Below are 57,671 nucleotides of genomic sequence, written 5' to 3'. Positions count from 1 at the left end.
GGAACGTACCGCTTCCGCAGAACGGATCGACAAGAATCCGGTCACCCTTCCACGGAGTCAGCATGATAAGTGCTGCGGCAAGGGTCTCGGTGATCGGCGCTTTCGCGGTCAGCTTGCGGTAGCCTCTCTTATGAAGGGAAACGCCGGAGGTATCGAGTCCGATCGTAACCTCGTCTTTTAAAATCGAAACACGGATTGGGTACTGTGCACCGTCCTCCGGGAACCACTCCATGTGGTAGACCTGTTTCAATCGCTCGACAATCGCTTTTTTCATGATCGACTGGATATCGGACGGGCTGAAGAGCTTACTCTTGATGGAGTTTGCCTTCGTTACCCAGAACTTTCCGTTTTTCGGGATAAATTTCTCCCACGGGAGCGCTTTTGTCGCTTCAAAGAGTTCATCGTACGTTTCGGCGTGGACCTGTCCTACTTTGAGCAGGATACGCTCGGTCGTGCGAAGGAACAGGTTTGCGTAGGCGATTCCCTCTGCATCTGCAAGAAACGTTACTTTTCCATCCTCCACGCGCTCGATTTCGTAGCCGAGGTCGAGGATTTCACGTTTCATCACCGCCTCCAGGCCGAAGTGGCACGGGGCGATCAGTTCATATAATTCCATACTCTCCCGTCCCCTCTTATAATGTGAGCTGTTTTACGACGGTGCCGTCAAAGCCTTTGATCGTAAATACGCCGTCCTCGAGGATTGCATAGGTCGGGATATTGCCCTCTTTCGGCAGAGATACAGAACCCGGGTTCAGGAAGGTGTGTGCGCCTTTTTTCTCGGCACGCAGGACGTGGGTATGGCCGTACAGGAAGATATCTCCATCCATCAGCGGCGGCAGATTCTGCTCATTGTAGATGTGGCCATGGCTCATATAGAAGGTATGGCCTCCCTCGATCAGGATGCCGTAATCTGCCAGCACCGGGAACTCCAGTACCATCTGATCTACTTCTGCGTCGCAGTTTCCGCGCACGTTGGTGAGGTACTGTTTTTTCTCATTCAGCATGGCGATGACCTGTTTCGGTGCGTATTCTTTTGGAAGATCGTTTCTCGGGCCGTGATAGAGAAGGTCGCCTAACAGAAACAGGCGGCTTGCGCCCTCTGCCTCGAAGGCTTCCAGCATTTTTCTGCAGTAATAGGCAGAACCGTGAATATCAGATGCAAACATGTATTTCATATCGTGATCTCTCTTTCGTTTTGTGGTTTGGTTTTGTATTGTTTTCTGTTTCATCTTACCGTATCTTTTCCCGCTTGACAAGAAGAAATGTTGGATTGCCGCCCCATTACAGCTCTTCTCCCGCCACCAGATATCGTCCGCGGTATGCATGCATTCCGCCGATGACCGTTTTGACCTCGTATCCGTTCTCCGCCAGCCGCTTTCCCTCCGCCATGCTCGCGGCACCCCGCTCACAGCAGATCACAAGAATTTTGTCCCGCGGCAGACAGACCCGTTCGAGCAGATGGTCATAGGGAAGATTCACCGCTCCTTTCACATGCCCTTTTTCGTATTCCCGCCGGCTCCGCACATCGATGATCATCGCCCACGGTTTTCCCACGTACCAGTCCAGCTGGTCTGCCGCCAGCAGTGTCATGCCTGCCATATCCTGGTCCCCCTCTCCGGATCTGACTTTCTCTCCTGTTTTATATGTATGCAGAAACCGGCGGCAGAGTCCGTATGGGACCCTCCGCCGGCTTTTTCTGCCGGAATCCCAAGGTTTACTTAGTATTTTTCATACTCATCCTTCTCGTCCTGCTCCCGGTTCTGCTGACCGTAGGATGACATCTCACGGTCTTTCACATGATTGCAGTCTCTGCTGTTCTTCTGGTTTTTGCTGTATTCGCTTTTCTCGTATCCGTTTTTGCTGTACTCGTTTTTGCTGTATTCATTTTTGCTGTATTCATTTTTGCTGTTTCTGGTCATAATCTTGTTTCCTCCTGAATGTTTTTTTGTCCTGCGACATCCTTTAGTATCGCTTTTTCCGCGCAGATTATGCATCCAGAACCCTGTTTTTCCACGGTATCTGTTCCAAAGTGGGGAATGCAAGCCCAAAAATACAGTGTTTTTCCTGCTTTCGGACCACTGCTTTCCAAATTGTGGTAATTTTTTCCAACTTTTGAATTTCGATGTTGCTTTTTCCCGTTATCTGTATTATAATCAATTTTGTAAAAGAATTTACCCTTCATAAATTTTTTTACAATTAATAACCCCTTATTAATTATTTATACTCCCCTTGAAAGACCGGTAGCTCCCCTGCCGGTCTTTCTTTTTGCAATTATTCAGAGCCATGCAAAATTTCAAGAAGAACTGTGAGTCATGCTCGCATGAACGAACAGTTCTTCTTGAAATTTTATGTGGCTCTGAATAATTGCAAAAAGGAGGAAAGTCTGCATCAGCAGACTTTCCTCCTTTTTCCCGTTCTGTATATATGATTAGAATTCTACTTTTTCACCTTTTGCCGCTTTTGCTACGGTTCCTGCGAGGACGATCAACGCCATGAGGTTTGGAATTACCATCAGGCCGTTAAAGAGGTCTGACAGGTTCCATACGAGATCCACTTTCAGCAGAGAGCCGAGGAAAACGAACACAACGACGATCAGCGAGAACGGAACGACTGCTTTCTTTCCGAACAGATACTGTACGTTCTGTCTTGCGAAAAAGTACCATCCGACGATGGTCGAGAATGCAAAGAACAGAAGACAGATCGCTACGAACGCCGGTCCGAAGCCTTTGAGGCCGGTTCGGAATGCCGCCTGTGCGACCGGGGTTCCTTTAACACCGGTACTCATCATCTCTTCCAGAACGCCGGAAGAAAGAATAACGAGAGCGGTCATGGTCAGGACAACGAAGGTATCAATAAAGACACCGATCATCGCTACTTCACCCTGATCCTCCGGGTTCTCGACATCGGCAATCGCATGGGCATGCGGGGTGGAACCCATACCGGCTTCATTAGAGAAGAGGCCTCGGGCAACACCGTAACGCATGGCTTTCCGCACGGTAATACCGGCTGCTGCACCAAATACGGCGTCCGGACGGAATGCATAGATAAAGATCGAAGCAATCGCTGACGGCACATGCTGGATGTTGATCAGAATAACAACAAGGGCTCCGACGAGATACAGTGCTGCCATCACCGGAACAACTTTTTCGGTGAAGGATGCGATACGGGAGATACCTCCGATGAAAATGAATGCGGCGAGAACGGCTACAATCACACCCATCACCCATTTCGGTACGGAAAATGCGGTGTAGAACGCATCACTGATGGAGTTCGACTGTACCATATTTCCCATAAAGCCAAGCGCCAGAATAACGGCTACGGCAAAGAAGCCTGCCAGTGCTTTTCCAAACGTTCCCTTGAATGCGTGGGTAATGTAGTAAACCGGTCCTCCGATGATTTCCCCGCTCTCATCGCGGCGTTTGGAGATCTGCGCGAGATACGCCTCGCCGTAGATCGTTGCCATGCCGAAGAACGCAGCAAGCCACATCCAGAAGATGGCTCCCGGGCCGCCGGATACGAGTGCGGTCGCACATCCTGCGATGTTTCCGGTTCCGACCTGTGCGGCGATCGCTGTTGCAAGCGCCTGGAAGGAAGTCATGCCGTCTTTTCCGGCCTTCTTACCCTTTAACGAGAAACCGCCGAAGACGCGGTTCCACGCGGTCTTAAACTTTCTTACCTGTACAAAGCGGGTCCGAACAGAGAAATAAACTCCCGTACCTACCAGCAGAAACAGCAGTACGCTGTTCCAGAGCACATCACTGATCTGCGCAATTGCCTGATTCAATGCATCCATTTTCTTTTCTCCCTTTCCATTCGACGTATGGTCTGAACGATGTGGATCACACATCCGCACCGTTTTGAGAAAAAAAATACCATCTCCTGCGGAATTTTTCCTGCAGAACATGGCTCTGATTGAAAAATACAGCAAAAAACCGCGCTTCCGGAATTTTTTCGTTTCTGCGCACCGCTTTTTTTGTTCCGCGGCTGTTTTTCTTCTGTATCTTTTTTGACTCTGTCCTTTTGCCTGAGAGATTCTGCATCGCTGCATTGCACCTTCGGCACTCTTTTCAAGAGCTTCTCCAGAGACCACTCCGTTTTTAGTCCTCGCCGTCTCCCGTCCGTTCTTGTTTTAAGAAGAGAACCAGCACCTGAAAGTTTTACTTCTTCGGTCGTGCACCTTTCGAAAATTAAATTTCCAAAAGCTCTCCGCACATTTTCTAAAAACTTCTACGTCTTTTTTTATTTTTGTAAAACTATAGCACCTGTGATAGGATTCGTCAATACCCCATGCCGTATTTTTTTCAGAATATTGCAAAAACATATAAAAAATCAGCAGATCTGAGCGCGCACGCCTCAAAATCGCATGCGCGGCACAGATCTGCTGTTCTCTTTTCCAAATATCTTTTATGACGCCTGGAACTGGCTGTTGTACAGATTGTAGTAGAAGCCTTTCTTCTCAAGAAGCTCCTCATGGCGTCCCTGCTCGATGATCTTTCCATCTTTCATGACGAGGATCAGCGAAGCGTTGCGGATCGTGGACAGACGGTGGGCAACGACGAAACTCGTTCTGCCCTGCATCAGCTTGTCAAACGCCTCCTGAACCTGCAGTTCGGTACGGGTATCGATGCTGGAGGTCGCCTCGTCGAGGATCAGCATCGGCGGCAGGCAGAGCATGACACGGGTGATACAGAGAAGCTGTTTCTGCCCCTGGCTGATGCTGTCTTCGCTGAGAACCGTGTCAAGTCCCTTCGGCAGACGCTTGATAAACTCCCAGCTGTGTGCCTCTTTGGCCGCATTGATGATCTCCTCTTCCGTCGCATCCGGCTTTCCGAAGCTGATGTTGTCGCGCACGGTTCCCTGTTTGATCCAGGTATCCTGCAGCACCATACCAAAGCAGCTGCGGAGCGCATGGCGGGACAGTTCGTCGATCGGCTTTCCGTCGATGCAGATCTTTCCGGCATCGACATCATAGAAGCGCATCAGCAGGTTGATAAACGTCGTCTTTCCGCATCCGGTCGGGCCGACAATGGCAACACGCATGCCCGGCTGTACGTCAAGATTAAAGTTCTCGATCAGTTTTTTCTCTTTGTCATAACTGAATGCTACATCATCGATCGTCACATTTCCCGTCACGGTATCGATCGTTCCGGCCGGGTCTGCACTTTCCTCTTTCTCTTCCAGAAGAGCAAAGATACGGCCTGCGCAGGCAAGCGCGTTCTGCATCTCGGTGATAACGGAACTGATATCATTGAACGGTTTCATATACTGATTTGCGTACGACAGCAGAACGGAAAGTCCGCCGACGGTCAGCGCGCCGCCCGGGATCATGAAAGCTCCCACAAGGGCAACACCGGCATAGATCACGTTGTTGACAAAACGGGTGGACGGGTTCGTTAAGGAACTGTAGAACACGGCCTGCTGGCTGTATTTCTGCAGATCTTTGTTGATCTCTGCAAAACGCTCGGAAGCTTTTTCCTCATAGCCGAACGCTTTGACTACTTTCTGGTTTCCGATCATCTCATCGATGAGTGCGGTCTGTTTTCCTCTCGTCTCACTCTGTTTCTGGAACATTTTGAACGAGCGGCCGGAAATAAATTTTGCCACGAAGAAGCTCAGAGGTGTCAGGCAGATCACAAGAAGGGTGATCCATACGTTCTTCGAGAACATGAAAAACAGTGTCACAATAATGGTTACGATGCCGGAGAACAGCTGCGTAAAGCCAAGCAGAAGACCGTCCGATAAGATATCGGTATCTGCGATAACACGGCTTACGATGTCTCCGGAGCTGTGCTGATCCAGATAGGACAGCGGCAGCACCTGGATATGACGGATCGCCTGGGAACGAAGGTCGCGCACGATGCGGTACGTCATACGGTTGTTGATCAGGTTCATGATCCATGCGGAAAGTGCGGAAACGAGGGTAAAGAATACGATTCGTTTCAGATAGAACCACATCTCCGGGAAATTGACCTGGTGGGCTGCAACAACCTCATCGATCGCATCGCCGAACAGGATCGGAATATAAAGCTGTAAAATAACGGTAACCGCAGCTAGGACAATACTAAGGCCTAAGAAAATTTTATAATTTCCGATAAACGCCATCAGCTTTTTCATGACCTGCATGCCGCTTTTTCCGGACTTGTTTTCTGTCTTTTTCATGCGATCACCCCGCTTTCGTTGTTATAAGCTGCACGCTCTTCCGGGAACTGGGAGAAGTAAATCTCGCGGTAAACCTCGCAGGTTTTCATCAGCTCGTCGTGTGTGCCGTTTCCTTCGAGCGTACCATTTCCAAGAACGAGGATCTGGTCTGCCTGACGGATGCCGGCGATTCGCTGGGATACGAGGAAGGTTGTCGTGTTTCCTTCGAGATTGTGGACGGCTTTGCGGAGTTTTGCATCCGTTGCAAAGTCAAGCGCACTCGAGCTGTCGTCCAGAATCAGGATTTCCGGTTTTTTTACCAGCGCACGCGCAATAGAAAGACGCTGTTTCTGTCCGCCGGAGAGGTTCTTTCCATTCTGCTCCAGCATAAAATCGAGCTGATCCTGTTTGCCTTCTACGACTTCTTTCGCCTGGGCTGTGGTGAGCGCCTCCCAGATTTCTGCATCGGTGGCGTCCTCTTTGCCCCACCTCATATTGTCGCGGATGCTGCCTTTAAAGAGCACTGCTCTCTGCTGAACAACACCGACTTTATTGCAGAGCTCTTCTTTCGTGTAATTCTTTACATTCTCGCCGTCTACCATGACGTCACCGCTGGTCGCATCGTAGAAACGGGAAATCAGGCTGACCAGCGTCGATTTTCCGCTTCCGGTACCGCCGATGATTCCGATGGTCTGTCCGCGTTTTGCGGTAAAGCTGATATCCGATAAGCTCTCTGCGCCGGCTCCTGCATAGGTGAAGCTGACATTTTTAAATGTAACAGCTGCATCGCCAGTTACTTTCTTTGCAGCGCCGCCTTTTGCCGGGTAGTTCATGGTTGTCGGAACCGCCAGTACGCCGGAGACACGCTCTGCACAGGCAACGGATTTGTTTAAGGTGATGATGAGCGATGCCAGTTTGATCAGTTCCACGATGATCTGCAGCATGTAGTTGTAAAGTGCGACAACCTGTCCCTGCTGCATACTGCCGATGTTAACCTGAAGGCCTGCCTGCCAGATCAGGACAACGGCTGCGATGTTGATGAGGACATAGGTCAGCGGATTTAACAGTGCGGAAATTTTTCCGACAAACTCGTTCAGACAAGTCAGCTCATCGTTGCTCTTTTCGAAATCGGCAACAGACTGCTCCTCACGGCAGAACGCACGGATGACACGGACACCGTTCAGATTTTCTCTTGTCATTCCGGTGACGCGGTCGAGTGCCGCCTGTACCTTTTTGAACAGCGGGATGCTGACCAGCATAATGCCGAATACAGCAACGAACAGGATCGGAATAGTAACCAGGAATACGATGGCACATTTTACGTTGACGGTAAATGCCATCACAACGGAACCGAATACGATAAACGGACTCCGCAGCAGCAGACGCAGACCCATGTTGATTCCGTTCTGCACCTGGTTGATATCGTTGATCAGACGGGTGATCAGCGTATCGGTTCCAATGGTATCCAGCTCCGTAAAGGACAGAGCCTGGATGTGGTCAAAGACCGCCTGGCGAAGCTCGGTTGCACAGCCGACGCTCGCTTTTGCCGCGAAATACTGCGCGGTGAAGCTGCAGCAAAGTCCGACTGCCGCCATCAGAACGAGGATTCCAAAACGGCTGACGATGTACGGACGGTTATTGCCTGCGATACCCACATCGATGATCTGGGCAACAACCATCGGCACCAGAAGGTCGAATACGACTTCCAGAAGCTTGAACAAAGGAGCGATGATGCTCTCTTTTTTGTAGTGCTTCAAGTAGACTCCAAGACTTTTCATCTTCTTTTTCACTCTCCATTTCTTTGTTTCTTGACATTGACAGTATAATCTCATATGATTAATACGAATAGTATTGTTTTTATAGCTTAGTGATACAATTTTAATATCATAGATAATTTCACGAAAGGAAGTCTCTTATGGAACTGCGCCAGCTTGAATATTTCCGCGTCATCGCCGAAACCGAAAGCATTCACGAGGCCGCCCGCCGCCTCAATATGTCCCAGCCGCCGCTCAGTTATCAGTTAAAGCAGCTGGAAGCCGAACTGAACGTCACTTTATTTGAACGTACCCGCCAGGGCGTCCGCCTGACCGAAGCCGGAAAACTGCTGTACGACCGCTCCGCCAACCTGCTCGAGTACGTGAAATCGACGGAGCTTGAGGTCGCAAAGGTCGGCAAAAAGCGGGTTCTGCGCCTCGGCATCACACCGACCACCGTTGCAACGATCATGCCGTGCGTCTCGCTTTTTTCCCGCCGCAATCCCGATGTCAACTTCGAGGTGCACGACGGCATCACCTACACGCTGTACCGCTATCTGATGGACGGCATCATCGACATTTCCATCGCCCGCACGCCGCTGCGGCTCGACGATGTCGACTATAAAATTTTAAGCTCTGAACCTATGATTGCCGTTTCTTCAAAAGATATGCTTCCCGAGAAGAACGGATCGCTAAAGCTCCCGGATCTTTTAAATATTCCACTTATCATCTACCGCCGGTACGAGGCACTCATCATGGATGCATTCCACTCGCGCGGCATGGAACCGGATCTCTTCTGTGTCTGCGACGATCCCCGCGGCGCGATGCTCTGGGCAAAGGAAGGCCTTGCCACTGCCATTTTCCCGCAGTCCATGAGCTCTCTCTGCCAGGGACTCCGCATCCAGCCGCTCGCAGAAAGCGACCTGGAAACGCAGATCGCCGTGATCTGGAAAAAGGGGCGGAAACTCTCTCCGCTTCTGCAGGACTTTGTCGATGCCTGCATGGAGAGCATATTATAATAGAAGAAGTCCGCTGCGCCGGTCTCTTTTTCAGGGATCAGCGCAGCGGACTTCCTTTTTTTTATTTCTCATTCTTTTTACTGCACAAACAGCAGCGCGATATTCAGCAGTGTCGCAATCACCGCAATCGCAAACAGGGCAATTTTCAGCTGCAGACTGTTCGCGTATTTTCCCATGACTTTTTTCGAGGACGTCAGATAAATCTGTGTAAATACCGTAATCGGGAGCTGCATTCCAAGGAACATCTGTGAATAGAGAAGGCCCTGGAACGGGGAATCAATCAGAAGAATGACCGCTGCGGCCGGGATCATGGTAAGAAGGATTCCCCAGCGTGTCTCCTTACTCTTGATCTCATACGGCTTGTTAAAAATCCCCGAAAAAATCGTTCCGCCCGCCATTCCCGCGGTGATGCTCGATGAAATTCCGGCGAGCAGAAGCGCTGCTGCAAAAATCACCGATGCGGCATTTCCAAGGAGCGGTATCAGCATCTTTCCCGCCGTTGCGAGATCATCCACCTGCTTTGCATTCTGCGGCTGGAAAAACGTTGCGGCCGCCATCAGGATCATTGCACTGTTGATGGCCCATCCGATGATCATGGAAAACAGGGTGTCTTTGAACTCATACTTTAACTGGCGCGCAATCACCTCATCATCCTCAAGATTCCACTGGCGGCTCTGAATAATTTCCGAGTGGAGAAACAGGTTGTGCGGCATGACGACCGCACCGAGGACGCTTAAGATGACCGGCATTGAGTGCTCTGGAAACGACGGTTTTACCCAGCCGACAGCCGCCTGCGCCCAGTCGATATCGGCGATCCAGACCTCGAAGAGGAACGAAAAGCCGATCAGCGAGACAAACACAATGATCAGTTTTTCAATCCGTTTGTAAGCACTTGTAAACTCACAGATCAGAACCAGCACGAGAATCATCATGCTGCCGAGCTTGATCGGAATGCCGAACAGCATCTGGAGCGCAATCGCACCGCCGAGGATCTCCGCCATTGCGGTCGCCACCGCTGCCATCATCGCCGTCGCAAGAATCGTGTTTTTCAGCCACGCAGGCAGATAGAGGCTCGCCGCCTCCGAGAGGCACTTTCCCGTGACAATGCCGAGATGCGCCGCATTGTGCTGCAGAAAAATCAGCATGATCGTGGACAGGGTGACCATCCACAGAAGCTCGTAGCCGTAACCCGATCCGGCGGCAATGTTGGATGCCCAGTTTCCCGGGTCGATAAAACCGACCGTGACAAGAAGTCCCGGGCCGAGATAGCGGAGAAAATTCATGCCCGCCGTCTCTTTTCGTTTTCGATTTTGTTTCATATTCTTTCCTTTCTGACAATTTGATGCGGAACCGGCCCATCCAGGACCGGCAGAAATCGTTTTGTTGTGGTTTTGGCTGCTTTAGTTAGTTACAACTAACCGCATTGTACATGGGATTTTTCAAAAAGTCAAATCCTGTTTTCTCTTTCTTGTGCTTCACCGTCCGCTGTGCTACAATAAAACTGCTTATTTTGAACTAAAAGGAGAATTTTTATCATGATACGACTTGCCGTCCCGGAGGATTTTACTTCGCTCATGTCAATCTATGCGTACGCCCGCTCTTTTATGCAGGAAACCGGAAATCCGAATCAGTGGGGAAACCATTTTCCGCCGGAGGAGCTGATTCACAACAGAATCCGTGACAAACAGCTTTTTGTCCTGGAAGAAAACGGCACGCTGCACGGCGCGTTTGCCTTCATCATCGGTGAGGATCCGACGTATCTGCAGATCGACGACGGCTCCTGGCTCTCCGATGCGCCGTATGGCACGATCCACCAGGTTGCCTCAGACGGAACAATCCACGGATTTTTCTCCCAGATCGTCGATTACTGCTGGACACAGATCCCGCACCTGCGCGTCGATACGCATACGGACAATCAAATCATGCAGCATCTGATCCAGAAAAACGGATTTGAACGGCGCGGCATTATCTACGTGCTGAACCACTCTCCGCGGATTGCGTTTGAGCGCGTAAAATAAAACACCAAACAAAAACACCGGATCGTCACCGCTTCGCAGACTTTTCAGCCGCGGAATCACCGTTGGATCCAGGTAATATAAGGATCCGACGACCTGTCACATCATCCCCTTTTTCGGTCTTTCGTGTGTCATTTTTTACCAACTTTACATCTTCTTACTCTCCAGTACACACTTGCCCGTACCGAAACGCAAAGAAAATCCGCTTTTTCCCCTCTGTTTCTGCACATTCCTTTGTGCAGAATACAGATGCAGAAAAAACGGATTTTCTTTTGCATGTTTCTTTATGCGTGGATTCCTCTGTTCTCGTCCCCGGACTCGTTTACGCCGAATTCGTAATCATTGCCCGGCAGAATCATGTTCAGCAGGATTCCTGCGATGGCTGCAATGGCAAGTGCAGTCAGGGTGACGGTCGTTCCGCCGATCGTAAAGGAGAGACCGTTGCTGAAGCCCAGTCCGCAGACAAAGATGACGCCCGCGATGATCAGGTTTCTCGATTTGGTCAGGTCTACTTTATTCTCTACCACGTTGCGCACACCGATGGCAGAAATCATACCGTACAGCATGAAGCTGACGCCTCCGATGATAGAGGACGGCATGGTGCTGATGAGTGCCGATACCTTCGGAATGAAGCTGACGATAATCGCAAAGACTGCGGCAATACGGATGACTCTCGGGTCATGTACGCGGCTCAATTCCAGAACGCCGGTGTTCTCGCCGTACGTCGTGTTGGCCGGTCCGCCGATGAAACCTGCCATTGCGGTTGCAAGACCATCACCGAGCAGGGTTCTATGCAGGCCCGGATCAGAAAGGAAGTTCTCTCCTACGGTTGCAGAGATCGCCGACATATCACCGACATGCTCCATCATGGTCGCGATCGCGATCGGTGCCATGATCATAATGCTGGTCAGATCGAATTTGCAGAGCTGCAGCGGCGGAAGTCCGACGATGCCTGCCTGTGCAACCGGCGCAAAGTTGATGATCACGGATCCGTCCGGATTTTTGATGCCGAGTGCATTCAGGACAACTGCCACAGCGTAGGCAATCACAACGCCCATCAGAATCGGAATGATTTTGAGCATTCCTTTTCCCCAGATGTTGAAAATGATGATGACTGCCAGCGCAACCAGTGCCAGGAACCAGTTCGTCGAAGCATTATTAATGGCGGAACCAGCAAGGCTGAGGCCAATGCAGATGATAACCGGACCTGTGACAACCGGCGGCAGGTAGCGCATCACGCGTTTGACACCGACCATGCGGATGATCAAGGCAAAAATCAGGTACAGAAGACCTGCTACCACAATACCTCCGCAGGCATAGGCTGCCTTGTCGTTGACACTCATGCTGGCATATTTTCCGGTATTCAGGTTTGCAACAGCGGCGAAACCGCTTAAGAATGCAAACGAAGAACCAAGAAATGCCGGTACTTTAAATTTCGCGCACAGATGAAACAGCAGGGTTCCAAAGCCGGCGCAGAACAGTGTGACGGATACGGTAAGACCGCGGGACGGCCCCTCGCCGCATGCGTCTACAAAGTAGCTGTTTACCAGAATCGGCACCAGAATGGTTGCACCGAACATGGCAAACATGTGCTGCAATCCGAGAATCAGCATTTTAGGAATACCGAGCTTTCTCGCATCGCGGATGACTCCATTAGACTCGTTCATACGTCTCTCCCTCTCTTTTGTTTTTCTTTCCCATTATAGGCGTTATGTCGTTCAAATACAAGCGAAAGATTGCGGGCCTCTCAATTTTCAAACGGGCGGACACGTAAAGTAACTCCTAAGGTATCGCAGATCTCCTGGCACTTCTGAATTTTCTCCTCTGGCATGACTTTCTCGACAACCGTCATCACAACATTCGGCACATACTGTTTGGAAAGAACCGCAAACTCCTTGATCGCCTCGTACGACTGGATGCCGAATTTCGACCGCGTGAGCTCCAGAAATTCCTTTTCATCCGGCGCGTTTAAGGAAATCGAGACGGTATCAAATCTTCCCTTTAATTCCGGGGTGACATCTCTTCCATAGATCAGGTTGGCAAGACCGATCGTATTCAGACGCACTTTCAGGTTCGGATACGTTTCTTTTAAGGAATCGATCACCCGACAGACATCCTCAAGCCGCTCAAGCGGTTCTCCGAAGCCGCAGAAGACCAGTTCATTGATCACGTTCAGATCGTACTGTGCGAACAGCTCCAGCATCGTCTCAACGGATGGCTCGCCCTCTTTTAACCACAGTGTATTTCCCTCCTGCTGCTGTTTCGTCTGGCGCAGACAGAACACACAGCTGCACGGGCATTTGTTTGTCATGTTGACATAGACATTTTTTCCGGTAAGATCGCCGCTCTTTGCAAGGTCGAGATACCCTTCCTCGCCGACGGCTCCGGTTACAGTATATAAATACATTACGCTTCCTCCGTTAAGTCCTTCATAAACATTTCAAAGCAGAGTCCCCAGTAGCTCGGCACTTCGTTTTCTTCGCAGTAGCGGATGCATTTCGATACGTAATCCGCCGCCTTTTTCACCGACTCGTACAGGCTGTGGCCGTTCAGATACATGCCTGCGATAATTGCCGCAATGACATCTCCCGTACCGCTCCGGTCGCCGCCGATGCGGTCTACCATGACAATCTGGAAGTCTTCGCCTTTGTTATAGATAAAGTTGGCAATCTGCGTCTGGTTAAAGTGGATGCCCGTCACCACGATGTGTTTCGGTCCCCGCTTTGCCAGTTTTCCGCACATCTCTTTCAGCTCCTCAATCGAAGCCCCGTTCTCCGGATACGGCGCATCGATCAGTGTGCAGAGCTCTGTCAGATTCGGCGTGATGATATCCGCGTAGTGAACCAGTTCTTTTATCTTTTCGCACATCTCTTTCGTGTACGTCCGATACAGCTTCCCATAGTCTCCCATGACCGGATCGACGATGACAAAGTTGCGGTCCGTCTTAAAATGGCGGATAAAATCAAGCACGATATCCACCTGCTGTTCCGATCCTAAGAAGCCGGTCGAGATCGCATCGAAATCGAGCTTCAGATCCTTATAGGTCTGAATGTAATCCTTCATCCGGTCAGTATAATCATCAAAGTAATACGTCGGAAACTGCGTGTGTGCTGAGAGAATTGCGGTCGGAACTGCCACCGCCTGAATCCTCAGCGCCGACACGATCGGCGCCATCACAGCCGTCGAGCACCGGCCAAAGCCTGTCAGATCATTAATCAGTGCTATCTTTTTCTGTTTTTCCATGTTGTTCTCCTCTTTTTTTCAGGATGCCTCCGCATCTGTTTTATGTCTATTTTTGCACACTCGCGTCTTATTTACAAGTTTTTTTCGGACACTTGTCAACACAGAATTCCGCTTTTTGCATCTTTTTTGTCAGCACGCAAAAGGCACGGCCCGCCCGAAGCTGTTTTTTGCTCCGGGCGGCCGCGCCTTTTCTCTCGTTTACTCTTTTATATTATGCTTCTAAAATCTTGCATGCAAACGGTGCCAGTGTCATATCCCCATACGTCACTTCCTTTGCATTGTGGTTGATGTACATCGTCACCTTCTGCTTCTCGTTTCCTCTCGTCACGATCTCAAGGCCCTCTTCGGACGGCACCATCTGGAAATGGCAGTCCCGCATCACCTGCTCCATCAGAAGCTTCGTGATCTTCTCTTCCAGGCCGCAGCCCACGTAATACAAAGTTCCCCTGCCGGTCTGTTTTCTCGTCACGGCTGCGAATTCCAGATAGAACGCATCCGCGTAATGGAACAGCACTTCCGCATCCTGCACCTGAATCATATCACGGAAAATTCCGCCTGTGCCTTCCACGCCCTCGAACACGCCGCTTCCCACAACCGGGAATGCATCATAGTCCTGCAGGCTCTCCGTCTCTTCTACGGTCAGACCCGCAAGCGCATTGTAGTGCACCGGCAGTGTCTCGCCGAACGGAACGTTGTTGTCCGCATCTTTCACGGCGTGTCGGTACGTCACGATTACGGTTCCGCCGTTTTTCACAAACGCTTCCACCTTTTCTTCCATCTCCGGCTTCGTAATGATCATCTGCGGCAGGAAAATATTTTCGGAATGATTGATCACAATACCCATTTTCGCTTTCCCCATTTCTCTATCTTGTATCTTTCCTTTTTTCAACAGTACAAATTTATCATATGTTAAAAGTCAAAATATTTTACTTTTTATTTTAGTAAAATTTACTACTTGCTTTTGTGAAAAATGCACAAAAAGAGGCATCTCCATCTATGCAGACTGGAAATGCCTCTTTTTTGTTCTCTTGTTTCCTTTTTTTCTTCAGCTCAGGAAGTTTTCAATAATGACGTTTTCCGCCTCCGCTTCCGTCATGCCGAGCGTTCTGAGTTTCAATAGCTGCTCATCATTGATCCGTCCGATCGCCGCCTCGTGGATGATTGCCGCATCCACATGTTTTGCCTGGATCTCCGGAATAGATCCGACCTGTGCGTGATCCATGATGATAGAATCGCACTGGATATGGGCGTGGCATTTGTTTTTGCCGACTGCCTTGGGATGGAAGACCTGGGAGGAATTGCCCTTTCCGACAGAACGTGAAATAATCTGTGCGGAAGAACCGCTTCCGTTCATACATACTTCAATATCCGACTCTGCCTTCTGGTCACCGTCTGTCATCAGACGTTCGAGCACGAACAGTTTGGAGTTTGCATCCATCACAACATTCGTTGTACGGATCGTTGAGTCAACGCCCCTAATCTGTACGGTATCCAGCGTAAAAACGGAATTTTCTCCGATTTCAATATTTGTCACCGGGTTCAGAATCCGCTGTCCCGTTCCGTTTCCCTCTCCGTAATGCTTTTCCTCGTAGCGCACGTTGGCATTTTTTCCTACATGGAACGTATGGATACCGTCGTGCCGGCTGTCGTTGCAGCCGCCGTTGTGGATACCGCAGCCCGCTACAATCGTAACATCGGCGCCGTCCGCAACGTAGAAATCATTGTAAACAAGATCCGTCATGCCAGAAACGCTGACGACAACCGGGATAAATACTTTTTCGCCCTTCGTCTCGCCGTCGATCAAAATATCAATGCCCGGCTTATCATCTTTTTTGCGGATTTTGATATGTTCACTGTCACCGTGGCAGAGCGGAATGCCGTTCTGGCGGAGATTGTATGCCCCTTTCTGCTCAAATCCCTCGCTGATCTGATTTAATACGCCCTGGGTTGTCTCATCTACCTGTACCATCAGCATGTGCCTCCTTCCTGGCCGCACATCCGGCCTGTTTTCTGCTGGAACAGGGTCGGCAGTACGTCTTCCTTTGTACCGTATTCTTTCACCTGGCCGTCCTCGATCACCATGATCTTGTCTGCCATCTGGATAATGCGTTCCTGATGGGAAATGAGAATCAGACATTCTTTTTTCTCTTTGTGGATTTCTTCAAACCGCCTGATCAGCATGGAAAAGCTCCACAGGTCAATGCCGGCCTCCGGCTCATCGAAAATGCTGACCTTATGCGGTTTTGCAAGCACCGTTGCGATCTCCAGACGCTTCATCTCTCCTCCCGAGAGCGTACCGTCCATCTGGCGGTTCAGGTAATCGGCAGAGCAGAGTCCGACGGCGGAGAGGAGTTTACAGCTCTCGGCTTCCGTCAGTTCTTTTCCGGCTGCCAGCGACAGCATTTTTTTCACCGTCATTCCTTTAAAACGCGGCGGCTGCTGGAATGCATAGCCGATGCCGGCGTTTGCACGGTGGTCAATATCATAACCGGTAATATTTTCCTCATCCAGGAAGATTTCTCCGCCATTGGCGTCCTCAATTCCTGCAAGCACTTTGGCCAGCGTTGATTTTCCGCCACCGTTTGGTCCGGTAATCACCAGCATTTCCCCGTCCTTTACCTCAAAACTGATGTGGTTGACGAGGCAGCGTTTTCTTCCCTCTTCGTTTACTTCAAAGGTAAGATTGTCTACTTTCAGCATATTTGCACCTCTTTTGTTTTCACTCTTTGCAGGGATAATCCCCCTTTCAAAAACTCTACTCCTTCTCCTAAAATCTGTCAATTATTTGTTGCAGTTTGGGAGACTCTTTTGTTTTATGCAGTGATTTTTCCCGTAACATTTTCTTTTCCTGCATTCTTTTTCGTTTCTTCTGGATCGCATGCTGTGTTTGCGGTATAATGAGGGTAATATTTCATCGGGAGGTTATCGTATGCGTGTACTTATTACAGGAACCAGCTCCGGAATCGGAAAGGCGATTGCGGAGAAATTTTTAAAAGAAGGCTTTGACGTTACCGGATTTGACCGAAAGGAAGCTTCGATCAGACAGGAGTCGTATACTCATTTCTGCCTTGATATCCGCGCCAAAGAACAGTATCCGGCACTTGCGCCTTTTGATATTGTCATCAACAACGCTGGTGTGCAGAACGAGGATGATATTGATATCAATTTAAAGGGAACCATCGCAATCACGGAGGCGTACGGAATTCATGACAACATCCGCGCCATCCTCATGATCGGCTCGGCCAGCGGCCATACCGGAGCTGAATTTCCGGAATACACCGCAAGCAAGGGCGGTGTGCTCGCCTACACGAAAAACGTGGCACTCCGCATTGCACCGTATGGCGGAACGTGCAACAGCCTTGATTTCGGCGGCGTACTGACCGAGTTGAATCTGCCTGTCACAGAAGACCAAAAGCTCTGGGATCAGATCATGGAGCTGACGCCGCTGAAACGGTGGATGACCGTCGAGGAAGCAGCGGACTGGGCGTATTTTATGACCGTGACGAACCGGTTCTGCACGGGACAGAATATTCTGATTGACGGCCTTGAAGCGGGGAATGCACATTTTGTGTGGCCGGATGAATGATTTGTTAATTTCCTGCACAAACAAAAAACAGGTTCCCTGCACGGAAGCTTTTTGAGCTTTTCCGCTGCCGGGCTGCCTGTTTCTTTTCATTTCTTTTCTTACGCTTTTTCAAACACCAGAATTTTCTCTGCGAATTTGTGGATGATCGGCATCCACATCACCAGCTTGTAGATGGGATTCAGCGTTTCCATACCGCGGGCGATGTTGTCGTCTTTTACTTTTCGGAAACCGGCGGCAATGTCGCCCAGGTCTGCAAAGCTGTTCGCACCCCAGGTAAACGTCGCGCCCGTCGCCTGAATAGATTTTTCGATGTTTTCTTTCTTTACAAAGTACGGGCACAGCGTTTCCATGCAGACGTAGGCATTGTCGAAATGATCGCGGATGATGGCGAGCATCATTCTGACCTCATCCGCTTTCATGTACATGGTCAGACCTTCGATAATGAAAAGCATTTTGCCCCGCACTTTTACCTGATCGGCCCATGCCGGATCGAGCACGGAACACGCAATCGTGGAAACGCGGCCGGATTCCTGATAGATCGAATCGCGTACCTCAATCGTCTCCGGCAGATCGAGATTGTACCAGGTAATTTTTCCATTATCCATGCGGTAAAAACGAGTGTCCAGACCACAGGCGATGTTGACGACGGTACAATCCGGGTTCTTTCGGATAAAGTCGCTGATCAGCTCATCAAACACAACACTCCGCGCTACGATTCCGCCGCTCATTGCTGTGTCCTTTTTCGCATTGCTGAAATCATAGTCGATGCGGTCAATCAGCTCTTCTGCTTTGGTGTCGCGGAACTTGTTTTTCGGATTTCTGCTGTGCATGGCGCGGGCGTAGAAGCACTGCAGCATCGTCTCGGCAGTTCCGTTCAGTTTTGGTTTTATTTTTTCATTGCTCATTCTGGGTGATCTCCCTTCTGTGTTTTATATTCTTCGATCCATTTCACCGTTTCCGTCCCGGTCTTATTTTATTTCGGATTTTCCACCTTGTCCCCCACGAACCAGTAATCACAGACCTCACCGCTGCCTGCCAGCGTATGGTCACGGTAGAGCTTCGCGTGCATCAGGGCTGCTGTCTTGTAATCAATGTCGCACATAATCGGCAGCACTTCCAGATAGCCCTCTTTTCGGGCGAAGGTATTCAGGGGACATTGGGTGAAGTGGTAATAAAAACCGTCCTGATGCTTCGTCTCATCAAAATGAAAATCCCACGAATACGCCTTATACTGCGGATGTGCTTCCAGCCAGGCGGCATCCTTATGCATCATCTTCGCAATCCGCGCCATGCCGCTCTTCTTATTCGCATTAATCATCAGGCCCATGGCTTTCAGAAGCGGGAAGGACATCATCTCCTCTGAGATTGTACGCAGTTCATCCACAGAAATCTGTCTGTCCGACGCATCCCAGAGCGCAAGAAAAATGAGGCCTTCATAGAGATTCGACGCCATCGGGTTGTCCTTTCCGATATCATCGGCGCGGCGAAGCATGTCGCGGTAGATCTGGTTGGTCTTGCGGAGAAGCTCTGCGGTCTCCTCTTTTCCGTAGCGTTTTAGCAGACTTTTCTTTATTAAAGGAGTCAGCATATTCCAGTATTTACTGGTGTATTCCATCATAGGCAGGTACCTCCATCTTACTTTTATTAGGATTCACTAACTTGTAGGTGTAAAATTGCCGCCTACAATGTTGAAAAATAGGCGGAATTTTACTTTTCATTATGAGGTTATTATATCACACTTTTTATTACTTTGTTTTAAAATCGCAAAAATTTCTTGACTATAATTCAGCCTTCCTTTATTATAGAAATTAAGAAATGGTCATCCTGCTCTCTGGTAAGCATGGATGGCCACTTCTTATAGCTATTTAATATTTTCGCCAGATCGGGTGATTGCGCTCACCTTCCGGCTGTCTTGTTAAGTATATTATATTGCAATCGTGTAATTTTGTCAAATCAAAATAGCGCCCCTGCTCTGGTAAAGTTAGACGCTATTTTTAATTAGAAGCTTTATCCGGCGGTCAGGTGTACACTGACCAACGGCTCTCTTGTCGAATATATTATATGACAGCATTTTCTTTTGGTCAACAGCCATTTTTCTTATATTTTCACCATTATTTCGACCCAAATCTCTCAAAAAGAAATTGAAATCCCCTCTCCTCCACCTTATAATATTTTCTATAAGACACACATATGGGGAGATTTTTATGACGATCAGTATTCTTCTTGCGCAGCAGATCGCGCAGCTTTTTCTTATGATTTTTATGGGCTTTTTAATCGTAAAAGCCGGACTTTTAAAGGATGAGGACAGCAAAGTTCTGTCGAAAATTGTGCTGTACCTGATCATTCCCTGCGTGATTCTGAATGCGTTTCAGGTCGATTACACGCCGGAAACGGTGCGGGGGCTGCTGGTTGCGTTTGCGGCTTCGCTTCTGATGCAGGTTGTGCTTCTTTTTGCGGTTTCAGCTCTTGGACGGGTGTTTCATTTGGATGCGGTTGAGATAACTTCTGTTTACTACTCCAATTCCGGCAATCTGATTGTGCCGCTTGTGACGGCTGTTTTAGGAGCGGAATGGGTGCTTTACAATGGCGCTTGTTCTTCTGAAAATCAGCCATCTTGCCGATCTTTCTGCAGACGGACCGACGCTGATTCTGATTGTTTTTCTCGCCGTCATCACGCCATCTGCCTCTACAGTTACACAGATGTGTCAGGTATACGGAAACGATTCACGCTATGCCAGTGCCATCAATGTTGTTACCACGCTGGCTTCTATTGTGACGATGCCGCTTTTGGCGATGCTGCTTCAAATGGTACTCTAATCACAATTAACAGAAAAACGCTGTCCCGCTTCCCCTTCCAGAGAAGCATTGACAGCGTTTTCTATTACCCAATTAGTACCTTTTTCCCTTCAAACGCAAATCCATAATGCCGGATTCTTTCTTTTGGGATTCCCCGTTCTTTCAGTTCCGCGTCGTATTTCTTTATTTCAATCTGCGCCAGTGCTTTTTGTACCGTTTCCTGCAGCGTTTTTTCTTCCGTTTCTTTTACTTTAAATTCCAGAATCATAGCATCTCGATCCAAATTTCTGGGAATTAGAATCACATCGTATCTTCCATACCCACTTTCCCGATTGGAACGCACCTCATAAAGATCTCGCACTTCCACCAGCAGCCCAAGTACAAATCCATGATAAAACCGCTCTAGCTGGCTCCGCTCGGACGCATGTTTTCCAGCATCAAAATTACTAAATGTAGCAAGTGCAATATCATTCATATAGAGGTTCATCGCTTTTACATCCCCATTCAGCAATGCTTTGATAAATTCATTATAATTGGCAGATGCCGCTGCAAACCAGCTTTTGAACATATTCGAAAACATGCTCACAGTCTCCAGATTTGTGATGGAAAGAGAATACCACGGCTCCAGCGTCAGTCCTCTGTATTCAATCTCCTCCACTTTCAGATAACCGCTTGCCACCAACAGACTCCATACCGCACTTTCATCCTGTTCTAATTGTCCAAATATAATCTGCTCATCAAAATTAACTACAATTTGTTGTCTGTTGATCAGTTTTTCCAGTTCTTCCTTCATATTTACCGATGCCGACTGCAGGAGTTTGCTGATCAATCCATTGGAACTTGTAGCTGCCCAGTAGGGCCGCAGTTTTTTCTCTTTCAGATAATTTGTAATAGACCACGGATTGTAAACATCACGATGCGTGCCAAAGCAAAATCCGTCATACCATTGCTTTACCAGATCTTTCTTTTCCGGCATTCCAAATTGATCTAATGATTGAAATACCTCTTCTTCTGTAAAACCAAAACAGTCTGCATAGGCATCCGATGTTGTTGTAATAACTGTCAGATTATTGAGGTCCGAAAAAACAGATTCTTTGGAAATACAGGTAATTCCAGTCATCACAGCGCGTTCCAGATATGGATTTGTTTTGAATGTCGCATTGAAAAGGCTTCTCATAAATCCGGCAAATTCATCCCAGTATCCATGAATATAGGCTTCCTGCATGGGCGTGTCATATTCATCCAGAAAGATCAAAACTTTTTTTCCATATAAAAGATTCAAATAACTGGAAAGATTTTTTAATGCATCCTGTGCTGTCACATCACTCATTTTTTCTGTAATTTCCAGCATCTGCTGTTTCTCATTTTGCGTAAAGCATTCTTCCTGCTCCAAATACCGATGTTGGCGATAAGCATCTACAATAATATTTTTTATCTTCTGCACTGCATCTTGATAGTTATTCTGTTTTACGTCCGCAAAGCTCAGAAAAATCACCGGATAAGTTCCCTGCAGTCTGCGGTATTTTTCCTGTTTCCAGATGGAAAGCCCTTCAAAGATGGTACCTTTTTCTGCATACTGTCTGGAAAAGAAACAATTCAGCATGCTCATATTCAATGTTTTGCCAAATCTTCTCGGACGTGTGATCAGCGTAATGTCATCTCCACTTTCCCACCATTGTCTGATAAAATCGGTTTTATCAACATAAAAATAATGATTTTCTCGAAGGGAAGCAAAATCCTGCTTTCCTATACTAATCGCTGAAGTCATATTTCATCTTTCCTTTCTGAGCGCAGACACACCAGCATTTTCTGTCTGATAATGAAATGTTCCACTGTTTTCTAATCGATAATCTTATCTTATAGTTTATCAAATTCCGAAAGAAATTAATAGACTTTTTCTTCTGCACAGCAAAAAAATGGCCGTCCCATTCCTCAGTGCAAGGATCAGACGGCCATTTTTCACTATCAGTTTCCAGTTTTATTTCTCATACAAAAACTCTTCCGGAAGTGTTACGCCGAAGTCTTTTGCCAGATGGCGGAATTCATCCGGTGTGATCGTCTGGCGTTTCGTTGGCTGCATAGAAAGTGTTTTTACCAGGATTTCTGCAGATTTTTCTGCGGTATGCATCAGACCGAAGGTCAGGTCAAAATCAAAGCCGGCGGCGAACATGCCGTGGTGTGCCCAGATAGCAAGATCATATTTCTTCATCAGCTCGCTCGTGGCAACGGCGATCTCTCTGCCTCCCGGAACCATCCACGGAACGACACCTATTCCGGACGGGAATACAACAGGACACTCGGTTGCCATCTCCCAGAGTTCGCGGGTAAATACTTTATCTTCCAGCGGCAGAACAAAGGTAAGCGCGATCACGTTGGTGGTATGTGCATGGTACACAACGCGGTATCTTTCGTCCTGAAGTTTTTTTACCTCCAGGTTCATCAGATGGCTCGGAAGCTCTGAGGTCGGACGTCCTCCGTTGACGAGACCCCAGACGATGCGGTAATTTTCACCTTTTTCATCCAGCTCAATCATACAGATGCTGTCTTCCGGTTTGATTGTGACATTTCGGAAATATTTTCCGCTTCCGGTTACCAGGAAATACTCTCCCTCAAGATTTGGAACGGCGGTTCCTATCGGATTCCACTCTCTGGCCTCAAAGTTTTCTTTTACCTCTTCAACCTCTTCTGGTTTCACACGGTAAGAAAGGTTTCCGCCGTTTCTCTCATGCCATCCCTGCTCCCAGCCATCATTTGCCATGCGGATAAAGCCCTTTACAAATTCTGCATCTAAGAATTTCATGTTATTTCCCTCTTCTTTCTCTCTTTTCTCTTCTTTTATCGATATTTACCGGCATACAATGTCTACCGGCACATCCAGGATTTTTGCCACTTTCAGAATCGTATCAATATGATGTCCGACAGCTGCTGCCATATGATGTGTTGGTCCCGCCTCACTCCATCTGTTGCAGAACTCTCTTGCCCCAATGGAGAAACGTGTTCTCATATTGGTATCGCCAAAGGTAAAGATCGGACCATCCTCATTGACACCCTCTGCAGCAACAAATTTAAAATGACCGTCTTTATCCTGCGTAATTCCAAGATATGTAACATCTCCGACTGGCGGATAAAACTGCGTCAGATATCCGCCGCCTGTCTTGCCATGAAAAACATCAACGATTTTCATGGACGGTTTTTTCGCCTGCGAAATATCAGCATCTCCCGATCCGGAGTGGCCGATAATACAGATATCCTCATTGAAATCGATCGAATACATCTCAGAAAGCTGACCGGTTCCGGCGATTGTTTTCAGAATGCTCATTGCCATTGCAACTTTCATATCACCCTCTACGGCACAGGCTGTACCCTGTTTGATCAGCATGGAAAATGCCGGAATCAGCATGCTGTCCAGTTTTCCGGCAACCCCTTTTGCAAAGCCGTCATAATGGGATGCCACCATACCAAGGTCTTCTTTTTTCACCCACTCTTCAAATGCAACGACATATTTTGCCATATCCCATACGGTCTCTACCGTTGCACCGCCCTCGATATCAAAAGTATCCAGAATCTCCTCTGCCTTGGCGCGGATTGCGTCCTCATCTGTGACAGGATCCGCGATTGCCCACATTTTCTCCCAGTCGAACTGTTTCGTGTAAAGTCCCATCCGGTTGTAAAGATTGGTTTCATCGATATACAGATCCATCATTCCCGGATATGGTCTTCCGATCTGGGCAATATTGGTGTAGCGGAATCTTCTGCGTACCTGGGCTGCCCGGCACCACTCGTCGATTTCCTTTGCCACGTAAGCATCTCCGCCTTCTACAACACCGGTGATGACGGCATGACGTTTGCCCGCACGCTCCAGATCGGCTACCATCTCACCGACTGCTCCACAGGCATACAGCTCACCGAGCCATTTTGGCGTATCGGTATTGGCATAATCCGGTGCTTTCCGTTTCTGCACATTCACAAGCACAACCGGCACATTCAGGTCACGGACTGCCGGGAGCATATTGTAGCTGGTCGCGTAGGTCAGAAGCTGTAAAATAACAAGATCTACATCCGCTGCACGGAACTTATCTCCTGCTTCCATGGATAATTCTTTCGTTGTAACGATTCCACCATCGATCATTTCAACGGTATCCGGAATCGTCTTTTTGAACGCATCATACTGTGCCTCAAATTCCGGAACCAGCGTCGGGAACTGCGGCAGATATGCACCCAGTGCGATTGCAAATACACCTACTTTTGCTTTTGTTTCAACTAACATGTTCTTTGCCCCTTTTAACCTTTCGTCTCATTTTTTATGGCTCATATTGTTTGATTTCGAAGGAATGGAAAATACAGTTTCTCGCATCTTTCAGATCATTGCATTCTTTTCCGGTGATCATCTGTACCGCCAGATTTCCGATGGCAGTTGCCTCGGTCGGTCCCGCCAGCACGGTTCTTCCGGTCTTTTCTGCTGTCAGCCGGTTCAGATAACCGGCATTGGCGCCGCCGCCTACGACATGAATCTTCCGGTACTGACAACCCGTTTGTTCTTCCAGTTCTTTTAACGTCTTTGCATAGCATACTGCCAGGCTGTTATAGATCACTGCTGCAACCTCTGCAATTCCCTGCGGTATCTGCTGGCCACTTTCTTCACATGCCTTCTGTACCTCGGCTGTCATATGTTCCGGTGCAAGGAAACGATCGTCGTTTGCATCCACGATAGATGGGATGGTGCATTTCGATGCCATTTCGCAGATCGTTCCAAAGCTTAAATCTTCTGCGATTTCTTTTTTCACAGACTGGACCATCCACAGACCCATGATGTTTTTCAGAAAACGGTATTTTCTGTTGTAGCCGCCCTCATTGGTAAAATTGTGCTGCATAGCTTCTGTTCCGCAATCGGCCTCTTTTAATTCTGTTCCCATCAGAGACCAGGTTCCGGAGCTGATATAGAGCACGTGCTCCTCATTGCTTGGCACAGCGACTACCGCAGAGCCAGTGTCGTGTGTTGCGGGAAGAACAATTTCACAGTCGAAACCGACCTGCTCACGGATTTCTTTTTTCAGATGGCCGATCACAGTCCCCGGCTCACGGATCGGCAGGAAAATTTTTTCCGGATATCCCAGTTTTTGAATCATCTCCCTGTTCCAGTCTCCGGTTTCCGGGTTGACAAGCTGGGTTGTTGTCGCATTGGTATATTCCTGCGCTTTCACGCCGGAAAGCAGGAAATTCAGGTAATCCGGAATCATCAGAAGAGTCTCTGCTTTTTCCAGCTGTTCCGGTTTTTTCTTCTTCCACGCCATGAGCTGATAAATACTGTTAAAAATTTGTTTCTGAATACCGGTCGATGCATAGAGTTCTTCCTCCGGCACTGTGCGATAAACCTCCTCATCCATTCCTTTCGTGCGGTCATCGCGATAAGCAACGGCATTTCCGATCCGCTGATCATCCTTGTCCAGAAGGACAAAATCAACTGCCCATGTATCAATTCCGACACTCACCGGGATTTTTCCAAGTTCTCTGCATTTTTTCATTCCGGCCAGCACAGCTTCGAAGAGTGCCTCGATATCCCATACCTTCTCACCGTCCCGTTTCTGCATTCCATTCGAGAAACGGTAAATTTCCTCAAGAACCATTTTCCCATCTTCCATATGGCCGAGAATATGTCTTCCGCTGGATGCTCCTATATCAATTGCTAAATAATATCTTTCCATACCCTTCCTCCATTTTCTGTCTCTAATTATAGATAACTTTATGTGGTAAAAAAAGAACACGCTTTGTCTAAAAAAGTGTCCTTATTTGCACTATAACGATGTCATTGATCGTATCCATTCGCATCCGTTCGCTCTTCTTCTCCTTCAGCCGCGCCGGAGTTTTTGCTCCATGGGGTAATTCAAGAAACGTTTTCACAGGAAATTATGGTAAAAAAATTCCGCAGCACTTCTGTGATTGAGGTGCTGCGGAACTTTTTTACATTTTAGGCTGATATCTCATGTTGGATACATTATAAACTGTGATAAACGCTTTCGGATCAAGTTTGTTGATAAAATTCATCAATTTCTGGTATTCTGTCTTGTCTACGATCGTGATGATTTCTTTGCGTTTCTGCATGTTATAGGCACCATAGGCTTCATAGATCGTAGCACCGCTGTGCAGCTCATGAAGAATAAATTCCCGAAGTTCTTCTTCCTTTGGAGTGATGATACATACCCGGCGTTTGATATTATGGTCAAAAATAAAATGATCCAGAACAATTCCGTTAAAATACGTTCCAAGAATACTCAAAACTACCGTTTTCTTGTCGTAAACGAGTGCTGCAGACAGAGCAACACACATACCAGACAGAGACATGGCTTTTCCAAGCTCCATATGAAGATATTTATTCATGATCTTTGCTACAATATCAAGTCCGCCGGAAGAAGCATTTCTGTTAAAAAGAATACTGAGTCCCACACTGACTACAAGTGTATAGCACAGAACATCCAGCTCCTGACTGTTTGTCATCGAACCAAAATCCGGGAAGATTTTTTCAAAAAGTCCAAGAAAAACAGGAAGCATGATACTGGTGTAGACGGTTTTTACACCAAATTCTCTTCCGCAGGTAAAAAAGCCGATGATCAGAAGTACTACGTTCAGAATCATGGTGATGGCGGAAAGGGGCAACGGTACAAAGTTGGAAAGTACGATACCAAGACCCGAAATACTGCTGACAGAAGTATGGCTTGGTACCAGAAAAAAATAGACTGCCGCTGCAATAATAGCAACAGCTGCTGTCAGGATCAGGATTTCCAACAGAATCTGAGTATCCTTCAGTTGTTTTTTCATGTTAATTCTCCGTATCTTATTTTTTATGGGTGGGAAGATCCCTTCCTTATATTAATGGCATTTTGAAGATATGTAAACCCTTTCCGGGAATCATTCCAACATATTTGTGTATCGTTGTTGCTTTTCCGTCAGCTTTCTGTAATACATATCCTTTTTATTGCTTTTTTTCGTTCTATGCTACAATAAACTTAACATTATCTTGCAACGTAATCAGGAGAACAACATGAGCGAAAAGGGATTGACCAACATTAGTCTCAAAAAAATAAATAAATCAAAGGTTTACCAATATATTTACAGAAAGAAAAAGACCTCCAAGCAGCAGATCGTTCAGGAACTGCAGATGGGTTTATCCACAGTCAGCCAGAACCTCAACCTTCTGGAGCAGGAAGGTCTGATAGAAAAAAAACGGCTTTTTGCATCCACCGGCGGAAGAAAAGCAAACGCCATTCAGATTGTATCCGATTTTAAAATTTCTATTGGTATCGGTATTTTAATTTCCTCCCATCCTGGCTGTGTCCTGCTTCCGTAAAATCAATCAGCAATTCTTCCAATGCCACGATGTTAACTTTTTCTTCCATTTTTCAGTTCCTCCACAATCTCGTTATAACGTTTTTTATTTAACCGGTAGAAAAATAATACAACCGCAGTCACAATCCAAAGTGCACCTGGAATCGTCGTAAATGCATGTTTCATAATTGAAAGTACAGTTGCATTTTGTGTCTGATTTGCAATGTAACCATATTTTCCAAGTAATCCTGCTAAAAGTGCTGTTCCAACTGCCATTCCGATTTTATTTCCAAGTGAAATAAATGCATACTGAAAACCATCATTTCTAAGTCCGGTTTTCCACTCACCATATTCCACACAGTCTGGAATAATTGCATAGATTGCGGTATTAAATCCAGAGAAAAAAAACTGTGTGAGACCAGATAATGCATAAAAAATAGCTGATGATTCTTTGGCATTGAAGAAAAACATAGACAACATGGAAATTCCTGTAAACAAAGCAAAGAGAGATGCTGTTCTTCCTTTATTATTCAGCTTGCGGAATAATGGTTGAAAACAGGCTGCCCCGATGATAGAAGGAATAATGATGCACATCGAATAAGTTGTGTAGTAGGAGGCATTTCCTTCCACATATGTAAAGTAGTACAGAATATCTGCGTTTCTACCATACAATGTAAATCCAAATAATATCTGTCCTGCCAATGCAAGAAGATATGGTCTGTTCTGCATAACTGCTTTCAACTGTATCTTTACAGAAATTTTTTCTTTTTCCGGAGTAATCACTGCCTCTTTCGTCTTCGCAAAGCAGAAGAAATGACAGGCTGTAAAAATACATCCATATATGACCGCAACCGTCAGATATCCTGTCTTTGCACTGTGACTGCCGAATTTGCTGAGCAGCGGAACTGTGATAATATTTAACACACCAATTGCAATCATCGCTGCAACCGAACGGGATGTATTTATTTTTGCACGTTCATCAATATCCTGTGTCATAGCACCACACAAGGTTCCATATGGAATATTCACACAGGTATACCCCAAAACCAGCAGACAATATGTAATTACCATATAAATGATCTTTCCATTCTGCGGCCAGTCGGGTCTTGCCCAGAATGTCATAACAAGAAGAATCGCTGTGATTGGTGCCGCTACTAACAGCCATGGACGGTACCGTCCCCATCTCGATTTTGTTTTATCCGTAAGTCCCCCGACGATTGGATCATTGATTGCATCCCAGAATCTTGAAAAAAGCATCAGTGCTGATACAGCCGCCATACTGATTCCGAACACGTCTGTATAAAATATCATCAGAAAATTACTGACGAACATCCAGCTGAAATTACATCCAACATCACCAAACCCATATGCAATCTTACTGATCAGCGGTACTTTTCCATTTTTGCTTTCGCCTCCCATATGTCCCTCCTATTTTTATCAGATTTTCTGACAGAACTCTATTCTTTCCTCATTTGGTCCCTTAATCATAAAAAACTTCACACCATTTTCCCAAAATGGCAGTTCTTCGATTCCGTCTGTAATAACTGTGTATTTTTCATTGCAGATTTTCTGATACATACTTTCAATGTCTTCCACATCAAGTGCAACATGTTGGTATGCACCGTCTGACATTTCCGCCTTCCCATTTTCAAAAGTCTCTATGCAGTAATTTTTTATCTGTAAAAATGCCACTTTTTCCCCTGCTTTTTCATTATAAGACTGCATAATTACTTCAAATCCAAGACTCTTATAAAACTCAACTGTTTTCTGTAAATCGTTTGTCGGAAGCCCGACATGGGCAATTCCGACAATTCCATATTTATTTTCCATACGAACTCCTTACTTTTCACTGACGTTGATAATTACTTTCATCGTTGTCTCGCGGTTATCATCAATATACTGGTATGCCTTCAGATAATCTTTAAAAGCAAATGTCTTTGAGATGAGCGGTTTCAAATGAACTTTGCCCTCATTTACCAGTCTGATTCCATCTATGTAATCATCATGGCGGTACATCATCGTGCTCTTAATGTCAAGTTCGTGGTCATTTGCCACTGCAAGATCTACTTCTGCCATTCCTGCAAAAACAGCCACCAGTACAATCGTGCTTCCTTTTCTTGCATATTTAATTGCCTGTCCCATTGTGATATTGTTTCCGGCACAGTCGTAGATCACATCTGCCTTATCCGGTCCAAATGCTTCGATCATCGCCTCACCGAAGTCTTTATTTTTGGTATTCACACACACATCAATTCCACATTCTTTTGCCTTCGCCAGTCTAAGATCACTGATATCTGTGATCATCACTTTCGCTGCTCCCATTCCTTTTGCTGTCTGTGCCACGAGATTTCCGATCGGTCCTGCTCCAAGGACTGCAATATTCATGCCAGCCACATCGCCCATCTGTTTTACACCATGAACTGCCACAGCAAGAGGTTCGATCATAGCTCCTTCTTCATAGGACATATCTTCCGGAATAGGTGTTACTTTAGATGCATCCACTGCAAAATACTCAGATGCTGTTCCTGTCGTCTGAAATCCCATTACTTTTAATTCCTCACAGAGATTATACTTTCCATGACGACATGGATAGCAATGTCCACAATATACCTGCGGCTCTATCGTCACCTTCTGTCCCACATGAAACTCGGTGATATTTTTTCCAAGTTCTGTAATCTCACCAGAAACCTCATGTCCCTGTGTTACCGGATATTTTGTAAACGGATGTTTTCCATGATAAACATGAATATCTGATCCACAAACACCAATATTCATAATCTTTACCAACACCTGATTTTCCTTTACCTCCGGAACCGGAACCTCTCTGAAAATAATTTCTCCTGGATTTGTCATTACCTGCTGTAACATAATTGTTTCCTCCTTTTTTATATTATTTTATGTTTTATAAAACGTTTTATCAAAGCAATTATATTATTACCATATAAACACAATTTGTCAATATATTTTTCATATTTTTATATATTTCATAATTTAAAAATGTATTTTTTGTATATTTTTCACAATTAACACGCAAAAAAAACGGAAAGGAAACCGTAGTTACTGTTTTCTTTCCGTTTTTTACTATAATATCTTTTTCTAAATTTACACAGCTTCTCGTTTTTCACACATATAAATCGGACATCGCATTCGCTTTGCAACCTGTCAGTGGGAGTTTTTAACTCCAACAGACTAAACATCCCCTTACCCAACGCTTAATTCCCTACGCACCAGATGCGGTGGACTGCTTATCTGCGTTCAAAAAAATTACAATTCTACCATATGTTTTGTAAAAAAGTATTTCGCGGCTCCAACAGCCGACGCTTCTTTCTTATACGAACAATTTTTCAAGTATGAAACATCATGCTCAAAGCCATTATATGCCATCACTTTTTCTCCCAGTGGTATCATATAATCTGACAATACGCCTCCCACATCACCTCCTAGTATGATGTCCATATCATATGCCATCCGCAGATTTGATATCAAAACAGCAAGATGATCCAAATACTCATTCCATGTCTGCAAATTTTTTTCATCACCACTTTCAATTTTTTCCATAAATGCATCCAGTGACTGCCTGTTATCTTGTGTCAGTACACTTGCTGCACAATATGCATCTGCACATCCTGATTTACCACAATAACATTTTCTTCCACCGGGAACGAGTATCATGTGACCAAACTCCCCTGCTTTCTGGTTCTGCCCGCGAAACAGCTTTCCATCTATGCAGAATGCACCTCCTAAGGTGTGGTTCAAAGACAGATATATCGCATTTGGATATTTTTGCTTTTTTTCTGCAAGCATTGCAGCATTAGCATCGTTTTCAAAATATACTGGAATTTCCAAAGCCTGCTCTAAAAAGCGCAGACTATAATTCTCTATACCTAAAGCATGGGATTTTAAAACGATCCGTTCTTTCTGATCAATAATTCCTGGAATCGCCACTCCAATCCCAAGTAGCGTGTCCTTCGCTAATTCGCCTTCAAGAAAAGTTTTGACCTTTTGTGCCACCTCTGTACAATAGAATAATTCTGCCGTAAATTTTAAACGGATGCGATCTTTTTTTATAATCTCATCTCCAAGATTTACTAATACCATTTCTATATGATTCGCTGTAATCAAAATTCCCATTGCATGACAGTATGACTTATTAATCCCTATACTTTTTGCCTTTCGTCCACCGGTCGAAGCATATTCCCCAGTTTCTTCCAACACCATTTTTTCTAATAAGTCATTCACATTTGCTAACACAGTCGGCATACTCAAGTTTAACTCTTTTGCGATTTCCGCCTTGGATGTAACATGCTTGTTTAGCACATAATTAATTATTTTTTTTCTTGTTGTATTTTTTTTATCTTTATTTTCCGTTTTCTTACCCTCTTTTATTAAATATATTATAAAAGAATTATATGCTTTTTTATTCTTCTTGTAAAGCAATGTTTTATAATAAATCTCCGACAGAATTTATCTTATAAACAGCCAAAAGCTCCCGAAGGAGTTTTCCACGCTTTAGATCTACACCAATTCTTTTAGCACAAGTTCTTCTGCCATATTACGAATACCATTTACCAATCTGACCCATTCCATCTGATCACGAGCTTTCAACTCAGCACTGATTGCATCCAACTTCTAAATCTAAGTCGATCTCTATCGTGTCATCTGGCTTTTGTTGGGACAAAAGAACTACCGTCTCACAGAACATATTTTATCGCAAGGCTTTTAAAAATGGAATAGATTTTACCAAACGACAGTTTTCAAAAAACTTATCTGTCAAAAATTAATTTCTCCCACGGTTCATATCCTGCCATGTAGCCGAATTCTTCCTCATTTCTGAATCCTTCAAGAAGTTTTTCTTTTACACCATCTAATATAGCTTCATCAATATCTCTGAACTTCATATGCTTATATAAACCGGACTTTCTAAAATCATACATAGTACCCACATTATCAAGAAGATGTTTTACCACCTTATATGTCCCCTCTACATCTTTCCCTGCACATACAATATCAAGCATTGGCGAATGCTCATTATATTTTCCCATTTCCAATGTATGTGCAACTGCCTGTACCTTCCCTGACAAAAATCTCGCATAACCGATATCATTTTCCCGCAATGCCAGTCCCGCCATTGTGGAAAGAACAAAATTAAGTGTACTAAAGCCGGAAAAAATAACATTTTCATATTTCTCATATGCTTCTTTGATTTTTCCCTGCTCCTGGAGTAATCTTCCCTGATAATAACTTTTCATAGGATCGTGTTCTGAAAAATAGTCCAGATATTTTTCTGCCTTGGCGTAATTCTTCTTACGTAAATAAAATCCAAATAAGGAATCTGCTGCATGATGCTGTATCTCTTCATTCTCATCATGTAGTGCCAGCTCATACCATGCGTTAATCTGCTTATCATATTTTTCCGGATTCATGCATTTATCCGTTATTCTTCTTGCATCAAGCATTACCGCAGCCTGCCAGATAAGCATGTTACAATTCGGATATTCCTTTATAAGTCTCAATGCCCATTCATAAGTCTTTTCATAGCCTTCTTCTGAAAACATCCTGTCCATCTTCCTGATAATTTCTTCGATTTCAATATCTGAAAGTTTTTCATGAAAAGAAAGTAATGTATCAAGTGAAATATCAAGCAGTCTTGCAATTGGTGCCAGCAGTTCAATATCCGGCTTGGAATTACTATTCTCCCATTTGTTTACAGCCGGTGTCGTCACGCCTAATCTGTTTGCCATCTCCTCCTGCGTCATACCAGCTTCTTTTCTATATTTTTTTATAACAACGCCTATATCCATTTGCTTCATCTCCTAAAAAATTCAAAAGCTTTTGTATACTCAGTATATCAGATTCATATAGATTGCTCAATTGAACAATGTTTAATTTCTATTCAATTTAATTAACCACTAGGAAATGTTGCATGATTAATCTGCTGTTTTGGCCGCCTTGATACTTCTTAGGTTGACGGCTAGATACGCATTAGAGATGTCTCCATCCAAATGCTGTTCTAGCAAGGGATTTTCCCCTTGAACCCATCATTTACGATATATGGTGGCGCTTTTCGCCCCCAAATAGTGAAAGTGGGGGCACTTTCTGCCCCCACTCAGGAAATGTTGCTAAAATACTGTTTAGATTTATCATACATACAAAATGGACGTTATCTATTTCTCCTCTTCGTTAAGACCTAGTTCATTACATATTACTTGCTATCCCTGATACCTTATTCTTTCTACCAGCGTTTCCTTTTTCAGATTACTGCTTAAAACGCAGGAAAGTACAATCTGCAACAGACCGACCAAAAAAATCATAATAAAAATTGGTACGATTGGAACATGATAGATATTCATTCCAAATATTCCATTATGTTTTGCATAGAAAAAAAGTGCATAGCCGAGCGGCAGACCAATGATCAAAGCTACGCATATGGTCCCAACCGTAAAAATCAGTCCCTGTAACTGCAGGCATAAATTTAATTGTTTATTTGTCATACCCACAGCCTGTAATATACCATATTCCTGCTTTTTTGTCGTAATATTCATGATCATGGTATTCGCCATATTCATAAACCCGATGAGTCCTACAACCGCCATAAACAGATAACAGCCAAGCTTCATCATGCTGCTTGCAAATTCGGCAGATTGTAACTGCGCATGATAACTATCCATTTTTATATGCGAAGTATTAGAAATCAAAGTATTCAGACTTTGTTCTACAGATGCCACATCTTTTTTATCACAGTCCACCCACAGATAGCCATAGGCTGTTCCTCTCGGATTCATGGAACGATATACACCTTCCGGAATGACAAGATAAGTGTCCGCGCTTACAAAGGATCCTGCAATCTTTCCCTGATAGGTATAGGTTTCACTTCTATTCTCAAAGTCAAATACAATGGATTCACCCGGAGCATATCCATCTTGTTCCATCCACGTTGACCAGCCAAAGAAAATTTCACCATTCTTTACCGCCTGATCATAGTCCATAGAGCCAATGTCCCCGTCTTGGCGCATAAAATCAAAATCATTTTTACTCACAATATCAGCCGGAAATCTTGTTCCGTTCAGATTTACAGAGACAATCTCTCTCGTCATGACATCTGTTACTCCCGGAATGCTTTTGATTTCTTCAATCAGCGAATCATTCAATGGATCATCCGTCAGAATCGTATCCAGGTTATTCTCCGGATATCTTTCATCATACTCAGCAGAATAGTCAAGCTGCAGTTCAAATTGTCCATGATTAACGGAAAGACGTGCTTCATGCTCCGTGTCAATATTTCCCACATAATTAGAGATAATCACAAACAATACGCAAGAAAAACCCATTGTGAGGATAGTACCAATAGTTCTTTTGGGATTACCCGTTACATTTGCCATTGCCATAGAAAACACGGTGACATTTTTTCTGCCATTTCGTTTTCCTTTTTTGTGTGTTTCTGCATTTTCTAAATACCGTGTTGCTTCGATAGGTGAAATCCGTGAAACAATTTTCATTGGTTTACGCAGTGCCAAAGCAACGGTAAGAAATGATACGAAAATACAGAGAAGCATAACAGGCAGGGAAAACAGAGGCACCTGCTGATTTTGAACTCCCATAGAGCCAGTTCCGGTTGATACAAGGTTTCCCTGTTCTACCAGCCAGTTAAAACCGCATTTTGCAATCAGAAAACCAAGAAGCAATCCAACTGGTATGGAAAAAATGGTCAAAAAAATGCCCTCTCTGAAGATCAGTTGTTTCATCTGCTTTTTTGTCGCTCCCAGAGCCTTGATTTTTCCATACTCCTGTATCTTGTTGACAATACCGACCTGAAAAATATTATAAATGACCACAACAGAGAAAAGTACAATTGCAAGAATCAGAATTCCACATACCGCAATCGTTTCATAACTCGGCTGCAAGACCCATTGCAAATAGAGATCATTGACTATAACGTTTTTTTCTTCGATTCCACAAGATGCTGCAATCTGCTTTATAACCGGTTCAATATTATTCATAGATACATTTGCAGAATCGTTTAACGTAAAATAGATATTATACTGTCTGTCATTCTCTGCGACGTGCTCATCATAAAACTCCTGTGACCCGAAAGCAACATAAGATGCCTCGATGGTATACTCATCCCGATCATATAGGATTCCGCTGACAACAAACTCTTCCGGCTTATATTCTGACCGCATCCCTACACGGTAATCCAGTGTAACCGTATCTCCGACCTTTACATCATCATATCCCATTGCACGAAAAAAAGCTCTTCCGGCGGCAATTTCCTGCATTTTTTCCGGATACTTTCCTTCCTTTAACTCATATTCCTTATTATAGGGAAGCATTTTTCTTGCAGTCTCATCCATGCAGACAAACCCGCCATTTTCATTTCCTTTCAGGATGCCCTCCGTACACATGATGCCGATATCAGATATCTCAGCTCTGCGTTCCACTTCTTTTAATTGCGTACCATCTGCTGCGACAAACAGACCATAATTGCTTCCATATGAGCCTGCCGCCTGACTTTTCTGCAAACGTATCATTCCATTTCCCACAGTACTGATAATCACAAGCAGCATCGTAGTCAGACATATGGACATCATAATCAGTATACTTCTTGTCTTGTTCTTTTTGTCATTGCTATATGCAATCCTGCTTATTGTCTTCATCTGAAATCCACCACCTGTCCGTCCTCAATCACCAGAATACGGTCAGCGACCTGTGCAATTTCGTCATCATGGGTAATCATTACAATTGTCTGTCCATATTTTTTTGCTGTCATCTTAAGTAGGGCGATCACCTCATCACTGGTCTTGGAATCAAGATTTCCTGTCGGCTCATCTGCAAATATAATTTCCGGACGATTCACCAGTGCTCTTGCAATTGCTACTCTCTGCTGCTGTCCTCCGGATAACTGATTTGGCAAATTGTAAATCCTCTTTTCAATCCCCAGAGTTGCAATAATATCATTTACATACGCTTCATCCACTTTTCTTCCATCCAGCCCCAGTGGCAGTACAATATTTTCCCAGACATTAACAGATGAAACCAGATTAAATGCCTGAAAAACAAATCCGATTTTTCTTCTGCGGAAAACAGCAAGGGCATCTTCCTTCATCCTGTATAAATCTTTCCCTGCTAAAGTAACACTGCCTTTTGTCGGGGTGTCTAGCCCTCCAAGCATATGAAGTAATGTACTTTTACCGGAACCTGACTTTCCAACAATTGCGACAAATTCTCCCTGCTCAATCTGAATGTCCACCTGATTGACCGCTTTGACCTGATTCTCACCTGCGCCATAAAACTTACAAAGCTGCTTGGTTTCTAATATCACACTCAATGTGCTACCTCCTTTTTCAATTCTGTAAAACGTACCTTTTCAACACGCTTTCTTTGCCTGTTTATATATTTGGTCATTTTTCAACCTACATCCAAATTGTATCAGGATAATCTTTCATTTCACTTTCAAAAACGAGCAGAAGTCTTACAGAATTGTAAGATTTCTGCTCATTTAAAATTTAACTAACATATGGTAATTGAATCACAAACGTGCTTCCTTTTTTCTTTTTGCCGGAGGTTACCGTAATCATACCTGCGTGCTTTTCGATAATTTCTCTCGATAGAAAAAGTCCGATTCCTGTACCACTCTTTTCCATGACCTCCCTGGAACTTCCTCTGTAAAATCGTTGAAAAATTTTGTGATACTCATTCTGCGGAATACCAATTCCCTGATCCTCAATTTCCATTCTTACAAGATCGTTTCTTTTTTGTAACCGGATAAATATTTTTGAACCACCCGGACTGTACTTGACCGCATTATCCAGAACGTTGATCACAGCTTCGCCAAGCCACCTTTTATCCTGCATAATCGTGCATGTTTCCAGCTCTTTTTCATAGTCAAAAACGAATTCAATTTCTTTCTCATCCGCTTTTGGATATGTACGATTCACAGCAGATATGACAGTATCTATAAGTGGAAGTTTTTTCTTATTCATCTGAATCAGTCCAGTTTCCATCTTGGATATTTCAAGAAGCGACTGCAATAATGTCTCCAGTCCATCCAGAGCACTCCGACAACGGATACGAAACTCCTCCTGTTCTGTGGCACTTAAGTCATTCTGCATCAGCACACTAAAACATATATCCAAAGCTGCAACCGGTGTCTTTAACTGGTGTGAGATGTCAGAAACCATTTCTTTCGTGCTCTCTTTTTCTGTCCGTGCTTCTTCCTTTAGCAACAGAATATGATGTCCGATTGCTTCAAGCTGGTCATTCAATTTTTCCAGTTCTGCGTAATTTTCCGTTTTCAGTAAATCATCAAATTTATTTTCACGGAATCTGATCAAAATTTCTTCCAACTGGTCTAATATTTTCTGATGACACGCATCTTCTTTTTTCTTCCAATAAAGTAAAAAAGTCAAAAAAAACACGCATATTACAGTGCTTACAGCACCGATCACCATAACCTGATGCTGGAATTGCGAATAAAATGCATTCCCTTTATTTCCCCAGTATCCATATTGCTCCAATAATTGCTTTCCCTGTTCGTTGGTTTCAATATCCTTATCCTTAAGCAATTCCGAAACAGCATCCAGCCCGGAAATTTCTTCCTTTGCAGCAATCTCTGTCATAAGATTCATTTTATATTTGTAATCTTCATAAAACACATACGTGGTAAAGCAATTTAATATTGCAAACAATAATATGACAGGTAATACCAAGGAGAACACTACTGTAATCTTCTTGCGATATCTCTTTGTCACTGCCTTACCTCCTGATTCCATATATACCCAAGACCTCTGATATTCTTGATATAGACCGGTGCAGCCGGATTGTCTTCGATTTTCTCACGGAGTCTTCTGATATTGACAGCGATTGTATTTTCATCCACAAAATCCCCTTCCAGATCAAACACATTTTCCAATATTTGTGTTTTTGAAAGAATCTGTTTCGGATTCTGAAGAAAAAAAGTCAGCATTTTCAACTCCGTTTTTGTCAGACTGATTTCACGACTCTTTATCAGGACTTTCATTTCTCCTGCGATAAATACGATATCTCCCGAAATCATCTTTCCGGCTTCCGTTTTCTCCTGTCTGCGGCGGAAATGTGCTTCTATTTTCAAAAGAAGTACCGAAAGACTAAACGGCTTTGTAATATAATCATCTGCCCCTGCTTCATATCCCATGACCTGATCCATCTCCTGATCTAGTGCTGTAAGACAGATAATGTATGTATTATAATTGCATCTCATCCACCTTACAAATTCCAGTCCATTCCCATCCGGAAGATTCACATCACAAATGGTAACATCCACATTATTATCACTTGCAATTCTTTTCGCTTTTTTCACTGATTCTGCTGAAAAAACCTCATATCCGGATTTTTTCAGTGAAAATGTAATTCCACGATTTAAATTTTCATCATCTTCAACCACGAGTATACCTGGCATAGCATCTGCACCTCTCTTTATTAACTATTCATCTTAAAATGCTTCAATGCCTCCACAATTGCACTCTCTTTATCTTCTGGACACTGCGGTTGCCTGCTATCTTCATTTTTAGGTAAATTAGGACTTGGAACAAGTTCCAAGTCTGTCGCGGCAGTCGTCGAATTGCCCTGCAAGCAGTCCATTCTCCTCGTTGCAACGCGCAAATTCCTTCCAACCTCAATTCCGCATTTTCTCTTTACCTGTGAGATATACAGATTGGAAACCTTCATGCCGGCATTATGTTCAGCCACATACTTCTTTATCTCATCATATGTAGCCTTAGTCTCTGCAGATGTTATATCCATATCATCAAGTTCAATCGTGACATTAATGTAATCATCCGGCTTTTGTTTCAGTTGGGACAAAAGAACAACCGTCTCAACATGCGGTGTCGTTTTTCACTGCTTTAACAGTACGCGAACCCGCATAGTTACTGAGTTTTTACACTCTTTGACAGGTTGCTAATATCTGCAATCATAAGGTTAAGACATGGCGTACAGACCGTTTGACTTTGTAAACGTGTGGCGGGTACGCCGATTTGTTTTGAGCATTTTTGCGAATGGCATTAACACCCTTTCAATGTTCACTTTTATTGAAACCGATATTTTCCTTTTCCATGTCCTGTTACAGGTACGATTACCTCACTATCAACCAACAGTTTTATTAACTTGGAAGCTCCTGATGGCTTTAATCCAGTAATTTCTTCAACTATCGTTCTTCCGAAACAATTTTCTTTTCCACATTTTGAAAATATTTCTATTGTATGATTTATTGTTTTTTCTGAAATCGTATCTGAGAAAGAAAGTAATTTATTTCGAATGTCCACTTTTGTGCTTTCAATGTCCACTTTTCCACTCTCAATGTCCACTTTTACTCTTTCAATGTCCACTTCTGCAAACCTTCCACTAATGTGCATCGTACGATTATGAAGTTCATTCTTCTCATCCAACAATAAATTTCTTAAAAACAATTCCAAATACTCAGTTGTCTCACGAACACCATTTTTCAAATCGTTATAATTGGCCCTAACAAGTGCATTTCTAAAATACCACGCATTTTCCGCAAAAATATCATTGGTTACGTCAAATCCCAGCGTTCTAAGATACTTAATAAAAAATACTGCTGTAGTTCGTGTGTTTCCCTCTCCGAATACATGTATCTGCCATAATCTTGATACAAAGAGTGCCAAGTGATGAATAATATCTTCCATACTCAGGTTTTTATAGCTAAACTTCTTTTCCTCTGCAAAATCATAGTCCAAGGTTGCGCGAAGTTCTGATGCACTTCCATAAAGAACCGTTGCTCCATTCAGCACCCATTCCTTTTTTGTAATATTATAATCTCTCAGTTTTCCTGCATGTCCATAAGTCCCAGCAAACAACTTTTTATGAATAGAGATATACTCATTCGGAGTAAAACTAAATGCTTTCTCCGATAAAATTTTTGCAATTCTAACAGCAACTTTGTCGGCCTCTTCCGTACGGTCGTTTGTATCTGCTTTTGGATTTTCTTCATAATACGTATTTAGAAGTTTCTGCGCTTCATCAATCGAAATATCACCTTCAATATTCTTTATTGCAGTATCAATCAAATACTTCGAAGGCTTTAATCCATCCACTGCTTGAAGTCCGATAGCTGTATGCCAGGCGTAACCTTTGTCTCTTTTACTTGGTTCTGATTGCCTTATATACTCTTTAAAAGGATCTTTATCCATCAAATTGCCTCCATTCATTTTTACCAATACCAGCTCTTTCTGATACTGTCTTGCAAAGATTTTTCCTTTTCTTCAGCACTTTTTTCATGCTGACGTTTTCCCAGATATTCATCCTCAGTCGCTATAGACGGATCATACCAGTCAGCTTTCTTCAGAGCCCATTCAATCCATTCTGGAGTAATATCTTCATTTCCACTATCTATCATAGCCTGAATATATTCTCTTATTTCCTTTGCAATTCTATAGTCTTCAGCTTTGTTTACAAGTTCTTTTACAAGACGAATTTCTTGTTCTTTTCTTTGTCTATTTTCTTCTCTGCGTCTCTCTTCTTCAACTCTCTTACGTTCTGCCTCTTCACGTGCTTCTCGTACAATTCTATTCTCTTCTGCCTTCTCATACAGGGTAACCAAAATATCACCCAGTCTATCTTCTAATTTTTCAGAATCGTTATCTCTTATGTAGCTTCGCGCCCCAAACACAATACGAAGTTTACCATTATATACCTTGTCATACTTTCTAATTTGCGGTTTTGAAACCCATCTGTGATTTTTGATATCATCATTATATTTTACGAGCGCCTGTGCCTCTTGCTTAGTCATTTCATGCTTCACTTGGTCTTGACTCTCAACCATACGAAATCTAACAATATCATCTCTAATTTTCACAGACAAATCACTATTAATACTTCCACCTAAAGATTCAATTGTTTTGAATACGGTATCTAATATTGCAATTGCACGTGACATACACTCATCAGACATTTCCTTAAAGAATTCAGGCTCGTTTTCTGGTTTGTTATGTCTTGAATTATAGTATGGTCTACTCTGTACTTCTTTCAGCTTTGACTTATAATCTGCAATATCCTTCTTGTATTGGACCAACATTTTATGCAATCGTGTACTTTGACTTATCTGCAGATTGCATGCATATTCTAATACTTTATTTCTTTCCGTCTCATCCAAATAATCAAGAATTCCATCCGGCCACTCAGGTATGTTGTCCGTTTTTTTCTGCGGTAAATCCTCCTCCGTTACTACGTCCAATTCTTCTGTTACGTCAGTATGCACTTTCTCTACTACTTCTGCCTTAGCTTTCCGAATACGCTTAACAACCGCGTCTTTCGTTATCAATGAAATTTCTGTATCTTCCAATCCAGAAAATTCTACAATCTCATTCGATACATCTTTTCCCATATTCTTCTTAGTCCAATAACCAGAAGAAGGAAAAGATATATTTTCTACTTTACAAGTTGCTATCAGTTTACCATAATTCAAATTATATTTTCTGGCTACCCCTGCAACTGAAAGAGCCCATATTTCATCATAGAGCTGCTTACGAGTCAATTTAACTATTCCTTTTTCATTCTCCATCCTGGCAGCTCCTTTCCTGCATATTTTTTGTCAACATCTTTGTATTTTCCCAGCGAAAACGCATATTCATAAAGCTCTAATTCTGCTGATCCTCGTTTTCGCTTAATAGAAAAACCAAATCTTTTTTCATTTCTTCAAACTGTTCTATTATAGTATTTAGACTCTTTTCTATATTTTGAACTTGTACTTCTGATGTTTTCCCGTACTTATATGCAATCAATCTCTCACCAATTATGTGATAGGACCAACTCTCAGAATATGTTCTATCTCTTTCTTCATTGTGAATTGCAAAACCGATCGGTAAAAGATCATTTCTCATGCCGATACTAACCGCCATAGGGGATATGCCTAGGTAATCTGCCGCTATCTTACATGTTATTTTACTCATATTTCTAATATCTTCATCTGTGTATTTAGGCATAATTTATCTCCATTTCCAAAATATATTTACACGACTCCAGAACATCTTCCGGTATCATTCTATTTTTTTAGTTCTCCATTTAATGACATTAATTGCATGCTCAATATAGTTTTCATATTCGTCTTTGTCCATATTAATCAAACTTTTTACAGACATGTTATTGTATATTCCAGCAATTATTGCATCATCTCCACACATATATGAATTTGAGTATTTGTTATAAAATGCCAATGCGTGATCCCTGATTTTCTCATTATTAAAATAAATATCCGGACAATCGTAGCAACAAAATTGTCCTCTGTGAACATTTGCCCCCGGCCAAACTGGTATTACATTTCCAACAGTTTCATAAACATCGATAAATTGTTGCAAGCCCTGATAATTATTGAGTTCTCTACACTTATCAACACAACTCAAAATAAAATCTTCGCTATATGCCAATTCTCTTGGGGAATTTCTATTTTGTGGCCTAATGGTATGTCCACATACCTCAACCAACTCCTGATGCTTTGCTTTAATTCCTAACAAATACATACTTTTAAACGAGTATAGGACATCTGTATAACACCATTCTATTTTCTGACCTCCTACACCTACGATTATTTCGCCCCAAAGCTTCTTTGTTTTTTCCTCATTCATTTTTTCAACACTCACTTTTCTGGCAAGCATTTCTTGAACACGCAAATTATTCTTAATACATGAAATCAATGCAACGTCTGCCGGCAACCATTGAACACTATCCAATTTATCTATCGTAAGCCATTTTGCATCCTCAGCCTCTTTTAACACAATTTGGCCGCATATAATTTCCGCCCAAAAGCAGTCCATCGAAAGGTGAAACGCAGAATAATCATATTCAATAGTATCAATCAATTCACCAACATTAATATCTACTTCCAATTCTTCTTTTATTTCTCTCAAAAGAGCCTGCTGAGGTGTTTCACCTTCTTCAATCTTTCCTCCTGGAAATTCCCACTGGCCCTTGAACTCTCCATATCCTCTTGCTGTAGCAAAAATCTGTTTCTTATCTTTGATCGAATCACAGATTACTGCAGCTACTACTTTTATCGTCTTCATATCGCATCAAATAAATTCCAGCATTTTCTTTTCCATGCAGAATTCATATCCCATCCTTTTTAATCCAACTTTATCAAATTCAACAGCAATAGATGTTCCTTCAATAGCAGTAATCGTTCCTACACCAAATGCCTTATGCTTTACATGCTTTCCAACAATATCTACTGGAATAGCTACAGGTGGTTTCGGTTCAGACTTTGGAATAACTGGTGGAACATATGCTGGTTTGCTGCTGCCTTTTTTCTTAGAAGCTATCATTTTCATATATTGCGTATCAACATCCTTACCGCGATTCTTAAAGTCTTCCATATCTTTAAATACAAACATAGCTGGTTTCTTAACATCATTATCAGGAACCGGGCGAATCGGAAACATCCATACTTTTCTTGGAACACCATCTTCACCAGGCTGTTCTTCTGTGTATGGTTTATCAACTAACTCAATTCTTCCGCAATAAATATACTCCCCCTGCATCCATTACCTCAAATAGATGCACATCAACGCCATTACGCCCACACGCTGCAAGTGTTGCATTTTGTGCCCAATTAATATTCTGGTCCCATTCTTTCCCATTCCGGTGTAGTGAAGAACTCCACCAATCCACTTATCGTGATAAATTCCTTTTGTATAATCAGATACTATTACCAAAGTATTCGTAGTTCTAGAACGACGCATACCACCCATATTTCCACATTTGAATGTATCAACTACATCCGCATTTTTTAGTATCTGACCTATCTTTAGTCCTGGATCAAATGCCACAGAACCACCTCCTGCTAATCATTTGTTATTTTATCATCTAAAAATATATGTAATATCTTCACCACGAGTATCTTGAATAAAGTTAGATCCCAGTGTTACAACAACACCATTCTGATGCTCCTTATAAAGAAAATATTCACCTATAACATCATGTGGTACTTTATATGCTTCTGCGACCTCAAAATCATTTCCAAATATAACAGCAATAAGATAATCAAACTGTTTTTCTTCATAATTTCTTATCACATTCAATTCACGACTATTTTTTCCAGGATGCATCCAACGGCTCTTAATCTGATATCTAATACCACTAGCATCATCAATTGCATCATAACCCTTCTTACTGTTTTTCTCTAGTAAAAGATTAAGCTTCGTACTCACAATCCATTCAGCATAATCTCCCACCGGACTATTATATGTCCTGTAAGCGCTTAATTTTTAGGTATGATAGAAAAATCCCCGACTACTTTTCAGTAGCCGGAGCACCTTGACAATTCACATATGATTGATTTGATTCGTTTGCACGACGTTCGATCTCAGCTTTGACGGTTTCGTTCCATGGTGCCAGAAGTTCTAATTCATTATGACTCATCCTGTCCTCAGGCAGTTTTTCCAGCAGATAAGTAAGATAGTGATAGACGTTTACTCCATTGGCTTTTGCCATTTCTATCATTGTGTACACGATAGCGCTGGCCTGGGCTCCGTTTGGTGTATCGCAGAACAGCCAGTTTTTACGGCCTACTGTAAACGGGCGGATCGCATTTTCGCTGAGATTATTAGAAAAACTGCAGCGGCCGTCTTCCAGATAGGTGGACAGATAGGAACGGCGATTCTGAATGTAGGTGACAGCTTTATCCATTCTGCTTCCACGGATAGGGCTTTGCTGATCAAGCCACAACAAAAAGCCTTCTACTATCGGCTTTTCTTTTTCAAGACGAGCCTTTTTGATAACATCGAAGGAAGAATACTTTGATCTGATCACATCTTCCAGGTGGAAGAGCTGGTTAATGTACAGCATTCCCTGTACGGATGACTGGGTATAATCCAGAGCCTTTCCCTTGGGAATGGCATCTGTCAGATATCTTCTGATGTGTGCCCAGCAGGCTGTGCGTTTGGCATCTGGAACTTTATTGTATCCACTATAGCCATCACACATCAGATAACCCTTGAAGCCGTGAAGAAAATCTACGGCATTATCCCCGGCTCGGGTCTCCGAGTATTTATAGAGGATAATAGGTGGTCCTCCGTCTTCACCGCTGCGGAACAGCCACATATATGACTTGGTCTGTGCACGGCGTTCCGGTTCATGCAGAACCTGAAGTGGCGTTTCATCTGCCATCGCGAATCCTCGTTCCAGAAGTTTCCTGTGGAAGTATTCATACATAGTAAGAAAAAATGCTTCAGAATTTCGGATCACCCAGTTTGCCATAGTAGCTCTGGTGATCTCCACGTCATACTGTTTCCAGTCTTTTTCCTGACGGTAGTATGGAAGACCATTACAAAACTTCTGGTACATTACCCAGGCAACTGTTCCGGCAGAAGCCATTCCATAAAGCATATGAGCTCTACCATCTTTTCCTTTTTTGATAACCGGAATATCCTGAAGACTGCACTGCGGGCACTCATAGCTCTTACTGTAGTATTCATATACTTTCAGTTTTGCTGGTACAAAACCAGTTCCCGGCGGACAAACTCTTCCCCGATTTCTTTCAGCGGGGTACCACAGACAGGGCAAAGTTTCTCTTCCTCAGAAAGTTCCAGATACTTTTTTTTCAACAGGAACTCCCTTAAAACGCTCCGCATCTGTAGCTCTTGCTTTTCGCTTTTTTGCTGTTTTTTCCGGAAGAATTGCTTTAAGATCCTCTGCTTCTGCAGCTTTCGGATCCTGTTCCAGTTCCGCCTCATTGAAAAAGTTTAACTGGCCTGGAATATCGAGGGTCCTTTTTTCGCTGGAGGTGCCAAACAGTTTTTTACGGAGAAGGTCTATCTCTTCTTTCAGATTATCCCGCTCCTGGGTGAGAGCCTCTTCCCGTTTATTGGCAGCATCGACAGTTGCCTGAAGTGTTTTTATCATCTTTTTGAGATCGTTTATCATGTCCTTAAGCTCACGGAGTTGGATATCTTTGGAACTGTCTGCCACTGCTTTTTCCTCCTGTTTCTAATGTTTCCATTATACCAGAAAACAGTGGCTTTTCCCAGCAAAACAGCGGATTTACCAGATCTTGAAAGTGCCGAAAATACAGCAAAAAGCAAGAGTTTTATGTGCATCTTTTTTACGTTGCCTTGATCGCTTTGGGCTGCTCAATATCAATGCCAGACATCAGCCAGTCGAACTCCCGCCATGTAAGATTCCGGACCTCAGATTTATTCCTGGGGCACCGGTAAGATCCCTGGGCGGTCAGTCTTTTGTAGATCATAACGATCCCGTCAGGTTCTTTTAAAATAGCTTTGATACGGTCGCATTTACGACCGCAGAAAAGAAAAAGTGCATGGTCGATCTCCATCGAAAACTGTTCCTGGATGATCGCACATAATCCATCAATGGACTTGCGCATATCTGTTCTGCCACAGACGATATAGATCGCATCAACGCTTGAGATGTCCGCTAACATAACGACTCCTTAAGCGTATCCATAAGCATCTTCAGAAGTAACGGTTTGATCTCATTACTCATTCGTATAAGCAATCCGTCTGCTTCGATTTCAATCGTATGTGAATTGTCAAGGTGCATAGGTCTGTTTCCATTATCTGGGATCAGTCCTGCCGGAGAAGACTCCGGTTCTATAGCAATCTGGACTACATCCTGTTTATGGGATGTAAGGTCAAGAGTGCTGGCTTTTCCACCTGGATCCGGTATCTGACAGGCTTTTTTGCGGAGACGGGTAACTGCATTGTAAAAACAGCTGGGAGATATCCCATGCTCATTACACCATGCAGCATCTGTCAGACCGCTTTGTCTGCATTCGGTTACCAGTTCCATCCATTCGTCCAGGGAACGCCCTGGAGCACGTTTCTTACTCATAATGAAACCTCCAAATGTAGTAAATTTCTATCTCCTATCAAGCGGAGTGTAGTAAAAATTTATTTACTATCATTATGAGTTCAAAAACGTAGACAGTAAAGCTACCCAAGATTTAAGCGCTTACTAATAAAAGGCCCTCCTAATAGTGAAAAATATCTCAAAAGCCATGAACATTTAATCAGATTTTGCGTATACCTAACAGGAATATTCATAAATATTTCACTGATCAGGTATACGCATTTTTATGTACTGTATATTATTTATTTTTCTCTTTATATTTGTACTTTTTATAAGTATGAGCTATACCTTTCTTTGTATGTTTATTATATTTGTTCTTTCCCATTTTCTCCGGTTCTGGTTCAGATAACGAAAACGATATTTCATATTCATCTATTATTTTATCTATCTTGTTTTTAATAACATCTGAATCAAATTCTATTCGCCCTTCAAAAATTGTAATCGGTCTATCAAAAACTTTTTCCGTCTTCTCTACATACTCAACCAGAATATTAGGATAGAAGCATATAAATTGCTCGCTTATTCTCTCGTTTTCTGATACAGACACTTCTTTTTTCTTTATTTTATCTCCAAAATTTTGTTCAAGAATTTTATTTACATTATATTCTTTTGGATCATATAACAACCAGATTCTTTTCTTAGATATTGCATTTAATGCAGAAACAATCTCTGGATTTAGTAATTTTTTCAATCTTTCACAAGAAATAACTATTCCTTGATAATCAAATTCTTGATTACATGAAAATATAGCTTCTAATTCTTTCTCATCAATTAATGCTCGGGTATGTATATATTGGTCTACTAATTCATCTGAAATAATTTCACTTCCATTTAATTTTTCAATTAAACTCTTTGTATATTGCCTATCTTCCTGAGTGACAAGTCCTTTATCATAGTGATTTTTCGAAAAATCCCAATCTCTTTCAAAAAAGTTTTCCATCCCTGAATATACCACGTCTCGTACTTGATGATAAAAGCTATTCTGGTATCTTTCTCCAATGTCACCTTTAATAATAAACTCATAATCTTCTGAATCATCATTTTTATAAATAAAAAGTTCATCTTTCACATAATACAGTTTCTCATAAGCAATATCTAATATCTTATACAACTCTCTCTGTAAAATTTTCGTGTTAAAAACATTTGATTCGATCTGATTTCGCTGATATATCTCATTTATAATTGCATAATTGCTTTCTAAATAATCTTTTGTAATTGTTTGTTCTTCACTTAAACAAAGATCCCTCTTAGAAGGCTTTGCAAATGCATTTTTTCCACTTTCTTCAATATTACCCGTAATCATATTTACAGAAAGTTCATTTATATTTCTTTTACGAATAGTAACCTGTTTTCTATCCGCTAAAGCTTTTCGCCCCCTAGGTGTCATAATCAATTTATTCTGTGAAGTGATAATATACTTCTGTTCAATCATATCTACTATGGCTTCTTTTAATAATTTAAACTCCACCCCCATAATTGCAGATATCTCATATACATCAGCCACTTCGATATCAATTAATTTTAATATTGTTTCAAAAAACAAATTTATTTCTGTTACTTCCTTTGTTAAACAGGTAATACCTATTTCACAATACGGAATAAATATACTCTGTCTTTTAATTAAATGAAAATTTTTTAACTCCCGGGGAAGTTTTCTCGATACTGCTGCTACTAATTGTTTCATTTCTTTTCTCCTACTTTTCTATAATGCGACACCCTTCAGATTCTGTAATATATTTGATAATTTCAGGAAATTTATTTCCTCTGATTTTATAATTATCAAGAAATTTCATATCTCCAACAATAATCAACAAGCATCTTGCTCTAGAAAATGCAACATTAATTCTAGCTTCTGATTTCAAAAAGCCAATACCGTATTTGTTTCCACTACTTCTAACAGTAGAATACAGAATAATATCTTTTTGGCTACCTTGAAATGCATCTACAGTATCTACGTCAACCTCAATATGCTTAAAGGAATGTTGTTTTACCATTGTTTGCAAAATGTACTTTTGCGATCCATATCCTGTAATTACTGCAACCTTAGTCCTTTTGACAAGTTTAGAATCTAATTCCAATAGTTTTCGTTCAATAATATTTCGCTCAAGATAATTTTGATATGATTTTTTTCCATTATTATCAAATTCCTTTTCATACCGCTCTTTTATCGAATACTTGGATGTACTAATCCACTCAATTGCAATTCCCTCATATCCTTCTATACACAATTCTCTATCCTGCGCCTCTACTCCATTTTGGATCTCATCATTATAAAACACATGACTAATCAACGTACCAATAGTTGGGTGCATTCTATATTGTATAGTAAGACGATGTTTATTATCCTCTGGAAACATATTATACATTCTTTCAAAAATACCTTGCGCCAACCCCTCCTCATCAAGTTTTTCCTTATTATTTCTAATTATTTCAGTATCTAAAACAGGTGGTAGTTGTTGATGATCACCTACCAATATAATTTTATGTGCCTTATTTAACGAAACTGCTAATTCAGGAAACGTTGCCTTAGCTGCTTCATCTACAATAACATAGTCAAATTCAACATCACGTATAATCCTGTTTGACACAAATCCTGTACATGTACCAGCAATAATTACCGTACTTTTAATAATATAAAGTTCTACTTCATCACACTTTTTTAATTGTTCTGTCCATTCTCTCTGAATCTCCAGTATTTTTCTTGTCCTTTCTGACTTTACCCCTTTTGTTTTTTTTATAAAATTTTCAACAAACAATTTATCTTCTACTGAAAAATCCATGTTTTCCACTTTTGAATTTTCCAATTTCAAAAAATATTTTTCAAACTCCTCTTCTGGAATTCCAATTTCCTCAAGTGCATTTTTAGTATAATCATTACATATTCTTCTAACATTTTGATACCATTTTTCCTTCACATCATTAATAGAATACTCTTCTCTTATTTCCTCATTTAATTTTTCATCTCTTCCAATACGAAGCAAATCAGGTCTTTCGTCACTTTCCCTAATTAAATCTTCTAACATTTTATCTACTGCTGGATGCGATTGAGAAACTAGTAACACCTTCTTAGGTTCAACATCTGGATTCTTTTTGTTTGCTTTCAGTATTTGTAAAATAATTTCGATAATAACATTCGTTTTTCCTGTTCCTGGAGGACCTTGAATAATTGCTATAGAATCTGCATCTAATGCTTTTTTTATCGCAGTCCTTTGTGGAAAATCTAATTTCTCATTAAACATATGTATCGGTTTCGAAATAACATTTACAGACGGGGGCTCCACACCTGAAATTATTCTCTTCAAATTAAAAGAGCACTGATAATCTTCTTTTTCCAGAACATTTAAAGCATCTAACTGTCTTTCAACATTAATTTTATCTTTCCTATAATCTAAACAAATAAAACCGCTTGCTGGCAATCCTATTGTTCCTTGCTTATTTATTTCTAAAACTACTTGATTTTTCTCATAAATATCATTTTCATAAGTACCTACTGTCACAGGCTTTATTTTATCTTTCTTTTTTCCGACTTTTTTTTCATAAACAAATACTTGTTCTTTATTCAAACGTTCTTCATCTATAAAAGTGCCCTTTTTAAGCTTAAATCTTAAAAGATTATTCTTTACTTCATAAGAATCATATGGTACTCTTACAACATTTTTCTCGATATCTTCTCTTATTAATTCTAATAAATCTCTCCATACTCCATACTTTTCCTTATATTCACAATCAACATTATTGTTTGACATATAATTTTCGTAATAATCATAGATAATATTTTTTATTTCGAAACTATCGTTTTTCAATTCTCTATGTGCAATTCTTTTATCTACAAATCTTATTTCACCCTCAATTTTAGCAAATCTTTTCTTAAGTCTATCACGATCAATTGGAAGAATCTTTCTAAATTTTACAACGTCAAACACGCTTTGCTCATCATCAAACACACATTCTGCCTGAAAATTAAATCCTAAGAAGATGTAAATCATCGTTTCTTCATTCTCATTTGATTCTTCTTTTCTACAAAATGCATACAAATCTAAAAAGTTCTCTGGCATATACGTTTCGGTTGCCATTTTAATGTTTATTGACTGTGGTAATAATTTAAGGTTTCTCAATTCCTTTATTCGTTCGTATGCCGCTGTCAAAATAATTGTTTTATCCAAATTCAAAAAGCGTGTAAATAGTTTTGAAAAATCAGCTCTCAATTCAAAAACATTTTCATATCTGTCATCAGGATTTTCCGCAACTAATTTTTTTAATATCGGCTTTAATGAAACATCCATTCCACTAGTTCTATTTAATACATCCTGAAACTGTACTGCTAATGGAGGTTGCTGACCGGTAAAAAGGAAATAAATTACCGCACCAAGCGAATATAAATCACTTTTTTCAGTTGCATTTTCACTATGTTGATGAACTTCAGGAGCTGAGTAGGCATTAGTCCCTAGTTTATATACTGTTGCTGAATTGATCATATCATTGATTTTACATATGCCAAAATCAATTAACTTGACCTGTTTATCGTCGGTAAGCATGATATTATTAGGATTAATATCTCTATGGATAATCCCATTGGAATGTGATATTTCAATGGCATCTAATAATTGTTTTATTATTGAAAATCGCTCTTTTGCAGAAAAATTTTCAATAGATGATTTTCCTAATTCTATTCCGTTTATATATTCTAAATAAATTACTCCAACCTTTTCCTTGGTTGTTGATATAACTAAATAATCATCTCCCAATATATTAACAATATTCGAACATTTATTCAGTTTATACAAAGCACGCATTTCCCTTGTGAATACAGCTTGATACAAAGGCTGTTCGATTCCATATATTATTTTCCTAACAATTAAATCCCCTGTGCTTTTATTTTTCAATACATCCACTACAGAATTTGTATCCGCTCGATTCTTTAATCTCTTATATGCTTCCCAATCTCTAAATGTACTCATCGTTACGCTCCTTAAAAGAAAAATTATGAACATATTATATCACTTTCACTTATAATATCATATATTATAAAAGCTGAACAAGTCAGATTAGTCTCTGCACCTGTTCAGCTCTTTGTTTACCTGTAAATCAATTCTTTTAACACAATCTCTTCTGCAGCATTCCGGATATTATTTACCGCTCTGACCCATTCCATCTGATCACGAGCTTTCGATTCTTCCGTAATGCCCTGCCGCTCCATCATCTGACGCACCAGAATATTCGTTCTCTCCTGTGCTTTATCATCCACAGCATTCAGATGTTCTGTTAATCTGTCTTCCAACATATACAGAGAATACATTGCCGGACGATGCTCTTTCAGATACGTTTTCCGAATCATTCCATATTTCCCATAATGCGGTTCTTCATCTGTACTGACAAGATTCGGATAGTAAATTCCGTCTGCTCCCAGTGTGTAGGTTCCACCCATTTTTTCAAATGTGCTTTTCATGCATTATTCCTCCTTGAAATCAGCGATGTTCTTAGATCATCGCAAAGTATTTCAGGGCAGCCTTGATAGCTTCTTCCTTCTCTTTCGGGCATTGTGGAACTCTTGCATTTTCTGATTTTGGAAGATTATAGTTTTCTCCCACTTCAATTCCACATTTGCGTTTTACCTGAGAAATATATAAACTTGAAACCTTCAAGCCAAATTCTTTCAGCACATAATCTTTGATTTCCTGATAGGTTGCTTTCAACTCGGCACTGGTGGCATCCAGCTCGTCCAGGTCTAAGTCGATCTCTATCGTGTCATCTGGTTTTTGTTGGGCCAAAAGAACAACCGTCTCCCTGCAAGTCGTCATAGATTTGTGCAAACGCAAAGAAACGGCGGCTCTGAAATCAAAGCCGCCGTTTCAAATGGGCGTGTCAAATTGTCTGCTCTACGACGGCTTTTTTTCTTTTGCCGTCGTCCGGCAGAATGGCTTAGTTATTATTTCTGAACGGAGTCTGCTTCTTCTTGTGTGAGTTGACCATTTTTAACTGCATCAGAAATGGCTTTGTCTAATTCCTCAACTGTGGAATAATCCCCAATGTGTACTGTTTTTCCGTTATCTTTTGTTACATCAACACTATAAGAGGAAACTACATCTTCAGTAGGTGGAATCATGGAGTAGGTATCGCCGTCACCGTCGTCTTTGGAATACAATACTCCCTTTTTGATACTTTCCAGAGTTTCTTTATAGCTGTCCATCATAGCATCTACGCTTTCCTGCGTAAATTCGCGGAATACGCCTTGCCCATCATACCAACCATCTCCGGTTCCAGTCAAAGATTCCATCTCTTTTTTCTGTTCGTTCATCCACGCCTCGTATTCATCAGCTGTCCACCACTGCACATCCGGTGCCGCATTGTTCTTCTCATAATCTGCCTCGGCAACCCAATTTTTACCGTCAACGCTGATTTGTCCACCGTCTGTATCCTGATAGAGAATATCTGCGCCGGATGTGTTTCCCGTTTCAGATGTTGAAACCTTTGGTGTGTCCGAAGCCGATGCGCTTGCATAAGTAACCCCTGCAATGCTTAAACAGATTGCTCCGCACAAGCCTATTGCCAAAATTTTTTTGTTCTTCATAGATAAGACCTCGCTTTCTAAAAATTATAGCTGCCCTCTTGAGGACAGCTATAATATAACAAAGCAACTTGGATATAGTTTGCATGGATTATGGATTTTAGATGGAGTTGTCTACCGGCTGCTTACAAGGCAATTCAAACCAAAACAGTACACCATTGTTTATATTTGAAATGCCGTAATTTGCTCGGTGCATTTCCATGACTTTGCGAACAATATAAAGCCCTAATCCGGTTCCGCCTGTATTGCGGTTACGAGATGTATCTGCTCGATAGAAGGCTTCAAACAAATGTGGAATAGCATCGTCAGGCACACGGACACCTGTGTTTTCAATTTCACCGCGAATCGTACCATGCGTTTCGGACAAAGATATACGAATCAATTCACCACTTGGAGAATAGCGAATTGCGTTTACCAATATATTTTGAATTGCCCGTTCCATCTGTGCTTGTTCCACTTCACAATAAAGGCGGGTAGGAATATTTGCTTCAAGGTGCTGTTTCTTTTCTTCCAATAAATCTGCTACTGTGGCAATCTGTACCCGAAGTATTTCCGCAAAATCAACGGTTTTATATTCAGTTTTTTGAGTTCCCTCCGCTTTGGAAAGATACAGCAGTTCTTTTACCAACTTCTCCATCCTATCAACAACGGCAAGCGAACGCTCCATGTACTCTATGTGATTTTCATAGCCGCTGACTCCGTTCAGCATCCCCGCCAAATGTCCTTTCAAAATGGTTAGTGGTGTTTTCAGTTCATGGGATGCTGCCGAGAAAAAGTCTACCCGCTGTCTTTCTAACTCCTGTTCCTTTTCAATATCTGTTTTGAGCTGTTGGTTGGCAGCTTGAAGGTCGTTCAATGCAGTAGATAGCGAAGCAGATAATGAATTTAGATTTTGCGCCAAGCAACCTAATTCATCTTCTCGTCCTGTACTACATTGACCGGAAAAATCCAGTTCTGCCATTCGCTTTGAAATCTTGCTCAGTCGCACAATAGGTCGAGTGATGTACCGTGTATAGAGCCATGCACAAAGGAGAGAAAGCAGAAAGACCATTAGGATGACATACGGAAGTATAGACAACAATACCTTTGTTGCCTGCTGTACAACGAACAAATCCGTTTGAACTGCCAATGTATAAGCAGTACCGTTTTTCAATGTGAACGGGTAAAAATTTGTCGTAGTTTTCCCAGATGGTTGCATATCTATGAGCGATTCATCTTCATCGAATGTAACTGTGTAATCTGCCGAAGTAGTAGAGGTTTCCATTGATGCCTCGTCGGGATATATCATACGACCGTTACTATCCTCAATCCAAAAAGCGGCATTTGTTTCCTTTGAAAAATTAGATATATCATTTTCGCAATCAGATATATTGTCAAAGGCTGTCATTTGCTCAACAAGGTGCATAGCGGCTTTCTCCGTAGCCGCATTTATCAGATTGGAATATGTCGTAGGTAACAGCTTTGAGATGAAGAGATATGTTCCGCTACAAGCTGCACCCAGTAGAAGAAGTGTAATTATAAAAATCTTGACGGATAACCGTTGTTTAATGTGCTTGGTCAATTCTGTATCCCACCCCTCTGATTGTTTTTATATAGTCAGCATTTAACTTTTTGCGAATGTTCTTTATGTGACTGTCAACGATCCGATCCTCGACCTCCAAATCGTCCGCCCACAATCGGTCAAGTAGCATTTGCCGAGTAAAAACCTTTCCCTGATTTTCAAGCATAAGCCTAAGAAGCGCAAACTCTTTGCTGGTCAAAACAACCTCGTTTCCGTCTTGATACACATGAAATCCATCAACATCCATATTCAACTCTTTATAAGTAAGCAGGGATGGATTTTGATTTTCCGCAGTCCTACGGCGAAGAATAGCCGCAATCTTGCATAGCAGGATTTTGGGCGAAAAGGGCTTTGGAATGTAATCGTCAATCTGCTGTTCAAAACCCCGCAACTGGTTTTCTTCATCCGAAAGCGCAGTAAGCATAATAATAGGGATTTGTGACCGCTTGCGAATGACCTCACATACACCATAGCCGTCGATTTTAGGGAGCATGATGTCTAACAGCACAAGATCGATTGTATCATCAAACATTGCAATTCCATTCACGCCATCAGACGCAACGGCAACTTCATAGCCTGCATCAATTAGATGGTTTTTCAATATATCCTGAATGTCAATATCATCTTCGACAATTAAAATCTTCTGCATTGTTCCACCTCCAATTTATAGGATAACATAGTTTTTTGAATTTATGATGAAGCGTATAATTTCCTATATATGTAAGAAAGTTCTGTCCAACAGCAACTGTTTTTCTTCATTTGACAAATTATCCAAATACCTCGTCGCTTCTCAAGATTGCTGATACGTTCACAAATACATTTGCGTTTTACTCTAAGAAGTGCTACTCTCCATTTCCTGTTTCCCTATTTATTATAGTTTCTTATCTCAAGCAATACAATGTTGTCTTCGTTCATCGCCTTGTAAAATCAGTATAATCATACCGCTTATCAGGCATAATAAGGTTATTCCTTTACACAAACCGGAACGATACAATATTATTAAGGTGAACGATTATGCCAATTGATGATTTAACTGCTTTAGGGCAAAAAATGCGGGAAGCCCGAAAGAATAAAGAACTGACACAACAGGAACTTTCTGATCTGAGCCATGTTTCTGTAAAGCAAATCGCCAATATCGAAAAGGGAAAAATGAATCCTTCCTATTTGATTTTAAGAGCATTGGCAAAGGTCCTGCACATCTCTTTAGATACGCTTATAAATCCAGATGTTTCTCTGGAAGATGAAGGTGTCAATCAGATGAAAATGCTTTATTCCAGCTGTCCGCCAGAAATGCGTGACACCCTGTTGCATCACATCCAAGAAACGTTGAAAGAACTGACAGAGTTGTCCGAGAAATTTGAAACGAATTGAGCCAGTGAGTGAAATTTAACGATTCTCTCACTGGCTCTTTTCATTTTCGGAGAAAAGAGGCAAGCAATGCCTGTGTTAATACACACAGGCCCGCAGAGAAGAAAATCCCTCCGTGATTTTCCTCTCCGCTTGCTTGTTGAGGGCAGCGCCCCCAAGCCCCTTTGAACACAGAATTTCATTCTGTGGCTGCGCGGTCTCCGTTCCACTCCGGTCGGCACTAAGCGGACATCCCCCGGATGTCCAGTGCCTGCGAACGCTTTTGACCAGGACCAGCTTACCGCTGGCCGTGGTCTTTTTCTTTTTCAACATCCTGTTCTACCTCCATTTTCAGCACTCGATCTACATTCACTTTTGCAGTCAAAAACTCCCTCATTTCTTCACGGGAGCGCCGATACTCGGAATAAGTCTTTTTCTTTTCTTCCAGCAATTTTGCGTACTCTGTCTGT

At 42.6% G+C, this 57,671-nt stretch carries 50 protein-coding genes, 6 pseudogenes and 1 riboswitch (1 of these 57 cut by a window edge); of the genes and pseudogenes, 6 read left to right on the top strand and 50 right to left on the bottom strand.

The window, feature by feature from the left end; genetic code table 11:
* The 7 genes from DWY63_RS09005 to DWY63_RS08970 all read right to left on the bottom strand — a co-directional run.
* Nucleotides 1-616 carry the 5' portion of a THUMP domain-containing class I SAM-dependent RNA methyltransferase gene (locus DWY63_RS09005; protein ID WP_117801933.1) on the bottom strand. Its footprint begins 542 nt before the window's first position, so the window shows 616 of its 1,158 coding nt (coding positions 1-616); it begins with the start codon at nucleotides 614-616; the stop codon falls past the left edge of the window.
* Between the two features lie 16 nt (nucleotides 617-632).
* On the bottom strand, nucleotides 633-1,175 hold the full coding sequence (gene yfcE, locus DWY63_RS09000; protein WP_022462632.1) for a phosphodiesterase: 543 nt from the start codon (nucleotides 1,173-1,175) through the stop codon (nucleotides 633-635).
* 106 nt (nucleotides 1,176-1,281) lie between these two features.
* Nucleotides 1,282-1,599 (bottom strand): rhodanese-like domain-containing protein, encoded by a 318-nt coding sequence (locus DWY63_RS08995; protein WP_243001874.1) that lies wholly within the window; start codon nucleotides 1,597-1,599, stop codon nucleotides 1,282-1,284.
* 119 nt (nucleotides 1,600-1,718) lie between these two features.
* The gene (locus DWY63_RS08990) at nucleotides 1,719-1,919 is read right to left on the bottom strand and encodes a hypothetical protein (RefSeq protein ID WP_055227027.1); all 201 of its coding nucleotides are present in this window, start codon (nucleotides 1,917-1,919) and stop codon (nucleotides 1,719-1,721) included.
* Nucleotides 1,920-2,428: 509 nt separating this feature from the next.
* The gene (locus DWY63_RS08980) at nucleotides 2,429-3,793 is read right to left on the bottom strand and encodes an alanine/glycine:cation symporter family protein (RefSeq protein WP_117802009.1); all 1,365 of its coding nucleotides are present in this window, start codon (nucleotides 3,791-3,793) and stop codon (nucleotides 2,429-2,431) included.
* A 209-nt stretch (nucleotides 3,794-4,002) separates the two neighbouring features.
* Nucleotides 4,003-4,093, bottom strand: a riboswitch (glycine riboswitch).
* A gap of 311 nt (nucleotides 4,094-4,404) precedes the next feature.
* On the bottom strand, nucleotides 4,405-6,114 hold the full coding sequence (locus DWY63_RS08975; protein ID WP_082424887.1) for an ABC transporter ATP-binding protein: 1,710 nt from the start codon (nucleotides 6,112-6,114) through the stop codon (nucleotides 4,405-4,407).
* A 41-nt stretch (nucleotides 6,115-6,155) separates the two neighbouring features.
* Nucleotides 6,156-7,916: an ABC transporter ATP-binding protein gene (locus tag DWY63_RS08970; RefSeq protein ID WP_055227033.1), complete on the bottom strand. Its 1,761-nt coding sequence runs from the start codon at nucleotides 7,914-7,916 to the stop codon at nucleotides 6,156-6,158.
* Nucleotides 7,917-8,053: 137 nt separating this feature from the next.
* On the opposite strand from DWY63_RS08970, the gene DWY63_RS08965 reads away from it, so the two are divergent.
* The gene (locus DWY63_RS08965; protein WP_022462638.1) at nucleotides 8,054-8,911 is read left to right on the top strand and encodes a LysR family transcriptional regulator; all 858 of its coding nucleotides are present in this window, start codon (nucleotides 8,054-8,056) and stop codon (nucleotides 8,909-8,911) included.
* A gap of 77 nt (nucleotides 8,912-8,988) precedes the next feature.
* On the opposite strand, the gene DWY63_RS08960 is transcribed toward DWY63_RS08965, so the two are convergent.
* On the bottom strand, nucleotides 8,989-10,230 hold the full coding sequence (locus DWY63_RS08960; RefSeq protein WP_117801932.1) for an Nramp family divalent metal transporter: 1,242 nt from the start codon (nucleotides 10,228-10,230) through the stop codon (nucleotides 8,989-8,991).
* A 216-nt stretch (nucleotides 10,231-10,446) separates the two neighbouring features.
* On the opposite strand from DWY63_RS08960, the gene DWY63_RS08955 reads away from it, so the two are divergent.
* Nucleotides 10,447-10,929 carry a hypothetical protein gene (locus DWY63_RS08955; RefSeq protein WP_022462640.1) on the top strand — a complete coding sequence of 161 codons (483 nt, stop codon included), beginning with the start codon at nucleotides 10,447-10,449 and terminating at the stop codon, nucleotides 10,927-10,929.
* 281 nt (nucleotides 10,930-11,210) lie between these two features.
* On the opposite strand, the gene DWY63_RS08950 is transcribed toward DWY63_RS08955, so the two are convergent.
* From DWY63_RS08950 to DWY63_RS08925, 6 genes are all read right to left on the bottom strand, one after another.
* Complete coding sequence (locus tag DWY63_RS08950) at nucleotides 11,211-12,593, bottom strand: uracil-xanthine permease family protein (protein WP_022462641.1); 1,383 nt, start codon at nucleotides 12,591-12,593, stop codon at nucleotides 11,211-11,213.
* An 80-nt stretch (nucleotides 12,594-12,673) separates the two neighbouring features.
* Nucleotides 12,674-13,333, bottom strand: coding sequence for a TatD family nuclease-associated radical SAM protein (locus DWY63_RS08945; RefSeq protein WP_022462642.1), 660 nt, complete (start codon nucleotides 13,331-13,333; stop codon nucleotides 12,674-12,676).
* Entirely contained in the window at nucleotides 13,333-14,169 is an 837-nt protein-coding gene (locus tag DWY63_RS08940) for a pyridoxamine kinase (RefSeq protein WP_117801931.1), read from the bottom strand. The genes DWY63_RS08945 and DWY63_RS08940 overlap by 1 nt, the downstream gene beginning before the upstream one ends.
* Before the next feature lie 211 nt (nucleotides 14,170-14,380).
* Entirely contained in the window at nucleotides 14,381-15,028 is a 648-nt protein-coding gene (locus DWY63_RS08935; RefSeq protein WP_117801930.1) for a beta-galactosidase trimerization domain-containing protein, read from the bottom strand.
* Between the two features lie 186 nt (nucleotides 15,029-15,214).
* On the bottom strand, nucleotides 15,215-16,138 hold the full coding sequence (locus DWY63_RS08930) for a SufB/SufD family protein (RefSeq protein ID WP_117801929.1): 924 nt from the start codon (nucleotides 16,136-16,138) through the stop codon (nucleotides 15,215-15,217).
* Nucleotides 16,138-16,869 (bottom strand): ABC transporter ATP-binding protein, encoded by a 732-nt coding sequence (locus tag DWY63_RS08925; protein ID WP_055265841.1) that lies wholly within the window; start codon nucleotides 16,867-16,869, stop codon nucleotides 16,138-16,140. The genes DWY63_RS08930 and DWY63_RS08925 overlap by 1 nt, the downstream gene beginning before the upstream one ends.
* A 229-nt stretch (nucleotides 16,870-17,098) precedes the next feature.
* On the opposite strand from DWY63_RS08925, the gene DWY63_RS08920 reads away from it, so the two are divergent.
* Nucleotides 17,099-17,755, top strand: a complete 657-nt coding sequence (locus DWY63_RS08920) for an SDR family NAD(P)-dependent oxidoreductase (protein ID WP_117801928.1) — start codon at nucleotides 17,099-17,101, stop codon at nucleotides 17,753-17,755.
* 98 nt (nucleotides 17,756-17,853) lie between these two features.
* On the opposite strand, the gene DWY63_RS08915 is transcribed toward DWY63_RS08920, so the two are convergent.
* A complete protein-coding gene (locus tag DWY63_RS08915) occupies nucleotides 17,854-18,660 on the bottom strand; it encodes a class I SAM-dependent methyltransferase (protein WP_117801927.1) in 807 nt (268 codons plus the stop codon).
* A 68-nt stretch (nucleotides 18,661-18,728) separates the two neighbouring features.
* Nucleotides 18,729-19,373 (bottom strand): L-2-amino-thiazoline-4-carboxylic acid hydrolase, encoded by a 645-nt coding sequence (locus DWY63_RS08910; RefSeq protein WP_117801926.1) that lies wholly within the window; start codon nucleotides 19,371-19,373, stop codon nucleotides 18,729-18,731.
* 586 nt (nucleotides 19,374-19,959) lie between these two features.
* Between DWY63_RS08910 and DWY63_RS08905 the strand changes: the two are divergent.
* Nucleotides 19,960-20,572, top strand: a pseudogene (locus DWY63_RS08905) (AEC family transporter).
* A gap of 64 nt (nucleotides 20,573-20,636) precedes the next feature.
* Here the strand turns inward: DWY63_RS08905 and DWY63_RS08900 are convergent.
* The 5 genes from DWY63_RS08900 to DWY63_RS08880 all read right to left on the bottom strand — a co-directional run bounded on the left by DWY63_RS08900 (nucleotide 20,637) and on the right by DWY63_RS08880 (nucleotide 27,364).
* Nucleotides 20,637-22,319 (bottom strand): AAA family ATPase, encoded by a 1,683-nt coding sequence (locus tag DWY63_RS08900; RefSeq protein WP_117801925.1) that lies wholly within the window; start codon nucleotides 22,317-22,319, stop codon nucleotides 20,637-20,639.
* A gap of 210 nt (nucleotides 22,320-22,529) precedes the next feature.
* Nucleotides 22,530-23,351, bottom strand: a complete 822-nt coding sequence (gene rhaD / locus DWY63_RS08895) for a rhamnulose-1-phosphate aldolase (RefSeq protein ID WP_117801924.1) — start codon at nucleotides 23,349-23,351, stop codon at nucleotides 22,530-22,532.
* 45 nt (nucleotides 23,352-23,396) lie between these two features.
* The gene (locus DWY63_RS08890; RefSeq protein ID WP_117801923.1) at nucleotides 23,397-24,818 is read right to left on the bottom strand and encodes an arabinose isomerase; all 1,422 of its coding nucleotides are present in this window, start codon (nucleotides 24,816-24,818) and stop codon (nucleotides 23,397-23,399) included.
* Nucleotides 24,819-24,852: 34 nt separating this feature from the next.
* Nucleotides 24,853-26,253, bottom strand: coding sequence for a rhamnulokinase (rhaB, locus tag DWY63_RS08885; RefSeq protein ID WP_117801922.1), 1,401 nt, complete (start codon nucleotides 26,251-26,253; stop codon nucleotides 24,853-24,855).
* Between the two features lie 256 nt (nucleotides 26,254-26,509).
* Nucleotides 26,510-27,364 carry a YitT family protein gene (locus DWY63_RS08880; protein WP_022461234.1) on the bottom strand — a complete coding sequence of 285 codons (855 nt, stop codon included), beginning with the start codon at nucleotides 27,362-27,364 and terminating at the stop codon, nucleotides 26,510-26,512.
* Between the two features lie 223 nt (nucleotides 27,365-27,587).
* On the opposite strand from DWY63_RS08880, the gene DWY63_RS08875 reads away from it, so the two are divergent.
* Nucleotides 27,588-27,893, top strand: a complete 306-nt coding sequence (locus DWY63_RS08875) for a MarR family transcriptional regulator (protein WP_238061358.1) — start codon at nucleotides 27,588-27,590, stop codon at nucleotides 27,891-27,893.
* 32 nt (nucleotides 27,894-27,925) lie between these two features.
* Here DWY63_RS08875 and DWY63_RS08870 read toward each other — a convergent pair whose 3' ends face one another.
* The 28 genes and pseudogenes from DWY63_RS08870 to DWY63_RS08740 form a co-directional block, all read right to left on the bottom strand.
* Complete coding sequence (locus DWY63_RS08870; RefSeq protein ID WP_117801921.1) at nucleotides 27,926-29,290, bottom strand: MFS transporter; 1,365 nt, start codon at nucleotides 29,288-29,290, stop codon at nucleotides 27,926-27,928.
* An 18-nt stretch (nucleotides 29,291-29,308) separates the two neighbouring features.
* Nucleotides 29,309-29,701 carry a VOC family protein gene (locus tag DWY63_RS08865; RefSeq protein ID WP_055219658.1) on the bottom strand — a complete coding sequence of 131 codons (393 nt, stop codon included), beginning with the start codon at nucleotides 29,699-29,701 and terminating at the stop codon, nucleotides 29,309-29,311.
* Nucleotides 29,702-29,710: 9 nt separating this feature from the next.
* A complete protein-coding gene (locus tag DWY63_RS08860; RefSeq protein ID WP_055219656.1) occupies nucleotides 29,711-30,739 on the bottom strand; it encodes a zinc-dependent alcohol dehydrogenase in 1,029 nt (342 codons plus the stop codon).
* 396 nt (nucleotides 30,740-31,135) lie between these two features.
* Nucleotides 31,136-32,308, bottom strand: coding sequence for an ROK family transcriptional regulator (locus tag DWY63_RS08855; protein ID WP_330415454.1), 1,173 nt, complete (start codon nucleotides 32,306-32,308; stop codon nucleotides 31,136-31,138).
* A gap of 78 nt (nucleotides 32,309-32,386) precedes the next feature.
* Nucleotides 32,387-32,458 carry a hypothetical protein gene (locus tag DWY63_RS08850; protein WP_279220571.1) on the bottom strand — a complete coding sequence of 24 codons (72 nt, stop codon included), beginning with the start codon at nucleotides 32,456-32,458 and terminating at the stop codon, nucleotides 32,387-32,389.
* Nucleotides 32,459-32,634: 176 nt separating this feature from the next.
* The gene (locus DWY63_RS08845; RefSeq protein ID WP_117801920.1) at nucleotides 32,635-33,672 is read right to left on the bottom strand and encodes a helix-turn-helix domain-containing protein; all 1,038 of its coding nucleotides are present in this window, start codon (nucleotides 33,670-33,672) and stop codon (nucleotides 32,635-32,637) included.
* A gap of 408 nt (nucleotides 33,673-34,080) precedes the next feature.
* The gene (locus tag DWY63_RS08840; RefSeq protein WP_117801919.1) at nucleotides 34,081-36,525 is read right to left on the bottom strand and encodes an ABC transporter permease; all 2,445 of its coding nucleotides are present in this window, start codon (nucleotides 36,523-36,525) and stop codon (nucleotides 34,081-34,083) included.
* Complete coding sequence (locus tag DWY63_RS08835) at nucleotides 36,522-37,196, bottom strand: ABC transporter ATP-binding protein (RefSeq protein WP_015520995.1); 675 nt, start codon at nucleotides 37,194-37,196, stop codon at nucleotides 36,522-36,524. The genes DWY63_RS08840 and DWY63_RS08835 overlap by 4 nt, the downstream gene beginning before the upstream one ends.
* A gap of 178 nt (nucleotides 37,197-37,374) precedes the next feature.
* The gene (locus DWY63_RS08830; protein WP_117801918.1) at nucleotides 37,375-38,640 is read right to left on the bottom strand and encodes a sensor histidine kinase; all 1,266 of its coding nucleotides are present in this window, start codon (nucleotides 38,638-38,640) and stop codon (nucleotides 37,375-37,377) included.
* Nucleotides 38,616-39,305 carry a response regulator transcription factor gene (locus tag DWY63_RS08825; protein ID WP_008120506.1) on the bottom strand — a complete coding sequence of 230 codons (690 nt, stop codon included), beginning with the start codon at nucleotides 39,303-39,305 and terminating at the stop codon, nucleotides 38,616-38,618. The genes DWY63_RS08830 and DWY63_RS08825 overlap by 25 nt, the downstream gene beginning before the upstream one ends.
* 20 nt (nucleotides 39,306-39,325) lie before the next feature.
* Nucleotides 39,326-39,736, bottom strand: a pseudogene (locus DWY63_RS08820) (hypothetical protein); the annotation flags it as partial.
* A 197-nt stretch (nucleotides 39,737-39,933) separates the two neighbouring features.
* Nucleotides 39,934-41,058 (bottom strand): Fic family protein, encoded by a 1,125-nt coding sequence (locus DWY63_RS08815; protein ID WP_117801917.1) that lies wholly within the window; start codon nucleotides 41,056-41,058, stop codon nucleotides 39,934-39,936.
* Between the two features lie 20 nt (nucleotides 41,059-41,078).
* A complete protein-coding gene (locus tag DWY63_RS08810; RefSeq protein ID WP_117801916.1) occupies nucleotides 41,079-42,428 on the bottom strand; it encodes a hypothetical protein in 1,350 nt (449 codons plus the stop codon).
* 76 nt (nucleotides 42,429-42,504) lie between these two features.
* Nucleotides 42,505-42,849: a hypothetical protein gene (locus DWY63_RS08805; RefSeq protein ID WP_005339644.1), complete on the bottom strand. Its 345-nt coding sequence runs from the start codon at nucleotides 42,847-42,849 to the stop codon at nucleotides 42,505-42,507.
* A 681-nt stretch (nucleotides 42,850-43,530) separates the two neighbouring features.
* Nucleotides 43,531-43,926 (bottom strand): annotated as a pseudogene (locus DWY63_RS18900) ((deoxy)nucleoside triphosphate pyrophosphohydrolase); the annotation flags it as partial.
* 6 nt (nucleotides 43,927-43,932) lie between these two features.
* Entirely contained in the window at nucleotides 43,933-44,400 is a 468-nt protein-coding gene (locus DWY63_RS18425) for a hypothetical protein (RefSeq protein WP_238061361.1), read from the bottom strand.
* A 3-nt stretch (nucleotides 44,401-44,403) separates the two neighbouring features.
* A complete protein-coding gene (locus DWY63_RS18420; RefSeq protein ID WP_238061362.1) occupies nucleotides 44,404-44,688 on the bottom strand; it encodes a hypothetical protein in 285 nt (94 codons plus the stop codon).
* Nucleotides 44,689-44,721: 33 nt separating this feature from the next.
* Entirely contained in the window at nucleotides 44,722-45,093 is a 372-nt protein-coding gene (locus tag DWY63_RS08790) for a DUF6998 domain-containing protein (RefSeq protein WP_147343064.1), read from the bottom strand.
* Between the two features lie 58 nt (nucleotides 45,094-45,151).
* Nucleotides 45,152-46,828: pseudogene (gene tnpC / locus DWY63_RS08785) on the bottom strand (IS66 family transposase).
* Nucleotides 46,829-46,961: 133 nt separating this feature from the next.
* The gene (gene tnpB, locus DWY63_RS08780; protein ID WP_117801913.1) at nucleotides 46,962-47,300 is read right to left on the bottom strand and encodes an IS66 family insertion sequence element accessory protein TnpB; all 339 of its coding nucleotides are present in this window, start codon (nucleotides 47,298-47,300) and stop codon (nucleotides 46,962-46,964) included.
* A complete protein-coding gene (gene tnpA, locus DWY63_RS08775) occupies nucleotides 47,294-47,710 on the bottom strand; it encodes an IS66 family insertion sequence element accessory protein TnpA (RefSeq protein ID WP_117801912.1) in 417 nt (138 codons plus the stop codon). The genes tnpB and tnpA overlap by 7 nt, the downstream gene beginning before the upstream one ends.
* Nucleotides 47,711-47,966: 256 nt before the next feature.
* Nucleotides 47,967-49,412, bottom strand: coding sequence for a hypothetical protein (locus DWY63_RS08770; protein WP_117801911.1), 1,446 nt, complete (start codon nucleotides 49,410-49,412; stop codon nucleotides 47,967-47,969).
* Nucleotides 49,413-49,422: 10 nt separating this feature from the next.
* Nucleotides 49,423-52,686, bottom strand: a complete 3,264-nt coding sequence (locus DWY63_RS08765) for a serine/threonine-protein kinase (protein WP_117801910.1) — start codon at nucleotides 52,684-52,686, stop codon at nucleotides 49,423-49,425.
* Between the two features lie 116 nt (nucleotides 52,687-52,802).
* The gene (locus DWY63_RS08760; protein ID WP_117801909.1) at nucleotides 52,803-53,174 is read right to left on the bottom strand and encodes a TnpV protein; all 372 of its coding nucleotides are present in this window, start codon (nucleotides 53,172-53,174) and stop codon (nucleotides 52,803-52,805) included.
* A gap of 31 nt (nucleotides 53,175-53,205) precedes the next feature.
* Nucleotides 53,206-53,511: pseudogene (locus DWY63_RS08755) on the bottom strand (23S rRNA (uracil(1939)-C(5))-methyltransferase RlmD); the annotation flags it as partial.
* A gap of 143 nt (nucleotides 53,512-53,654) precedes the next feature.
* Entirely contained in the window at nucleotides 53,655-54,296 is a 642-nt protein-coding gene (locus tag DWY63_RS08750; RefSeq protein ID WP_117801908.1) for a hypothetical protein, read from the bottom strand.
* Nucleotides 54,297-54,393: 97 nt separating this feature from the next.
* A complete protein-coding gene (locus DWY63_RS08745) occupies nucleotides 54,394-55,698 on the bottom strand; it encodes a sensor histidine kinase (RefSeq protein WP_117801907.1) in 1,305 nt (434 codons plus the stop codon).
* Nucleotides 55,699-55,837: 139 nt separating this feature from the next.
* Entirely contained in the window at nucleotides 55,838-56,503 is a 666-nt protein-coding gene (locus DWY63_RS08740) for a response regulator transcription factor (protein WP_117801906.1), read from the bottom strand.
* A gap of 365 nt (nucleotides 56,504-56,868) precedes the next feature.
* Between DWY63_RS08740 and DWY63_RS08735 the strand changes: the two genes are divergently transcribed.
* Nucleotides 56,869-57,225, top strand: a complete 357-nt coding sequence (locus DWY63_RS08735; protein WP_117801905.1) for a helix-turn-helix domain-containing protein — start codon at nucleotides 56,869-56,871, stop codon at nucleotides 57,223-57,225.
* A 274-nt stretch (nucleotides 57,226-57,499) separates the two neighbouring features.
* Here the strand turns inward: DWY63_RS08735 and DWY63_RS18415 are convergent.
* A pseudogene (locus DWY63_RS18415) lies at nucleotides 57,500-57,671 on the bottom strand (relaxase/mobilization nuclease); the annotation flags it as partial.

Origin of the sequence: Blautia sp. AF26-2 (assembly GCF_003460955.1) — a bacterium.
Lineage (GTDB): Bacteria > Bacillota > Clostridia > Lachnospirales > Lachnospiraceae > Fusicatenibacter > Fusicatenibacter saccharivorans.
The sequence above is the reverse complement of the archived record's forward strand: the minus strand, read 5'-3'. Positions and strand labels throughout refer to the sequence as shown.

Coding starts and splice junctions, on each gene's coding strand:
- DWY63_RS08770 (WP_117801911.1), bottom strand. CDS start 49,412: ATGAAACAATTAGTAGCAGCAGTATCGAGAAAACTTCCCCGGGAGTTA.
- DWY63_RS08970 (WP_055227033.1), bottom strand. CDS start 7,916: ATGAAAAGTCTTGGAGTCTACTTGAAGCACTACAAAAAAGAGAGCATC.
- DWY63_RS08810 (WP_117801916.1), bottom strand. CDS start 42,428: ATGGAGAATGAAAAAGGAATAGTTAAATTGACTCGTAAGCAGCTCTAT.
- DWY63_RS08930 (WP_117801929.1), bottom strand. CDS start 16,138: ATGGTACAGGTAGATGAGACAACCCAGGGCGTATTAAATCAGATCAGC.
- DWY63_RS08875 (WP_238061358.1), top strand. CDS start 27,588: ATGAGCGAAAAGGGATTGACCAACATTAGTCTCAAAAAAATAAATAAA.
- DWY63_RS08825 (WP_008120506.1), bottom strand. CDS start 39,305: ATGCCAGGTATACTCGTGGTTGAAGATGATGAAAATTTAAATCGTGGA.
- DWY63_RS08960 (WP_117801932.1), bottom strand. CDS start 10,230: ATGAAACAAAATCGAAAACGAAAAGAGACGGCGGGCATGAATTTTCTC.
- DWY63_RS08950 (WP_022462641.1), bottom strand. CDS start 12,593: ATGAACGAGTCTAATGGAGTCATCCGCGATGCGAGAAAGCTCGGTATT.
- DWY63_RS08915 (WP_117801927.1), bottom strand. CDS start 18,660: ATGAGCAATGAAAAAATAAAACCAAAACTGAACGGAACTGCCGAGACG.
- DWY63_RS08740 (WP_117801906.1), bottom strand. CDS start 56,503: ATGCAGAAGATTTTAATTGTCGAAGATGATATTGACATTCAGGATATA.
- DWY63_RS18425 (WP_238061361.1), bottom strand. CDS start 44,400: ATGCAGGGGGAGTATATTTATTGCGGAAGAATTGAGTTAGTTGATAAA.
- DWY63_RS08880 (WP_022461234.1), bottom strand. CDS start 27,364: ATGAAAAAACAACTGAAGGATACTCAGATTCTGTTGGAAATCCTGATC.
- DWY63_RS08745 (WP_117801907.1), bottom strand. CDS start 55,698: ATGCACCTTGTTGAGCAAATGACAGCCTTTGACAATATATCTGATTGC.
- DWY63_RS08860 (WP_055219656.1), bottom strand. CDS start 30,739: ATGTTACAGCAGGTAATGACAAATCCAGGAGAAATTATTTTCAGAGAG.
- DWY63_RS08865 (WP_055219658.1), bottom strand. CDS start 29,701: ATGGAAAATAAATATGGAATTGTCGGAATTGCCCATGTCGGGCTTCCG.
- DWY63_RS08910 (WP_117801926.1), bottom strand. CDS start 19,373: ATGATGGAATACACCAGTAAATACTGGAATATGCTGACTCCTTTAATA.
- DWY63_RS08890 (WP_117801923.1), bottom strand. CDS start 24,818: ATGTTAGTTGAAACAAAAGCAAAAGTAGGTGTATTTGCAATCGCACTG.
- DWY63_RS08945 (WP_022462642.1), bottom strand. CDS start 13,333: ATGTATTTATATACTGTAACCGGAGCCGTCGGCGAGGAAGGGTATCTC.
- DWY63_RS08935 (WP_117801930.1), bottom strand. CDS start 15,028: ATGGGGAAAGCGAAAATGGGTATTGTGATCAATCATTCCGAAAATATT.
- yfcE (WP_022462632.1), bottom strand. CDS start 1,175: ATGAAATACATGTTTGCATCTGATATTCACGGTTCTGCCTATTACTGC.
- DWY63_RS08900 (WP_117801925.1), bottom strand. CDS start 22,319: ATGACTTCAGCGATTAGTATAGGAAAGCAGGATTTTGCTTCCCTTCGA.
- DWY63_RS08845 (WP_117801920.1), bottom strand. CDS start 33,672: ATGGATATAGGCGTTGTTATAAAAAAATATAGAAAAGAAGCTGGTATG.
- tnpA (WP_117801912.1), bottom strand. CDS start 47,710: ATGAGTAAGAAACGTGCTCCAGGGCGTTCCCTGGACGAATGGATGGAA.
- DWY63_RS08990 (WP_055227027.1), bottom strand. CDS start 1,919: ATGACCAGAAACAGCAAAAATGAATACAGCAAAAATGAATACAGCAAA.
- DWY63_RS08980 (WP_117802009.1), bottom strand. CDS start 3,793: ATGGATGCATTGAATCAGGCAATTGCGCAGATCAGTGATGTGCTCTGG.
- tnpB (WP_117801913.1), bottom strand. CDS start 47,300: ATGTTAGCGGACATCTCAAGCGTTGATGCGATCTATATCGTCTGTGGC.
- DWY63_RS08830 (WP_117801918.1), bottom strand. CDS start 38,640: ATGGAATCAGGAGGTAAGGCAGTGACAAAGAGATATCGCAAGAAGATT.
- DWY63_RS08805 (WP_005339644.1), bottom strand. CDS start 42,849: ATGCCTAAATACACAGATGAAGATATTAGAAATATGAGTAAAATAACA.
- DWY63_RS08940 (WP_117801931.1), bottom strand. CDS start 14,169: ATGGAAAAACAGAAAAAGATAGCACTGATTAATGATCTGACAGGCTTT.
- DWY63_RS08735 (WP_117801905.1), top strand. CDS start 56,869: ATGCCAATTGATGATTTAACTGCTTTAGGGCAAAAAATGCGGGAAGCC.
- DWY63_RS08920 (WP_117801928.1), top strand. CDS start 17,099: ATGCGTGTACTTATTACAGGAACCAGCTCCGGAATCGGAAAGGCGATT.
- DWY63_RS08955 (WP_022462640.1), top strand. CDS start 10,447: ATGATACGACTTGCCGTCCCGGAGGATTTTACTTCGCTCATGTCAATC.
- DWY63_RS08870 (WP_117801921.1), bottom strand. CDS start 29,290: ATGGGAGGCGAAAGCAAAAATGGAAAAGTACCGCTGATCAGTAAGATT.
- DWY63_RS08815 (WP_117801917.1), bottom strand. CDS start 41,058: ATGGATAAAGATCCTTTTAAAGAGTATATAAGGCAATCAGAACCAAGT.
- DWY63_RS08765 (WP_117801910.1), bottom strand. CDS start 52,686: ATGAGTACATTTAGAGATTGGGAAGCATATAAGAGATTAAAGAATCGA.
- DWY63_RS08750 (WP_117801908.1), bottom strand. CDS start 54,296: ATGAAGAACAAAAAAATTTTGGCAATAGGCTTGTGCGGAGCAATCTGT.
- DWY63_RS08995 (WP_243001874.1), bottom strand. CDS start 1,599: ATGGCAGGCATGACACTGCTGGCGGCAGACCAGCTGGACTGGTACGTG.
- DWY63_RS08760 (WP_117801909.1), bottom strand. CDS start 53,174: ATGAAAAGCACATTTGAAAAAATGGGTGGAACCTACACACTGGGAGCA.
- rhaD (WP_117801924.1), bottom strand. CDS start 23,351: ATGAAATTCTTAGATGCAGAATTTGTAAAGGGCTTTATCCGCATGGCA.
- DWY63_RS08840 (WP_117801919.1), bottom strand. CDS start 36,525: ATGAAGACAATAAGCAGGATTGCATATAGCAATGACAAAAAGAACAAG.
- DWY63_RS08975 (WP_082424887.1), bottom strand. CDS start 6,114: ATGAAAAAGCTGATGGCGTTTATCGGAAATTATAAAATTTTCTTAGGC.
- DWY63_RS08925 (WP_055265841.1), bottom strand. CDS start 16,869: ATGCTGAAAGTAGACAATCTTACCTTTGAAGTAAACGAAGAGGGAAGA.
- rhaB (WP_117801922.1), bottom strand. CDS start 26,253: ATGGAAAGATATTATTTAGCAATTGATATAGGAGCATCCAGCGGAAGA.
- DWY63_RS08965 (WP_022462638.1), top strand. CDS start 8,054: ATGGAACTGCGCCAGCTTGAATATTTCCGCGTCATCGCCGAAACCGAA.